We start from the raw sequence: 54,465 nt of genomic DNA, 5'->3' as shown, positions 1-54,465 counted from the left end.
CGAACAAGGCGATGCGCGTGTGGATAAACAGGACAGAATACACGCCCGATTTCATGTCGCGGCTCAAGTCCCAGTGCATGAGCTCGATTGCTTCGCCCATGCGCGGCAGATGGGCGCCCGGCGGCAGCAGAATGTTCTGGTTGATGAATTCCCGGCTGGGGCCCGGTTCCTTGTGGCGCGGATCGATGTAGCGGAACGAGACGCTGGTAACGATGTTGCTCATGCATGGCTCCTGCCTGGTGATGTACCTGATGACAATAGCACAGGGGGAGGGCCGAGGCGTGCGCTGCATGGCGCCAGGCAGGCGATCGGTCAAATATGTACGGTAACAGACGGTATCTGAACGGTCATCGCGCTACGCTGGCTTGTTCCTGATCATTGAGATTGCCGAAAACGTCATGATGCATATATTCCTAGCTGAAAATCGCGCCGAGCTGGAGCGCCGTTGCCGTGACAAGGTCGCCAAGCGCCCCCTGCGGTTTCCGACCGAAATGCAGTTAAGAGAAGGCATCCCTATCTTCCTGGGGCAGCTGATCCGCACCCTGAAGGCGGAAGAGGCGGGCCAGATGGCGCAGAGCCTGGCCATTTCCGGCCCCGCCGATGGCAATGCGCAGGCAACATCGGAACTGGCCGACAGCGCCACCACGCACGGCGGGCAATTGCTGGCGCTCGGCTATTCCGTCAGCCAGGTAGTGCACGATTATGGCGACCTGTGCCAGGCTGTCAGCGATCTGGCCGTGGAACTGGGCGAGGAATTCGCCGTCGAGGAATTCAGGACGCTGAACCGCTGTCTCGACAACGGCATTGCCGAAGCCGTATCCGAATTTACCCAGCGGCGCGACGTGTTGATTGCCAATGAGCAAGCGCTGGCGTTGAGCGAGCGCATCGGCTACCTGGCCCATGAGCTGCGCAATCACCTGGGAACGGCCGGCCTGGCCGTCGCCGCGCTCAAGCAGGGCGGCATGGGTGTGGCAGGCGCGACCGGGGCCGTGCTTGACCGCAGCCTCGTCGGTTTGCGTACCCTGATCGACGGCTCGCTGGCGACCGTGCGGGTGGAGGCGGGCTTGACCTTGCAGCGTTCGGTTTTCTTCCTGAACAACTTCATCGATGAACTGCGCTATTCGGCCAACCTGGAAGCGGACTTGATCCGCTGCACCCTGATCGTGGAAGAGGTCGATCCTTTGCTGCAGCTCCACGCGGACCAGCACTTGCTGCTCTCCGCCGTGGGCAAGCTGCTGCAGAATGCCTTCAAGTTTGGCGCGCCGAATGGCACGGTGGTGGTGCGCGCGTTTGGGAAAGGCGAGCGGATCAGGATTGAAGTGGAGGACAACGGCGCCGGCCTGACGCCGGAGGCCGCGGATGACCTGTTCCTGCCCTTTACGCAGGGCGGCGCCAACAAGACAGGCCCGGGTTCGGGCCTGTCGATCGCCCGGCGCAGCGTGGAGGCGAATGGCGGCAGCCTGAGCGTGGAAAGCGTGCTTGGCCATGGCTGCGTCTTCATCATCGACCTGCCACGGTATGCCGCTGCGGCGAGCAACGCCGCAATCTGAACCGGTACCCCAGCCATGCCCTATGAAATTTTGCGCGACAGCATCGCGCTTGAGCAGGCGGGCGATGCCATCCGCTTCCATCTGACCGTCTTCGGGGTGGAAAAGACTTGCCGCATCACCGTGACGGCATTGCACAGCCTGGACCAGGGGCAGGGTAGCGATCTGCTGCGCATTTTCGACACCCACCGCCTGCGCATCGGCCAGCGCGCCTTCGCTTACCTGAGCCGGGATCTGCTGGTCAGCAGCGTGGTCTTGCGCGCACTTGATTTTTAGTTACTATTTCCAATGTCGGCGCCCCTGCTCAGGCCAGATATGGCATTTCCGCACAGATCGTCAAGTAAATGCAGGTATGGCTGGACGGAAATGTTACATCTCGGTATTCTGCGCATCTGATACTTATTTCTATACAGAAAAAGGTAAGAGGGCGGTTGGCGTCGGCGGCAACGCGGCGCGCTGCCACGCAAGGTCGGGCATGCAAAGGTGAAGTCGTCCGCTTGCTGAGCGAAACGGTCGTGTTTCGGCTCGCGGCGGGCAGGGAACAGTGCTGTCATCTTTAAAATAGTAGGAGAGGTTGCTCATGGATGCAGAAAAGGATGTTGTGTACGGTACAGAAGATTTGTTGATGAGTTTGTGCAACTCGGTGGTTCGGGTGCTCAACGTGGCAACGCAAAGCAAGGTCAATTATTCGGGCATGGTGCAGCGCATCACCAAGACGGGCCTGAAGCCGGACATCGGCTGCTTCGTCATGTTCGATGGCGGTTTCACGGGCCTGGTGGTGCTCAATTTCGCCGCCGATACGGCGATGGAAATCTACGAGCGCTACATGTTGCACATGGGTATGCCGAAGTCGGAGCTGGCCAGCTTCTACACGTCGGACGAAGTGTCGAACATCATGGGCGAGCTGATGAACCAGATCGTGGGCGACTTCACGGGCAAGGTGCGGCGCGAGCTGCAAACGAACATCACCCAGAGCCAGCCGAAGATGCTGGTGCTGAACAAGCAGGTGATGCTCAGCGTCGACACGCCGCTGGACCGCCCGGAAATGCGCCGCGTCACTTTCTATACAGAAAAGAACAATATTTTCTATCTGGAACTGGCGATCGACCGTACCGAGTTCATCAAGCTGCACGATTTCGATTCGCGCGAAGTCGACGCCGATTCGCTGATGGATAGCGAATATGCGAACCGCGAACGCGACGCCGCCCCGGCGCCTGCGGCGGAACCGGAAGACGACGACAACGCCGACCTGCTCAAATCGCTGGGCATGTAAGCTGTCTCTGCCGCTGGCGGCATCGTTGCCGCCGCCAGCGCACTCAATCGTGCAGTGTCTTGCTCATGAAGACCCGGCTCGTGCCGTCGGGATGGCAGGCAATCTCGCCGAAGCGGCGCCAGCCGCGACGCTCGTAAAATTCGGGCGCCTGGAAACTGATGGTGTACAGCACCGCCGAGGCGCAGCCGCGCCGGCGTCCTTCCTCCTCGAACTGCGCCAGTACTTGGCTGCCCAGGCCCAGGCCGCGCAAGGCGGCGGGCAAATAAAACAAATCGAGAAACAGCAGGCCCAGCGAGGTCCGGCCCATGGCGCCGCCCAGCACGCGCTGGCTGTCGCGGTCGCGCACGACCACGCTCAATACCTGCCTGTCGCTATAGCCGGTGATGGCATCGTTATAGGCGTTCAAGCCATCGAGGATGGTTTGCTCGACTTCCGCGTCGAGCGTGGCGCTGACGGAAATGGTGTACGGCAAGGCGGTATGCGGGTGTGCAGGCATGGCGGACAGGAAAATAGTCAATAACTGTATGAATATACAGTATCTTGATTATTTCTGCCCATTTCGTTGTGGCAACGTCAATGTTTCCATGCGGCGCATGCCCACCATGCCGCTGTGCTGGCTGTCATCGAGCGACCAGTATTCGAGCGCATACGCATAGCTGCCGTCGACTATGGTCAGCGATTCCTTCTGGCGGCCGTTGGGCGCCTTGTAATACAGGCGTCGCGCCGGCCTGCCATCGACGGTGTGCCTGAACGTTTGCGGGCTGAGGGAGGCGCGCTTGCCCGCCTTGCCTGCCATCGACATCGCCGTGATCGTCACGTAAGCGCGGTCCGGGCAGCGCGCCAGCAGGTGGGCGCCGCTCAGGACGGTGGGCTGCGTCTGCTCCAGCGGGAAACCGAACGGCTGCATGCCGACGATATCGCGGCAATCCATCTGCTGTGCCAGGGACGTCAGCGCGGCCGGATCGAGCGCGCTGCTGAGGTGCTTTTCGGCCGCTTGCGCCTGACCCAGCGCCAGGCGGCGCTCCAGTTCGGCCAGCGAAATGTCGCTGGGCACGGGCAGCGGCGCGGGGGCATCGGGGTCGGCCGCACTCGATGTTTCCGCCTGCATGCGCGAGACGACGGAGTGGCTGCTCCCGGCTGTGCCATCAAGGGCATGGGCGAATGGCGCGGCGCCGGCAAGCGCCATCGCCAGCGATAAGGCCGTGTGTTTCAGCATGAAATTTCCTGCAATCTGATACGAGTGACACGCATTGTGTCTCAGATCACCTGCGCATGCGTGTTCCTTGCTAGCGCGCAGCCATCGCCGACGCAATCTCGATCGAGCTCAGTTTCCAGCCCCACACGCCATGGCGCAGCAGAACCAGCGCGCCTTCCTGCGCATTGCCGTCCTTGGCGCGCACGACGAAGGTGTTCACGCCGGCATAGCCTGCGGAATACTCGGCTTTTTTCGCTGCGCCGTCGGCGGGCGCGTCCGCACGCGTATCCGTATCCGCTTGCGGGCTGAGGGCGCTCTTGTTGACCAGCGCCACCACGCCGGCTGGCGAGACCATGGCGTCGACCATCTTGCCCAGCATGGCGCTGGCGATCGACTGGCCCAGGGCGGCCAGCGGGTTGTCGCTGCCGGCCGTTGCCGCGATGCTGCGCGCCATGCTCGCTTCCAGCTGCGCCTTGACGCTGGTGCGCAGGGCGGGGAAGTCCACGTGTTCGGCCAGGGCTTCGGCGTTGCGCTCGGCCAGGGCGGACTTGATCTGGTGCAAGGCATAGTAGGGCGAAGCATAGGCGGTCGCGGCGATGGCAATGGCGGCCACGGCGGCGGCGAGGGTGATTTTTTTCAAGTGATGCCTGTGGGGTGAAAGTGAGGAGTACTCGTCTTGCTATTGTACTGCGCGCCTGGCGGCGCGACGCCATGAGGGCATGCGCTGCAGGCCCGGCCGCGCCGCAGGCCGATATCGGGTCAGGCTTGTGACTATTGCTTGCTTTGAATCGTCCCGGGGGATTGCAGGGCGTCCATGAACTCCTTGGGATCGACATTCCTGGCTTCCGCATTGCCGCCGCAATTCTTGGCGATCATGGTGCCGAGCGACACGCTGGAGTTCGGTTTGCATTTGCTGGCGGCAAGCCTGGGCGCGCCATCGTCCGCGGCGGGTTCGGGGGCGGCGCAGCCCGCCAGGGAGAATGCAGTCATGCTGATCAATAAATAATGGTAACCAGAAAACATTTTCATGCTTATTACCTTTCGTGATGATACGCATTCGTTAGAGGGGTGCAGTTGATTGTAACAAAACATAGATCATTTGCTATGATATTTTTATCATGCAATGTTGTGCCAGCAGATAGTGATGTTGTCCGGCGGAATCCTGTCCTGTTTTTCAAAGGGCCGGGCGCTATAGAGGGATGAGGGTGGGTACTGTATAATGGGAGAAAAGTACCTAACTACCTGTTTTCACTGGATAAAGACCTCACTAATGCTTTCTACAGCTAACATCACGATGCAGTTTGGCGCCAAGCCATTGTTTGAGAATATCTCCGTCAAGTTCGGCGACGGCAACCGCTATGGCTTGATCGGCGCCAATGGCTGCGGCAAGTCGACGTTCATGAAGATCCTGGGCGGCGACCTGGACCCGTCGGGCGGCAACGTCATGCTCGACACCAACGAGCGCCTGGGCAAGCTGCGCCAGGATCAGTTCGCGTTTGAAGACATGCGCGTGCTCGACGTCGTCATGATGGGCCACACGGAAATGTGGGCCGCCATCCAGCAACGCGACGCCATCTACGCGAACCCGGAAGCGACGGACGACGACTACATGCAGGCGGCCGAGCTGGAAGGCAAAGTGTCCGAGTACGACGGCTACACGGCCGAATCGCGCGCCGGCGAACTGCTGCTGGGCGCCGGCGTCGCCATCGAGCTGCATCAAGGCCCGATGAGCAATGTCTCGCCAGGCTGGAAGCTGCGCGTGCTGCTGGCGCAGGCGCTGTTCTCGAATCCGGACATTCTGCTGCTCGACGAGCCGACGAATAACCTGGACATCAACACGATTCGCTGGCTGGAAGACGTGCTCAACGAGCGCAACTCCACCATGATCATCATTTCCCATGATCGCCACTTCCTGAACCAGGTGTGCACCCACGTGGCCGACATGGATTACGGCACCTTGAAGATTTATCCGGGCAATTACGACGAATACATGTTCGCCTCGACCCAGGCGCGCAACCAGCAGCTGGCCAACAACGCGAAAGCGAAAGACAAGGTTGCGGAATTGCAAGAATTCGTGCGCCGCTTCGCCGCGAATAAATCCAAGGCCCGCCAGGCGACGTCGCGCGCCAAGCAGATCGAAAAGATCAAGGTCGACGACATCAAGCCATCGTCGCGCGCCTATCCGTTCGTGCGTTTCGACGGCGAAAAGAAATTGCACCGCCTGGCCGTGGAAGTCGAGAATATCTCGAAAGGTTTTGATCGCCAGCTGTTCAAGAACTTCAGCATCATGGTCGAAGCGGGCGAGCGCATCGCCATCATCGGCGCCAACGGCGCCGGCAAGACCACCATGCTGCGCTGCATCGCGGGCGACATCGCCGGCCTGCAGCCGGACCAGGGCCGCGTGAAGTGGGCGGAAAACGCCAACGTGGGCTACATGCCGCAAGACCCGACGGAAGATTTCGCCAAGGATACGAACCTGACCGACTGGATCGGCCAGTGGACGAAAGAGGGCGACGACGACCAGGCCGTGCGCTCCATCCTGGGTCGTTTGCTGTTCGGCGGCGACGACGTGAAGAAGGCCGTCAAGGTGCTGTCCGGTGGTGAAAAGGGCCGCATGATGTACGGCAAGCTGATGCTGGGCCGCCACAACGTGCTGATGCTCGATGAGCCGACCAACCACATGGACATGGAATCGATCGAATCGTTGAACATCGCGCTGGAAAAATACGCGGGCACCCTGATCTTCGTGTCGCATGACCGCGAATTCGTTTCCTCGCTGGCCAACCGCATCATCGAGATCAAGGAAGATGAAGTGGTCGACTACCGCGGCAACTACGAAGACTATTTGAAGAGCCAGGGTATCGATTAATTGGTACGCTGACGTTGCGTCGGATTACGCGCCGTGCGCTAATCCGACCTGCGTCAGGGTGAGTTACCCGGGGTGGTCGCGTAGGTCGGATTTGCGGGGCCGCCGAGGCGCAGCGTAATCCGACATTACAAGGCTGACCACCCGGCACCACACCGACGCGCCGCGGTCCATTCGTTCCGGCGCACCTGCTTCATTGCAATCGTGCCGGTCTATCCCGTTTTTGTTTGACACAGCCATGCAAACTTTAGCCATCAAATCCGTCGAGTATGAACATCCACAAGACGGAGCCAGCTGCACTGCCCACGCCTGGGCACGCACGCCAGCGACGCCGTCCCCGGCTGAAAAAGCCGAACTGATCACGCGCATCAAGCGCTTGCTGATCGAGCGCGAAGCCGTGCTCGTTGCCCACTATTACGTTGATGCCGACCTGCAAGACCTGGCCGAAGCCACGGGCGGCTGCGTCTCCGATTCGCTGGAAATGGCCCGCTTCGGGCGCGACCATCCGGCCAAGACCCTGGTCGTGGCCGGCGTGCGCTTCATGGGCGAAACGGCGAAAATCCTCAGTCCCGAAAAAACCGTGCTGATGCCCGACCTCGACGCGACCTGTTCGCTCGATTTGGGCTGCCCGGTGGACGAATTCACGGCCTTCTGCGACGCTCATCCGGACCGTACTGTCGTCGTCTATGCCAACACCAGCGCGGCCGTCAAGGCGCGCGCGGACTGGATGGTGACGTCGTCGATCGGCCTCGACATCGTTGCCCACCTGCATGCGCAGGGCAAGAAAATCCTGTGGGCACCCGACAAGCACCTGGGTTCGTACATCCAGAAGCAGACGGGCGCCGACATGCTGCTGTGGCAAGGCAGCTGCCTCGTGCATGACGAATTCAAGGGCATCGAACTCGATTTGCTCAAGGAAGAGTATCCGCAAGCCAAGGTGCTCGTGCATCCCGAGTCGCCCGCGAACGTGGTGGCCCTGGCCGACATGGTCGGCTCGACGTCGCAAATGATTGCGGCAGCGCAAACCATGGACACGGACACTTTTATTGTCGCCACCGACAACGGCATCCTGCACAAGATGCGCGCGGCCGCGCCAGGTAAACGCTTCATCGAAGCGCCCACGGCCGGCAACAGCGCCACCTGTAAAAGCTGCGCGCATTGCCCGTGGATGGCCATGAACGGCTTGCTGAACCTGGCGCAAACGCTGGAAAACATGCACAACGAAATCCACGTCGATCCCGCCGTCGGCCAGCTGGCCGTGCGCTCGATCAATCGCATGCTCGACTTCGCCGCCGCCAAGAAGGCAGGCCTCAAGCCGGGTGCGGACCTGGCAAAAGAAACCACATTGTTCCAAGGAATCGGTCCAGCATGAGTACCCTCGTTAATTCTTTCGCTCCCTTCGACCCGGCCCTGGCGCGCGCGTTCGAGGGCAACCTGCTGGCCGCCTTGCTGGAAGACGTGGGCCAGTGCGACCTGACGGGCGAGCTGGTGCCGCCCGACCATATCGTCACGGCCCGTGTCATCGTGCGCGAAGCGGCCGTGCTGTGCGGCGCGCCGTGGTTCGAAGGCATCATGAAAAGCCTGGACCGCAGCATCGATATTGCCTGGCATTACGCCGAAGGCGACATGATGACGGCCGACAGCGTCGTCTGCACGATACAGGCGCCGGCACGCGCCTTGCTCACGGCCGAGCGCAGCGCCCTCAATTTCCTGCAGCTGCTGTCGGCCGTGGCCACGGCCACGCGCCGGTATGTCGATGTAATCGCCGGCACGAAGGCGTCCATCCTGGACACGCGCAAGACCTTGCCTGGCCTGCGCCTGGCGCAAAAGTATGCGGTGCGCGTGGGCGGCGGCAAGAATCAGCGCCTAGCCCTGTATGACGGCATCCTGATCAAGGAAAACCATATCGCGGCGGCCGGCGGCGTCAGCCAGGCCCTGGAAAACGCGCGCAATCTCGACGCGGGCGTGCCCGTGCAGATCGAGGTGGAAACCCTGGCGCAATTGCAGGAAGCCTTGGACGCGGGCGCCGTCTCCGTGCTGCTCGACAACTTCAGCAACGACATGATGCGCGAGGCCGTGGCATTGACGCGTGGCCGCGCCTTGCTCGAAGCGTCGGGCGGCATCAATGTCGACACCGTGCGCGCCATCGCCGAAACGGGGGTGGACCGCATCTCGATCGGCAGCCTGACCAAGGATGTGCGGGCCACCGATTACTCCTTGCGCATCGTCGGCTGATGAGTAGAGCAGGGCGGCGCTTGCTGGCCTTGGCGCTGCTGTGGCCGGCGTTAGTTGTGCCATCGCAGGCGCCAGCCCGGGAACTGCTGGCCGTGGGCGCGCAGTTCGAGCGCGTGTTCGAGTACCAGGACGGCGGCGAGTATGGCGGCCTGGGCGCGGAACTGCTGCGCTTGATGGCGGCGCGCACGGGCAACACCGTGCGTTTTCGCATGGTGCCATGGGCGCGCGCCCAAGCCATGCTGGTGCAGGGGCAGGCCGATATCCTGATCGGCCCCTACAAGACGCCCGAGCGCATCGCCAGCATGGCGTTTTCCGACAAGCCGTTCTACCAGGACCAGATGGTCTTCTATACGCGCCAGGACGCCAGCTTTGGCTGGGATGGCGACTACGCGGCGCTGAACAACCGCCGGGTGGTGCTGCTCAACGGCTGGGCCTATGGCGCGGAATGGGAGCGCGTGCGGCCCGGCTTGCAGGTCAGCGTGGCCAACAATGTGGAAAATGGCTTGAAGATGCTGGTGCACAAGCACGTCGACGTGTTCATCAGCAACCGCCGCAATACCGACCCCGTCATCGCCCGTCTCGGCTATGGCCGCCAGGTAAAACCGCTGCCTAAAGTCATCGACATACAAAACGGCTATTTTGCCTATCCCCGCTCGCTCGCCTTCGACAAGCTGCGCCTGCAGTTCGACCAGGAATTGAATAGCCTGATCGAGACGGGCGAATTGAAGCGGCTGGCCAAGCGTTACGACGTCGGCGTGCCCTGACGGCCGGCCTGTCCTATCTGCGCTGCGCTTGATGCGCCTCAAGCCGTTGGCTGGACGGCATCCTGCCACTCCCGATATCCTAGCCATACCTGAGCATACGAGGGGGCGCGACGGCACCCGCCTCCCCACACTACATAGCTTGATAGTGTCGGTAAGGCATAGACGGGCCAAAGGAGAGCATCCATGCGCGAGGGGCAGGATCCGGATGCGCGCGCATCCGCCGCCAACGAGGCTGAAGCCCAGTTGCTGGGCCGTATACTCGCAGGGGACCGGTGTGCGTTCGAGGCCCTTTACCGCGCTTACTTCCCGCGCCTGAACCGCTTTCTTCACCGCTTTACTCACAGCTCGCCACTGATCGAAGAAATCATCAACGACACGATGCTGGTGGTATGGCAAAAGGCAGGCAGTTACGACGGCAGCAGCAGGGTATCGACCTGGATCTTCGCGATAGCCTACCACAAGGCATTGCAAGGTTTTCGTGCCAGGGACGAGCCGGTGGAGTCCGATATGGAACTATGTCCTGGCAGCCTCGAACTGGAGCCGGAGCAGCAATTGCTTCAGCGGCAACTGCAATGCGCCATAGCGGCCGCGATACAGCAGTTGCCGCTGCGGCTGCGCCGCGTGGTGCTCCTCAGCTACTACCATGACATGGGTTACAACGAAATTGCCGCCGCCGTCGATTGTCCTCTCAACACGGTCAAGACGCACGTCTTTCACGCACGGCGCCAGCTACAGCACTTGCTTGCTTGTCTGCGGGAGCAAGGAGAGTGAGTGCATGTGCCGCTGGACAGGCATCCGGCCATCTGTTTCGGCGGTGCGAAACCTTTCTGTCGTGTGTGGGAATCAACGGCTGGAACAACATCGCCTACCACGCCGAAAGGGAACGCCATGAGTACGTCCTTAGCGACCAAGATTGCATGCACCTGCCTTGCCGCCGTGCTGGCGGTATTATTGTCTTCCTGCGGTGGCGGGCACCACCACGAGCCACCGATGCTGAGCACGTATGTAGCGACCAGTCTCGTGTCCGATACGGCGGCGCTGCCGGCCGCGCACACCGATCCCAACCTTGTCAACGCCTGGGGCGTGGCCTTCAATCCACGCGGCTTCGTCTGGGTGGTGGCGAATGGCACGGCGAAGTCCACATTGTACGATGGCAATGGCGTGCCGCAATCGCTGGTGGTCAGCACGCCGGCAGGCCCGACGGGCATCGTATTCAACGGCACGCAGGACTTCAAGCTGAGCCAGAACGGCGTGACGGCGCCCAGCCCCTTCATCTTCGCCAGCGAGAGCGGGACTATTTCCGCGTGGTCGCCCACGGTCAGCCCGACGACGGCCCTGGTCGTGTTCGATGGCAGCGCGGGCGGCAGCGTCTACAAGGGCCTGGCCATCTCGCGCTACGCGGGCGCCAATTACCTGTATGCGAGCGATTTCCACAACGGGCGCGTCGATGTCTTCGATGCCAGCTTTGCCAGGGTCGCCCTGCCTGGCGCATTCAGCGATCCCGGCTTGCCGGCCGGCTATGCGCCGTTTGGCATCCAGGCCATTGGCGAGCGCATCTATGTCGCGTACGCGAAGCGGGAAGCCAGCGGCGACGATGAAGAGGCCGGCGCCGGCCTCGGTATCGTGAATGTGTATGACACGGGCGGCACGCTGATCAAGCGGCTGGTGACCGGCGGCGCCCTGAATGCGCCATGGGGCATGGCACTGGCGCCCGCCAACTTTGGCACGGCCAGCAATATGTTGTTGATAGGGAATTTTGGCGATGGCAAGATCCATGCCTATGATCCCGACACGGGTACCGCCGGGGGCGCGCTGCTCAAGACGGATGGCACGCCGCTGGTGATCGATGGCTTGTGGGGCATCGCCTTCGGCAATGGCCTTAACAGCCAGCCCGTCAATACGCTGTTCTATGCGGCCGGGCCGGATGACGAGACGCATGGGCAATACGGGCGCATCGATTTGAAGTAAAAGGAACGTCCCCGTGCACGCGCAGGGCGGCACGGGGATTGGCGATCCTTACAGCTGGCGCGCCTCAAACGTGTTGCACTGGGAAATCTGGCCGCTTTCGATGCCCTTGCTGAACCAGCGCACGCGCTGATCCGAGGTGCCATGCGTAAACGAGTCCGGCACGACATGGCCTTGCGACTGGCGCTGCAATGCATCGTCGCCGATGGCCGTGGCCGCTTTCAGGGCCGCTTCCACGTCGCCTTGCTCGAGGATCTTGCGGTCCTGGTTCGCGTGGAATGCCCACACGCCGGCAAAGCAGTCGGCCTGCAATTCCAGGCGCACGGACATGGCGTTGGCCTGGCGCTCCGATTGCGTGCGGCGCGCCTTGTCGACCTTCTCGGACAAGCCCAGCAGGTTCTGTACGTGGTGGCCCACTTCATGGGCGATCACATACGCTTCCGCAAATTCGCCCGAGACCTTGAAGCGCTGCTGCATCAGGTTGAAGAAATCGAGGTCCAGGTAGACTTTCTGGTCGCCGGGGCAATAGAAGGGCCCGCTGGCGCTCTGTCCCGTGCCGCAAGCCGTGGGTGTGCTGCCCGAATACAGCACCAGCTTGGGTTTCACATAGCTGCCGCCTTCGGCCTTGAACAGGGCGCCCCAGGTGTCTTCCGTATCGGCCAGCACCGTTTTCACGAAGCGGGCCATCTCGTCTGATTCGGGCGGCTGGCGCGCGGGTGACTGGCTTTGCTGGGTGCTGACCTGGCCGCCGCCACCGCCGCTGAGCAGGTTGAGCAAGGTCAGGGGATTGACGCCCAGTACATACGAGCCGACGAGGGCGATGACGATGGTGCCGATGCCGATCGAGCGTCCGCCAAAACCGAAGCCGCCCCCACCGCCGCCCCCGCCGCCATCTTCGCCACGGCGGTCTTCCACATTGTCGCTTTCGCGATTGCCTTCCCATTTCATGATCTTTACTCCTGCTGCGATGATTTTTATTGATGCCGCATAAGACGCTGCGGCGGTTTTTGTAACTATGTGTTGTGATTATCTCAGCAAACGTGGCTGCGCACAGGCTTATCGCAGGGCTTTTTTCAGGAAGGGCGCCGTGCGGCTGGCCCGTGTTTTCGCCACCTGCGTCGGCGTGCCGCTGGCCACGATGACGCCGCCGTCGTCGCCCGCGCCGGGGCCGATGTCGATGACCCAGTCGCTGGCGGCCAGCACGCGCATGTCGTGTTCGACGGTGATGACGGTGTTGCCGCCAGCCACCAGGGTATCGAGCTGGGCCAGGAGGCGGTCGATGTCGGCCGGGTGCAGGCCCGTCGTGGGTTCGTCGAGGATGTACAGGGTGTCGCCCCGCTGGGGGCGCTGCAGCTCGGTGGCCAGCTTGACCCGCTGCGCTTCGCCGCCCGACAGTTCCGTGGCCGACTGGCCCAGCCGCAAATAGCCGAGGCCCACATCGGCCAGCACGGACAGGGGGCGCTCCAGGGCCGCCTCGTCCGCGAAGAAGGCCAGCGCGTCATCGACCGTCAGTTGCAGCACTTGCGCGATATCCTTGCCCCGGTATTCGACCTTTAACGTTTCCGCGTTATAGCGCGTGCCGTGGCACACGGGGCAGGGAGTGTAGACGCTGGGCAGGAACAGCAGTTCCACCATGACTTGTCCTTCGCCTTCGCAGTTGGCGCAGCGGCCCTTGCCGAGGTTGAAGGAAAAGCGCCCCGCGTCGAAATGCCGGCGCCTGGCGGCCGGCGTGGCGGCAAACAGCTTGCGCACGTGGTCGAACAAGCCCGTGTAGGTCGCCAGGTTGGAGCGTGGCGTGCGGCCGATGGCTTTCTGGTCCACCGTCACCAGCCGGCCGATGCCTTCCAGGCCGCCGGCGATGCGCCCGCCCGTGGGCGCGGCCGCGGGCGCCAGCGGCGACTCGTCGACCTCGTCCGTTGCCGTGCCCTGGCCCAGGGCGGCGCCCACCAGTTCCACCAGCGCCTGGCTGACGAGCGTGGACTTGCCCGAGCCGGACACGCCCGAGACGCTGCACAGCACGCCCAGGGGAAAGCGCGCATCGAGGCTGCGCAGGTTGTTGCGCGTCACGCCGGCGACCTCCAGCCAGCCGGCAGGCGCGCGGGGCGTGCGTCGCGGCGCCGCATCCTGCTCGAACAGGTAGCGCCGCGTCTGCGAATCGGCCACGGTGCGCAAGCCTGCGGGCGCGCCGCTGTAGAGGATTTTCCCGCCATGCTCGCCCGCATGCGGGCCCACGTCGACGATCCAGTCCGCTTTGGCGATGACGTCCAGGTCGTGTTCGACGACAAACAGCGAATTGCCGGCCGCCTTCAGGCGCGCCAGCGCGCGCAGCAGCGCTTGCGTGTCGGCCGGATGCAGGCCCGCCGACGGCTCGTCGAGCACGTAGACGACGCCAAACAGGCTCGAGCGCACCTGCGTTGCCAGCCGCAGGCGCTGCAATTCCCCGGGCGACAGCGTGGGCGTGCCGCGCTCCAGGCTCAGGTAGCCCAGGCCCAGGTCCAGCAGCACGTCCAGGCGGCCCGCCAGGTCTTGCGCGATGCGCTGCGCGACGATGGCCTTTTCCGGGTGCCGCTTGCCATCGCGCATCCTGGCCTTGCCGGCCGCGTAGGGCGCCATCAGGTCCGCCAGCGCGGCCAGGCTCAGGCGCGACATGTCGGCGATATCGCGGTCGGCGAAGCGCACGCTCAGGGACTCCGGCCGCAGGCGCTTGCCGTGGCACAGGGAGCAGTCCGCGCCCAGCATGTAGCGGGCGACGCGCTTTTTCATTTGCGCGCTGGGGCTGCTGGCGAAAGTTTGCAGCACATACTTGCGCGCGCCGGTGAAGGTGCCCATGTAGCTGGGCGGCAGCTTGGCCTTGAGCGCCGCCCGGGTCTCCTGCGGCGTCAGGCCCGCATATACGGGTACCACGGGCTGCTCGTCGGTAAACAGGATCCAGTCGCGCAGCTGCCGCGGCAGCGCGCGCCATGGCGTATCGACGTCATGGCCCAGTGAGGTGAGGATGTCGCGCAAATTCTGGCCATGCCAGGCCGTGGGCCAGGCGGCGACGGCCCGTTCGCGGATGCTCAAACTGTCGTCCGGCACCATCGAGCGTTCCGTGACGGCATATACGCGGCCCAGGCCGTGGCAGGCGGGACAGGCCCCCTCCGCCGTATTGGGCGAGAACGATTCCGCGTACAGCAGCGCCTGGCCCTTCGGATAGTCGCCCGCGCGCGAATACAGCATGCGCAGCAGGTTGGACACGGTGGTGACGCTGCCGACCGACGAGCGCGTGGTGGGCGTGCCGCGCTGCTGCTGCAAGGCCACGGCGGGCGGCAAGCCGTCGATGCGGTCCACTTCGGGCACGGCCATCTGGTGAAACAGGCGGCGCGCGTACGGCGAGACCGATTCCAGGTAGCGCCGCTGCGCTTCCGCATACAGCGTGCCGAAGGCCAGCGAGGACTTGCCTGAGCCGGACACGCCCGTAAACACCACCAGCGCATCGCGCGGGATGTCCACGTCCACGTTCTTGAGGTTGTGTTCGCGCGCGCCGCGCACGCTGACGTGGCCGGCCAGGGGAGCGGCGGACGATCGTTGTCGGGACATGGGGCGGCCTCATCGCTATAAAAGGCCATTCTGGCGCTTTTCCGCAGACCCTTCCGTTCCACCGCGCACACAAGCGCGTTGTGGGAGGGCAATGCACGAGGCAAAGAAAACGTTGTAAAATCAGCCATCTTCCACGGAATCGCGCCATGACCGACCTTCTGCACGCCACGCCCGCCGCCATCGTCCAGGCCCAGCTGGACGCCTATAACGCCCACGACGTGTCCGCCTTGCTGGCCATCTATGCCGATGATGCACAGCAATTCCAGCATCCCGATACCTTGCTGGCCGCGGGCAGCGCGCAGATCGGCCCCCGTTTCACGGCCCGCTTCGCCGCCAGCCAGCCCCAGGCGCAGTTGCTTAACCGCATCGCCTGCGGCAAGCTGGTGATCGACCATGAAATCGTCCATGGCGACACGCCGGACGGTGTTTCCGCGCAGGAATTGGTGGCCACCTATGAGGTGGAGCAGGGACGCATCAGCCGTGCGTGGTTCAGCTTTGGCGCCTCGACCAGCCTGCGCGTGGCGCTGCCGGCCGATGTGCCCGCCATGAACGCGCTGATCGCCCGTTCCGGCGTGGCGCTGAGCGCGGGATTCTATACGCAGGAGCAGGCCGAGGCCGTAACGCGCCACGTGTTCGGCGTCGATACGCAGCTCGTGGCCGACCGCACGTATTTCGTCATCGAACGCGATGGCGCCATGCTGGCCTGCGGCGGCTGGAGCCGGCGCGCCACCCTGTACGGTGCCGACCGCGCCAAGAGCGGGCCGGACCCGTTGCTCGACACGGCCAGCCAGCCGGGCCGCATCCGCGCATTCTTCGTGGAACCGGCCGCGGCGCGCCAAGGCCTGGGCAGCATGCTGATGCGCCACTGCGAACGGCAGGCGCGGGCCGCCGGTTTTACGGGACTGGAACTGGCCGCCACCTTGCCGGGCGTGCCGCTGTACCTGGCCAGCGGCTTTGCCGTGACGGAAGATTTTTACCTCGACTTGCCCGACGACATCAAGTTGCCGCTGGCGCGCATGCACAAGCGGCTGTAAGGCAGCCTACCAGGGCAGCGGCGCCTTTTCCCCGTTGGCATGCTCGCCGTAGTACAGCGACGGCAAAAAGCGCGACAGGTAGGTGAATTCGCTGTAGCAATGGCGCAGCAAGTTCAGGCCCAGCACGTCGGGCACGTCGCGCACGGGATTGAGGCTGTTGCGGCCCAGCAAGAAGCGGCTGCGCAGCACGCAGCCCGTGGGGGTGTCGCGCGTCAGGTGCAGCATTTCGCCATCGAGCGGATCGCCCTGCGGATCGAGTACCACATGGTCGCCGAAGCCGATGCGCGCGCAGACGGCGGCCGACAGGGCGCCGCTGTCCTGTGCCTGCTGCAGTTGCGCCGGGTCAAAGACTTCCTTCGGATCATGGAACTTCAGCTTGGCTTTCACGGGCGGAATGTCGCCCAGCGATTCCACTGCCTCGATCGAGGCGCCGTAATAACTTTCTCCCTTTTTCCACGCGCTGTTCCAGCCGTGATGGGCCACGTGGTCGTGCGGATGCCACCACTTGATGTGCTGCGTCGTCTCGAAAAATGTAAACCACCAGTCCAGCATGCGCCCGCTGCAGCCGTGCAGCTCTGTGCGCGCCGCCACCAGCAGGCAGCCATCGTCGAGGCGCGTGATGCCCGTTTCCAGGGGCAGGGGAAACGGGTCGAGCAAGTTGCCCGTGCCGGTGATGCTCCATGGGAATTCAATATGCTGCGTCATGTCGTTCTCCTTTGTTTGGGTGAGCCAATTATATATTAAAGAAACGCAATTCGTTTCCTAAATGTGTTTCAGTGTAGAATTGCCCATCGATCAAGCCTGGAGCCGGCATGCAGGAAGAAGAGAGCAAGGCAGAGAGCAAGGCTGTGCGTGGACGGGGCCGTCCGGCGCGGCCGCCCGAAGAAGCGCGCGAGGCGGCCGTGCAGGCGGCCACGTGGCTGCTGCTGAACGAGGGCTACGCGGCCACGACCATGGAAGCGGTGGCGCGCCACGCGGGCATGGCAAAAAAGTCGCTGTATCAATACGCGGCCAACCGCGAGGAACTCGTGGCCCTCGTGGTGCGCGGCTGGACAGACGCTTTTTTGCCGGCCATGGCGCACAATGCGGCCGTGGCCGGCGAAGTGCTGCCATTGCTAAAAGAGATATTGCAGGCGATGGCGGCGCGCGTGCTGACGGCGGACGCCGTCGGTCTGTTCCGCCTGCTGTGCACGGAGTTTCCCGCGCGCGCCGATTTGCTGGCCGTGTATCAGCGCAACGGCATCGAGCGGGGCACGGCCCTGCTGGCCGAGTGGTTGCAGCGCCAGGCCGCGCGCGGCCATCTGGTGCTGCAGGATGGGCAGGAGCTGGCTGGCCTGCTGCTGGCCATGGTGATCGCCGAACCGTTGCGGCAGATGGCGCTGGGCCTGCTGGCGCCCGTGCCGGCCTGGGATGCCGCTCCCCGTATCGATGCCGCGCTGCGATTGCTGGGCGGCCAGTCGTTCAAGGTGGCTGGTGCTTCAGCGCTTCGCGGTAGCTGAGGGGAGAGAGCCGTTGGCGGTGCTCTGTAGCAAAAGCTAACACCTCTGTCGGCGCGTGGCGCGCATAATCGCGCAGGGCCCAGCCGATGGCCTTGCGGATGAAAAACTCGTCTTCGTGGGCCAGCGCCAGCGCCGCATCGAACAGCCAGGCGGCATCCGTATCGCCGCGCCAGCCCAGCTGGTGCAGCATGGCGATGCGGCGCAGCCAGAAATCCCCGTGGCGCAAGGCGCCATCCATGTGCGCATGGGCATGGCCGCCGCGCTGGCGCTCCGCCTGCAGCACCTCGCCCACGATGCCGGCCATGCCGTCGACGCTGTCCCACCACGCGCGCTGGCGCGCCAGGCCGAGCAGGCCGGGGAGGTGTTCGACGCCCAGTTGCCGCCGGTGCAGGGCCAGCATGTCGAGCGCCACGTGCTGGTATTCGCGCTCTGGCTGCTGCCACAGCAGTTGCGCATGTTCCAGCAGCACCTCGGCCCCCACGCCTTTCAAGCCCGCCAGCAAGCCCCTGGCGGCCAGCCGCCGCTGCGGTGCCGCCACGCCCAGGAACACGAACTGGCCGCGCATGTAGGCCTGCATGGGCCCCGCGCGGCCCGGTTCGGCAACCGCTTCCAGCGCGGCTTTCAATTCTGCATGTAGATTCATGGCATCTCGCTTTCTTTCAGGCGTAAAAAAAGCGCTCACAGGGAGCGCTTTTTCATGCCGATCCAATATTATTGAATCTTGGCCTTCTTCATCAACTCATCGCGGTAGGCGGCGAGTTTCTTCTGTTGCAGCGACTCGGCCACCTGGCCCTTGACTTCTTCCAGTGCCGGCAGCTTCGTCGGACGGGTTTCTTCCAGCTTGATCACGTGGAAGCCGAATTGCGATTGCACGGGCGTTTGCGTGATCTGGCCTGGTTTCAGGGCGACCATGGCGTCGGAGAATGGCTTCACGTACGAAGCTGGGCTAGCCCAGTCCAGGTCGCCGCCATTGGCTGCGGAACCGTCTTTCGATACTTTCGCCAGCTCTTCGAACTTGGCGCCGCCTTTCAGCTTGGCGATGATGTCTTTCGCTTCCGCTTCGGTGGCCACCAGGATGTGGCGTGCATGGTATTCCTTGTCGCCGGCCTGGGCCTTGAACTTGTCGTATTCGGCCTTGATTTCAGCGTCCTTGACAGGGTTCTTCTTGACGTAGTCGGCCAGCAGGGCGTTGATGATGATGCTTTGACGGGCATTGTCGATCTGCGACTTGACTTCCGGACGCGTGCCGTAGCCTTGCTTGTCGGCTTCCTGGATCAGCACTTCGCGGCCGATCAGGTCTTTCTTGATGGCTTCGCGCAGTTGCGGCGAATCGGCTTGCTTGCCTTGGGCGACGACTTGCTTGACGACCTGGTCGACGCGCGACGATGGGATGGCCTTGCCATTCACGGTGGCCACGTTTTGCGCGAACGCAGGGATCGCGACGACGGCGACCAGGGCTAAGATCAGGCGGGCTGGCTTCAAAATCATGTTCATTCCTAATAAATATACTAAAAATCGATATGCGCGACTGTCGCGCAGTGCGCATTCAGGCGCAGAATACACGACCGGCGCCGAAAAGGGCGCCGGGGAGGTCAGTTCTTACTGAACTTTCGCTTTTTTGATCATTTCTTCCTGATACGCTTGCAATTTCTTTTGCTGCAGCGCTTCGGCGATCTGTGGCTTGACTTCTTCCAGGGTTGGCAGTTTTGCCGCGCGGGTGTCGTCCAGCTTGATCACGTGGAAACCGTTAGGCGTTTGCACCGGGGTGTCGGTGACTTGGCCTTTTTGCAGCTTCACGAAGGCGTCCGAGAACACTTTCGGGAACGACGATGGGGCTGCCCAGTCCAGGTCGCCGCCGTTGTCGGCCGAGCCAGCATCTTTCGATTGCTTGGCCAGGTCTTCGAACTTGGCGCCGCCTTTCAGCTTGGCGATGATGTCTTTCGCTTCCGCCTCGGTGCCCACCAGGATGTGGCGTACATGGTATTCCTTGTCGCCCGTCTGCGCCACGAAGCGGTCGTACTCGGCCTTGATTTCAGCGTCGTTGACGGGGTTCTTTTTCAGGTAGTCGCCGACCAGGGCGTTGATGACGATGGCCTGGCGCGCATTCTCGATTTGCTGCTTGACTGCTGCATCTTTACCGAAACCTTTGTTTTCCGCTTCTTGCATCAGCACTTCACGGCCGATCAAGTCTTTCTTGATCATTTCGCGCAGTTGCGGCGAATCCGGTTGCTGGCCTTGGGCGACGACTTGCTTGACGACTGCATCAACGCGCGACGATGGGATAGGCTTGCCATTAACAACGGCAACATTTTGCGCAAAAACAGGTACCGCGACAACGGCGAGTAGTGCGATCAGCAAGCGGGCTGGCTTAAAAGTCATTATTAAATCCTGTTAGGGAAAGTTTCGTAAAAAACGCATGGGAAGAAATCTATAACATGGCTCGGGTACGCCAAAACGCCATCCTTACACTACTTCGGACGGCGCCAGGGCCACAATCGCCAATGCATGTATCTCATTATGCATCATATCGTGCACGGAATCATACACCAGTCGATGGCGCATGACGAGCCTGAGCCCCTCAAATCGACTAGAAATTATGCGCAGATTGTAATGGCCTCCGCCCGAGGCGGCGCCCGCATGGCCCCGGTGGCGCGCCGAGTCGTCTTCCAGCACGCATTCCTGAGGAGAAAGTGCCGTTTCCAGGCGGGTACGAATGCGCTCCATGCGCGTTTCCGGCGCAGCGTTTTGGGTGATGGTGTTCATGCGTCTTCCTTGATATGTTTGGCCAGGAACAGGGTTTGCGCCACGATGAAGGCAAAGAAGATGCCCGTCGCGCCAAACGCCTTGAAGCTGACCCAGGCGGCCATGTCGCCCTTGTACAGCACGAAGGCGACGAACAGGTTCAGCGCGCCGATGGCGCCAAAGAAAATGATCCATGCGGCCAGCAGTTGGTTCCAGACGGCATCGGGCAATTGCACTTGCGCTTCCATGGTCTTGCGGATCAGGTTTTTCTTGAAGCCCACGTGGGCGATCAAGAGGGCCAGGCCGGACAGCCAGTAGATCAGGGTCGGCTTCCATTTCAGGAAGAAATCGTCATGCAGGTAGATGCTGGCGCCGCCGAACACGACAAAGATGAACAGCGACAGCCACAGCATGCCGTCCACCTTGCGGCCGCGCAACAGCAGATAGCTGACCTGGCAAGCGGTGGCGACGATGCCGACGAGGGTGGCGAGTATCCACGGCGCCTGGTCAGCCTTGATCAGGCCGCCTGACACGAAGCCGGACAAATATTGCTGCACGAAATCGTGCGTGGCCGCTTCATACATGCCGCCCAGTTTGAATGCGGCGAAGAAGGCGATCAGGGGGAAGAGGTCGAATAGAAATTTCATGGCGAGACTTTACTATGAGCGTGGTGTAAACATCTTAGGAATGACTTAGGAGCAACATTCGCGCTCCCGGTCATTCCTGTGGCATCAAGGCTGCGGATCGAAGCGCAGCGATGCCGAATTGATGCAATAGCGCAAACCGGTCGGCGGCGGGCCGTCCGGGAAGACGTGGCCCAGGTGGGCGTCGCAGACGGCGCAGACGATTTCCGTGCGCACCATGCCGTGGCTGCGGTCGACAATTTCCGTCACGTTGGCCGGGTCGAGCGCCTGGAAATAGCTGGGCCAGCCGCAGCCCGAGTCGAACTTGGTGTCCGACGCGAACAGGGGCGTGTTGCAACAGACGCAGGTGTAGATGCCTTGTTCATGGTGGTCCCAGAATTTGCCCGTGAAGGCCCGTTCCGTGGCCGCATGGCGCGTGACTTCGTATTGCATCGAATCGAGCATGGCGCGCCATTCGGCGTCGGTTTTCTTGACTTTATTGGTGGTCATAATGACTCCTCAGGATGAGCAACTGACTTCAAGGTGGCTGGCCCAGTCGGGCGGCAGGGCCGCATAGTGCTGGTGTTCGGGCTGTTCGTCAAATGGCTTTTGCAATATTTCCAGCAATGTCGCCACTTCCGTGTAGTCCTGCTGCTGGGCTTTCTCGATGGCCACTTGCGCCAGATAGTTGCGCAGCACGTATTTCGGGTTGACGCCGTTCATGGCGGCTTGCCGCTCGGCATCGACGCTATTCTCAAGCATCAGGCGCGTGCGGTATTGCGCTGCCCATGTATCGAAGGCGGGGCGGTCGATGAACAGGTCGCGCAGCGCCGTGTCGTGTTCGGGCGCCACCACCTGCAGAGTAGCCAAGGCGCGGAAGAAGTTGGTGAAATCCACGTGATTGGCTTGCATCAGCGCAAACATGCTGTCGAACAGGGCCGTATCGCCGTCCTGGCTCGTTTGCAAGCCCAACTTGGCGCGCAGCAAGCTATTCATCTTCTCCGCGAACGCGCTCTGGTAGCTGTCCAGCGCCGCCTGCGCCAGTTCCACTTCGCCGATCAGCGGCAGCAGCGCCTGGCCCAGCGCATAGCAGTTCCAGTGGCCCACCTGCGGCTGGTTGGCGTAGGAATAGCGGCCCTGCTGGTCCGTATGGTTGCAGATGTGCTCCGCGTCAAACGCTTCCATGAAGCCGAAGGGGCCGTAATCGAGCGTCAATCCCAGGATAGACATATTGTCCGTATTCATCACGCCATGCATGAAACCCACGGCTTGCCACTGCGCAATCATGTGCGCCGTGCGCACGCAGACCTCGGCCAGCAAGGCTTGATATGGATTTGCTGCGGCGCGCAAATCGGGATAAAAACCGTCGATCACGTAATCGGCGAGGATTTTCAGTTCCTCCGGCTTCTTGCGGTAAAACCAGTGTTCGAACGAGCCGAAGCGCACAAAGCTGGGCGCCATGCGCGTGACGACGGCGGCCGTTTCCACCGTTTCGCGCATGATGCCTTGCTGCGAACCCATGATGGACAGCGCGCGCGAGGTGGGAATGCCCAGCGCCGCCATGGCTTCCGAACACAGGAATTCGCGGATGGACGAGCGCAGCACGGCGCGTCCGTCGCCCATGCGCGAATACGGCGTGGCGCCGGCGCCTTTCAATTGCAGCTCCATGGGACCGCTTTCCGTGGCGATATCGCCCAGCAGGATGGCGCGGCCGTCGCCCAACTGGCCGGCCCAGACGCCGAACTGGTGGCCCGAATACACGGCCGACAGGGGCTGCGAGCGCTCGGCCACGGCGTTACCGCTCAGCAGCGCCACGTAGTCGGGTTCGGCCAGGCGCGCCGCATCGAGCCCCACCAGGCTTGCTGCCGGCGCGCTGGCGGCGACAAAGTAGGGCGAAGGCAGGGGCGTGGGCATCAAGCGCGTATAGAACGCGGGCGGCAGGGCCGCAAAGGCGTTATCCAGTGGTAAGGTATGAGCGGTGATGGCAGTTCCATTCAATAAGATGTGGCGGCAGGAAGCGCCAGCCTGGAACACGATTTTACCGCACCGCGCCAGGGCGTGCGGCGCTTGCCCATGCGGCTGGAAACGGAATCAAAAATTCCATGCTGCAATGCAATATCGAAATGCGTTGACGATTTCCGCACGACCGTACGAAACTAGAAAAAATCTTTAAATTCCAACAATAACCGAGTATCCACCCCAGGAGACACGATGTCGGCATTTCCCTTGAGTCCAGTGATGGGCCAGATGATGAATCAGCCCCTGCTGATTTCCAGCATTATCGAGTTTGCAGCGCGTCATTATGGCGGCAGCGAAATCATTTCGCGGCGGGTGGAAGGCGATATGCATCGCTACACCTACCGCGATTGCCACCAGCGCGCGCGCCGGCTGGCCAATGCCCTGCATGGCCTCGGCGTCGGCATGGGCGACCGGGTCGCCACCCTGGCCTGGAATGGCTATCGCCACCTGGAAGCCTACTATGCCGTGTCCGGCTCGGGCGCCGTCTTGCACACGATTAACCCGCGCCTGTTTCCCGACCAGATCGCCTACATCTCGAACCACGCGGAAGACCAGGTTTTATTGTTCGATTTGACCTTTTTGCCCGTGGTGGAGAAAATCGCCGCCGACTGCACCTTTGTCCGCCACTTCGTGCTGATGTGCGACCGCGAGCGGATGCCCGCCAGCAGCACGATCCCCGACCTGCTGTGCTATGAAGACTTGATCGCCACGCATTCGGACGATTACGCGTGGCCCTTGTTCGACGAGAACTCGGCCGCCACCCTGTGCTATACGTCGGGCACGACGGGCAATCCCAAGGGCGCCCTGTATTCGCACCGCTCGACCGTGCTGCACGCGTATGCCTCGGCCATGCCCAGCGCCCTGAACGTGCGCGCCTCCGACACGGTGCTGCCCGTCGTGCCCATGTTCCACGTGAATGCCTGGGGCTTGCCGTATTCCGTGCCCCTGTCCGGCGCGCGGATGGTATTTCCCGGCGCGGCGCTGGACGGCAAGTCGCTGTATGAATTGTTCGAGGCGGAAAAAGTGACGTTCTCGGCCGGCGTGCCCACCGTCTGGCTGGGCCTGCTGAACCACGCCTTGCAGAATAACTTGACATTTTCCACCTTCCGCCGCACGGTGATTGGCGGCGCGGCATGCCCGCCGGCCATGATGGATACTCTGATCGACAAGTTCGACATCGAGGTCATCCACGCCTGGGGCATGACGGAAATGTCGCCGCTGGGCACGGCGGGCGGCTTGCAAACCAAGCACCTGGACTTGCCGAAGGACGAGCAGCGCAAGATCCTGCAAAAGCAGGGCCATGCGATCTACGGCGTGGACATGAAGATCGTCGACGACGACGGCAAGGAATTGCCGTGGGATGGCGTGGCGTATGGCCATCTGCTGGTGAAGGGGCCATGGATCATTTCCTCGTATTACAAGAACGAGGGCGGCGAGGTGTTGCAGGATGGCTGGTTCCCCACGGGCGACGTGGCCACCATCGACGCGGACGGCTACATGCAGATCACGGACCGCAGCAAGGACGTGATCAAGTCGGGCGGCGAGTGGATCGGCACCATCGACCTGGAAAACCTGGCCATGGCGCACCCGGCCGTGCTGCAGGCGGCCTGCATCGGCGTGTTCCACCCGAAATGGGACGAGCGTCCCGTGCTCGTCGTGGTGCTGCGTCCCGGCATGACGGTCACGCGCGACGCCTTGCTGCAGTTCTTTGAAGGCAAGATCGCCAAGTGGTGGACGCCCGACGACGTGCTGTTCATCGACGCCTTGCCCATGGGCGCCACGGGCAAGATCCAGAAGAACAAGCTGCGCGAGCAGTTCAAGGGGCACCGGCTGCCCGGGATGTAAGGCAAGCTAGGCCGCTTGCGGCAGCGCCGTCTCCAGTTTTTCCAGCAGATGATCGCACTGGAAGACGGACAGGGTCTGGCGCTGCGCATCCGTGCCGATGTCGATCATTTCATCCATTTCGCTGCGCAAGTCGTCATGTTCTCCCGTGCGGATGATTTGCGGCGCCGCAAAGCGCTGGCTGTCCGAGATGGTCATGATGTTGTCGACGTGGTCGACGAGGAAGCCGTAGCGTTCGGCGCCCCGTTCCACGATCAGGATCTTGCCGCTGCTGGCGTCCGGCAGGGCCGGCATCGCGTACAGCTGGCGCAAGTCGATGATGCTGATCATTTGCTGGCGCAAGTTGAGCATGCCGCGCATGCAGGCCGGCATGCCCGGCGGCGTGGTGATGGCGCCGCTGAAATCGATGATTTCGCGCACTTGCCCGATTTCCACGGCGAAGCGGGTTTCCACCGTAAACGTGATGTAGACGCGGCGCCGCGCCTTGTGCGTGGCGGCGCTGGCCGTCTCCGTGTCGGCCGGATACAGGCGCGCGTGGCCATCGCGCATCTCGACGATCTCGGCCTGCGACAGGATGCCCTTGTGATCGAGGAAAATGATGTCGCCCAGGCCCTCTTTCGTGATGCAGCCGGCAAACATGGCGGCGCGCGCCTTGCTCAGCAGGGGAATCGGCAGCACTTCGTCGCCAAAGAAATGCACGATGCTGTCGACGGAGTCGACGAGGAAGCCCACGCTCGTGTCGCCCAGGCGCACGACGATGATGCGCTGGTCCAAGGTGGCCGCCTTGGCCGCCGTGCCGGAACCGGCCGCCTGCAGCAGGGCGCCGAAGTCGACGACGGCCACCTGGCTGCCGCGAAAATGCATGCGTCCCAGGCACAGCGCGCTATTCAGCAGGGAGCTGTGCAGCTCCGGCACCTTGATGATTTCCTGGATGGCCAGCATTTCGAAGGCGAACGTGGCGCCGGCCGCATGGAAGCTGACGCACTGGCGGCGTTCGCTTTGCGCATGGTAGCGGGCCGTGCTCAGCCTGGCGCCCGTCGCCTGCAGGGCCAGCACATGGGGCACGTTTTCGATGCGCAGCAGGGCGTGCGGGTCGAGGATCTGCAGCAGGCGCGCGCCGCCGTCGAGCAAAATCGTGCCGGCGATGACGGCGTGGCTGTCGCCGGCCGCATATTGCAGGGCGCTGCGCGCGCTGGCGGGCACGCGCAGGATTTCGCCCGTGTCCTGGAAGACGATGCCGATCAGCACTTGCTGGAAATCGAGGATGGCGATCTTGTCGGTGGCGACGGCGCGCGGCGCATCGGCGCGGAACAGGCGGCCCAGGTTGACCACCGGAATGACGCTGCCGCGCAAGGTGAACATGCCTTCCAGGTACGCGGGCGACAGGGGCAGGGCCGTGACTTTCGCGGGGTAGTTCACCACTTCGCGGATGCAGCTGGCGGGCAGGGCGAATTCATCGTCGCCCAGGTGGAAGGAACCGAACAGTTCGGTGGCCGTGTCGCGCTCTTCATGCATATCCATATGCGCCTTCCTTGCGTGGAATCAATTCGGGTGGCGCCACCACATCGGTGACGGCGTAGCTGTGCCGGGCGCAATCGATCAGCAACTGGCGCCCGTGGCGCCCGCCCAGCGCGCAAAAACTGACGTGCAAGCCGCACTGGGCCAGGTATTTATGCGCCGCTTCCGCGTTTTGCCGGCCCACCTGCAAGCGCCCGTTGCGCGGGCCAAACATGTGGGCGCCGCCCGCCAGCACCACGTCGATATCGGCGTAATCGGCCTGGCGCACGCCCATCAGGCGCAGCAGCGAAGGCACGGCCTGGCTCACATAGCGCGCGCCAAGAGCATGCTCGGCTCCGGGCGCTTCCGGCAGAAGACAATGGGCCAGGCCGCAGCAGGGACCGTTCTTCCAGATGAAACCGATGCCGATGCAGGAGCCCAGCAGCGCTTGCAGCTGTTGCCCCGGCGTGCCCACGCTAAGTTGCCCCATGCCAACATGGTGCGGCGGCAGGCCATGCTCGATGATGATGCTCATGCGCTACCCGCCTTGTAAATCATGGGAAATTCGAATTGATAGCCGGTACCGAGGCGCGCGATGCTTTCCGACTCGCCCAGGATCAGCCGGCCCTCATCCTTGAGGCTCAGGCGCGCCTGGCGCAGCACGGTTTCCTGGTGCCCGGCGTCGAAATAAATGAGCACGTTGCGCAGGAATACCAGGTCGAATTGCCGCGCCGGGCGCAACGCTTCGAGCAAGTTATGCTGGGCAAAGCTGATGTGTTGCCGCAATTCCTCGTTGACCTTGACGCCGTACGGCGCGGGCGTGAAATATTTGCGCAGCAAATCCGGGTGCGACAAGCGGATGCGTTCGACGGAGCGCCCGCTGTACTGGCCGGCCCGCGCCGCGCCGAGGATCTGCTGCGAAATGTCGCTGGCCAGGATCTGGTAGCGGAAAGCGGGCGTTTGCAGCCTGAATTGCTCGCACAGCATGGCGATCGAATACAGCTCCTCGCCGCTGGCCGCCGCCGCCGACCAGATGTTCAGGCAGCCGTCGGGATGGGCGCGCGACCAGGCGGGCAGGTAGCGGTCGCGGAAGTAATCCCAGACCTGCGGCGTGCGGAAGAACAGGGTATCGTTGGTGGTCACCAGGTCGATGAAATGGGCCACCTCGTCGCGGTCGCTGGCCACCCGGTCCAGGTACGCCTGGTAGTTGGGCAGGGACAGCGCATGCAGCCGTGGCTGCAAACGCCGTTCCAGCAAGACGCTCTTGCGCGCGGTCATGGCGATGCCCGTATGCTGGCGCACCAGCGCGATCAGGTTCGTCAGCACCTCGGGCGTCAAGGTGGCCGCGTGGCTCATGGCCTACACCACGAAGCCGGAGACAGTCTGGTTCAGGCTGCCCGCGCGCTCGTTCAGTCCATCCGTCGAACGGGCGATGCTGTCGCAGTTGGCGGCCGACTTTTCCGTTTCCTCGGCGATGTACTGGATCGCCGTCGACACTTCGCGCGCCGTCAGCAGCTGCTCGTTGGCCGCCTTCGAGATGTCCGAGATGGCCAGGGTGGTCTTGGCCACGCCCGAGACGATCTTGTCGAAGGCATCGCTGGCCTGGCGCGAGATTTCGCTGCCGGTGGACACCCGCTTGACGGATTCGTTGATCAGCTTGGAGATTTCCTTGGTCGCTTGCGAGGAGCGCTCGGCCAGCTTGCGCACTTCGTCGGCGACGACGGAAAAGCCCAGGCCGTGCTCGCCTGCGCGCGCCGCCTCGATGGCCGCATTGAAGGCCAGCATGTTCGTCTGGTTGGCGATCTCGCTGATGACCTTGACGATTTCGCCGATGTCTTCCGACGAACGGTTGATCAGGTCCATCGCCTCGATCGACTTGGCGACGGCGCGCGCGCCCGCTTCCGCTTCCTGCTGCGTGGCTTTCGCCAGCGAATCGGCATTCGAGGTGTTTTCCGCGATGGAATTGATGGAAAACGTCAGGCCGTCGATGGAGGCGTTCATTTCTTCCACCGTGGCGCCCAGCGCCTGCGTGCCCACGGCCACGCCCGTGGCCCGCTCGGCGATCGTGTGCGAGGCGTCGGCAAAGCCGTTCGCGGCCGACACCACGTTGCCGATCACGCCGCGCAAGTCGCCGATCATCTTGCTGATGCCGCCGGCCAGCAGGTCGATCGGCTCGTCGCCTTCGGGCACGATATTGCAGGTCAGGTCGCCTTGTGCCGCGCGCGCCACCGAGCCGAGCAGGGCATCGACCTTGCGGCTGTCGCTGGCGGCCTTGGCCTGGATGCTGTTTTCCAGGTTCACCTGGTCCGTGATGTCGATGGCGAACTTGACCACTTTATACGGCTTGCCGTTCAGGTCGAGGATGGGATTGTAGGTGGCCTGTATCCATACCACCTTGCCATGGTTGCCCAGGCGCTTGTAGCGGCCCGCGTCGAATTCGCCCCGGTTGAGCTTTTGCCAGAATTTCTTGTACTCGGCGCTGCCGGCATACTCGGGTTCGCAGAACATGCGGTGGTGCTCGCCCTGGATATCGCTCAAGTCGTAGTTCATGACGGCGAGGAAATTGTCGTTCGCGTCCAGCACCTTGCCCTGCATGTCGAATTCGATCACGGCCTGTGCCTTGCCGATGGCGCTGACCTTGCCTTCGTATTCGGCATTGCGCTTTTTCAGGGCGGTCACGTCGCTGGCGAACTTGACGACCTTGAAGGGCCGGCCTTCCGCGTCGAAAATGGGGTTGTACGAGGCATTGAGCCAGATTTCGCGGCCGTCCTTGGTGACGCGCTTGTATTCGCCCGAATCGAACTGGCCTTGTCCCAGCTTCTGCCAGAACTGCGCGTATTCCTCGCTCTGGGCGTACTCGGGCAGGCAAAACATGCGGTGGTGCTTGCCCTTGATCTCGTCGAGCGTGTAGCCGACGGACTTGAGGAAATTGTCGTTGGCGTCGAGGATGGTGCCGTCGAGCCGGAACTCGATCACGGCTTGCGCCTTGCTGATGGCGTCGATCTTGCCTTCGTAATCGGCGTTGCGGCGCTTGCTGGCCGTGATGTCGGTGGCAAACTTGATGACTTTATACGGCTTGCCGTCCGCGTCAAGGATGGGATTGTACGACGCGTTGATCCACACTTCGCGCCCATCCCTGGCGCGGCGCTTGTATTCGCCATGGTCGAACTCGCCACGTCCCAGCTTGGCCCAGAAATCGTGGTATTCGGCCGTTTTCACATACTCGGGGTCGCAGAAGATGGCATGGTGCTTGCCTTGCACTTCGGCCAGCGTATAGCCGAGGACGCGCAGGAAATTGTCATTCGCATGCAGGATGGTGCCGTCGAGTTCGAATTCGATGACGGCCTGGACACGGTTCAATGCAGTATTTATCGCTTGTAAGTCCAGATCCTGGGAATGGCTGACATGGCTGGCTGCGTCCATAATATTTCCTTCGGGGTGAGAAGAGGAATGGGAACGATAGACTGCTGTTATTCTTTTTTCTGCTATTTATATAAGACAGGGATGTTATTGCAGCGGCCGGCCTCTGGTGATAATCGGTGAGAATGTGCGCGATCAACTGCCGCCAGTGTTTACCCTGCGGTTTGCCTTATCTTAGATAAATTGTAGAGTATTGATTTGAATCAATAATTTTATTATTCCCCAGCATCTTTGGAAAAACAAGGGGCGGGAATAAATAATGTAAAAATTGTCGCAATCGACCCATGCCGGCATATAACAAACGCCTTGTTTCACATAGTAAAACGCCGTTATTATTATTGCTGTTTTATTATTTAAATGAATATCCAAGTGATAGCTTCTACTGGAGCCTGCCGCTTGCAGCAGAATCTTTCCGCAAACGATGTTGTACCATGGCGTAGCATGCTGGCGGCTGCGCGCACGCGACAAAAATAATACGAGCGTTCTTTTGTGCGGTATAGTAAAGCTTCATCCCTTGCAACCACCTCATACGTTGAGCAAAACCAATAAGGAAGAGACATGAGTGCTGAATATCAAGTGAACGGCGCCGTTGCCGTCATTACCCTCGCCAATCCGCCCGTCAATGGCCTGGGCCTGGCGACGCGCACGGCCGCCGTGGCCGGCATCCGCCAGGCGCTGGAGGACGAGTCCGTCAAAGCCATCGTCATCACGGGCGCCGGCAAGGCATTCTCCGGCGGCGCCGATATCAAGGAATTCAATTCGCCCAAGGCGCTCACGGAACCGACCCTGCACACCCTGATCAACGTCGTCGAACAGTCGACCAAGCCCGTCGTGGCGGCGATCCACAGCGTCTGCATGGGCGGCGGCCTGGAGCTGGCGCTGGGCTGCAACTACCGCGTGGCCGCGCCCGGCGCGCAGATGGCCTTGCCGGAAGTCAAACTCGGCATCTTGCCGGGCGCGGGCGGCACGCAGCGCCTGCCTCGCGTGCTGGGCCTGGAAATGGCCCTCAACATGATCGTCTCCGGTACGCCCGTGGCGTCCGAGAAACTGGCGGGCACGGCCCTGTTCGACGAAGTCATCGCGCCCGGCGCCGACCTGTTGCAAGCCGCCGTGGCCTTCGCCACCAAGGTAGCCGACGTGCGTCCGCTGCCGAAAGTACGCGAGCGCAAGGTCGATTACCCGAACCACGAAGCGTTCCTGCAGTTTTCGCGCAATACGGTCAAGGCCATGTCCGGCCCGTTCCCCGCGCCGCTCAAATGCGTCGACGCCGTGGCGGCTGCCGTGACGATGAAATTCGACGATGGCTTGAAATACGAACGCGAACTGTTCATGCAGCTGGTGCAGTCGCCCGAATCGAAAGCCTTGCGCCACGCCTTCTTTGCCGAGCGCGTCGCCAACAAGGTGCCCGACGTGCCGTCCGATACGCCCGTGCGCACGATCGCCAGCGCGGCCATCGTGGGCGCCGGCACCATGGGCGGGGGCATCGCCATGAACTTCGCCAACGCGGGCATTCCCGTGATGCTGCTGGAAACGAAGCAGGAAGCGCTGGACAAGGGCCTGGCCACCATCCGCAAGAATTACGAGAACACGGTCAAGAAGGGCAAGCTGACGCAAGAGAAGGCCGAGCAGCGCATCGCGCTCGTTTCCGGCACCTTGGCCTATGCCGACATCGCGCAGGCCGACATCGTCATCGAAGCCGTGTTCGAAGAGCTGGGCGTGAAGGAAACCGTCTTCAAGCAGCTCGACGCCGTCATGAAGCCGGGTGCCATCCTCGCCTCGAACACGTCCACGCTGGACCTGGACAAGATCGCCGCGTTCACCCAGCGTCCGCAAGACGTGATCGGCACGCATTTCTTCAGCCCGGCCAACGTCATGAAACTGCTGGAAATCGTGCGCGGCAAGGCAACGGGCAAGGACGTGCTGGCCACGGCGCTGGCGCTGTCGAAAAAGCTGAAGAAGACGGGCGTCGTCTCGGGCGTGTGCGACGGCTTCATCGGCAACCGCATGATCGAGCAGTACAGCCGCCAGGCCGGTTTCCTGCTGGAAGAAGGTTGTTTGCCGGAACAGGTCGACAAGGCCGTCGAGAAATTCGGCTTTGCCATGGGCCCGTTCCGCATGGGCGACCTGGCCGGCAACGACATCGGCTGGGCCATCCGCAAGCGCCGCTACGTGGAAAAGCCGGACGTCACGTATTCGAAGACGGCCGACCTGCTGTGCGAACTGGGGCGCTACGGCCAGAAGACGGGCGCCGGCTGGTATGACTACAAGGCGGGCGACCGCAAGGCGTATCCGTCGGAACAGGTCAATGCGATGATCTTCCAGCATTCCGCCGACATCGGCGTGGCGCGGCGCAAGATCGGCGACCAGGAAATCGTCGAACGCCTCGTGTATGCGCTGGTCAACGAAGGCGCGCGCATCCTGGAAGAGGGCATCGCCCTGCGCGCCTCGGACATCGACATGGTGTATTTGACGGGCTACGGCTTCCCGCTGTTCCGCGGCGGCCCGATGTTCTACGCGGACACGGTGGGCTTGCCGAACGTGCTCGATACCATCAATGGCTACGCGAAAGGCCGCCACGGCGAAGCGTGGACGCCGGCGCCGCTGCTGGTGCAGCTGGCGGGCGAAGGCAAGGGTTTCAATAGCTGAGTAGGTCGGATTAGCGCGCAAGCGCGTAATCCGACGTCACCAAAAGCGCCAACAATGGCGTCGGATTACGCGCGGCTTCGCCTCGCTAATCCGACCTACGCTTTGACAAGGGCTTCAATGGCCGGGTAGGTCGGATTAGCGCGCAAGCGCGTAATCCGACGCCACCACGGACGCCAGCAAGCATGTTTACTTCTTCTTCGCCACCATCTTGACCGCCTCGTTGACGATGACGGGGTTGTCCTTCTGGATGTAGTAGCCGGCGCCCGTGATGCGCTCGATGGCCGGCGCGCCGGACAGGCGCTGCCAATCCTTTTCCTGGGCCCGCACCACGTTTTCAAACGAGCCCATTTCCTCGATGCCGAACTTGTCGCGCACCAGCAGCATGGCGGGCACGCGCAGCGGGCTGCTCATGTCGACGTGTTGCAGGCATTGCGTCTGTGCATCGAATTCGGCCGATTCCGTACTGTTGAACATCAGTTTGCGCCGCGTCTTCACGAGCATGGCGTAGGTGGACGCGTCCGTCTGCAGGCGGTTCCACTGTTGCGGGTGCGTGGGATCGAGCAGGACGATGCCGGCCACGTCCTGCGGGTACAGCCTGGCATACACATACTGGTACAGTCCTCCCAGCCCGTGGCCCACCAGCACATACGGCGGCTTCAGGCCCGCCTGCGCCAGCAGGGCGCGCTGCTGGGCGGCGATGGTGCAGGGGTCGCGCGGCGTCGTGGTCTTCTGGCTGTCGCCGTAGCCGGGACGGTCGTACACGAGCACGCGGTGCTGTTTTGCCACTTCCGGCACCACCTTGGCCCACACATCCTTGCCGTCGCCCATGGCCGACTGGAACACGACGGGCAAGCCGGCCTGGCCGCTCAGGGTATACGCGATGCTGGCGTCGGGCAGGGCCGCCGTGGCGGGCACGCCTGGCGTGGCCGGCGAGGATGGCAGCAGGGAGCAGCCGGAAAAACAGCCTGCCAGCAGCAAGCCGGCGCTGGAGAGGAGCAGGGTGCGCGCGGGGCGGCCGACGAATAGATGATGCATGAATCTCCTTCTTGATGCGGGGACCGGGGACCGGCATGGCGTGCCAGCCATTATAGGCAAAACCATATGGAAGTGGAAATGCCGAACAGAAGCGGATTTCCCCGCCTGTCAGGCGGCGTCGGCCCGATGGCAGACGGCTTCGATGCGGTTGCCGTCCGGATCGAACAGGAAGGCCGCGTAATAGCTGGCGTGATAGTGGCGCAGTCCGGGCGCGCCCAGGTCGATGCCGCCGTGTGCCAGTCCGGCCTGCCAAAACGCTTGCACGGCCGCGCGCGAGGGAGCCTTGAAGCAGCAATGGCGGCGCGGCGCGTCGTCGGGCTGGGGGCCCAGGCGCACGGAAAAATAGCTGCGTTCGGGGTGCTCGGCATCGCTGCGCTCGCCATAGCCTATCCAGGCGTTGGCATGGTCGCTGCCCACCTTGGGCACGTCCAGCGCGGCGAAGATGGCGTCGTAGAAGCGCTCGGCGCGTTCCAGGTCGCTGACGGTAAGGGAGACGTGATCGAGCATGGGCACTCCACTGTAAAAACAAGGACGGCCATAGCATAGCCCGGATCAGGGCGGCCGTGGGCGGCAGTGACCGAGTGACACCGCCGGCGGCCGACTGCCGGTTAAGGGCGGCGGGCCAGCCGCGCCACGATACTGCGGCTCATCAGTTGCACGCGGGGCGCGAACAGCATCACGGCGCAGAAGGCCACGGGCCAGGCGGCAAAGAAGGCATGGCGCCAGCGGGGCAGGAAGTCCGCCTGCAGGCCGATATTGAGCCAGGTGACCCAGGCGCTCATCAGCAGGGTCATGACCAGCGACATCAGGAAGGCAAATACGCAGCGCAGGCGCAGGGCATCGGACATGGGACACTTTCAAAATGGTGAAGATATGCAGCGTAACGACTTGCAGCAATCTATACTAGAGCCATATTTTTAATTTCAAATTCCGAAAATGCAATCATGCTCGACGAATCATGCTTGATGACCTAGCCCTGTTTGTCGCCATCGTCGAGGCGGGCAGCCTGCACGCGGCGGCCGTCAAGGAAGACTTGCCCGCCGCTACCGTCACGCGCCGGCTGCAAAAGCTGGAAAGCCAGCTCGGCTACCGCTTGCTCAACCGCAGCGCGCGCCGCCTGCAGCCGACGGCGGAAGGCTGGCAATACTACGAGCAGTGCAGGCCCCTCGTGCACGCCCTGCGGCAGGCGACGCAGCAGCTCGACGCCAGCCTGTCGGCCGTCTCGGGCAGCATCCGCGTGCTGGCGCCCGTGAACTTCGCCAGCGGCTTGCTGACGCCGGCCTGGGTCAGCTTCATGCAGCAGTATCCGGACATCCGCCTGGAACTGGAACTGTCGAACCTGCTGCAAGACCTGGTGGGCAGCGGGGCCGACCTGGCCATCCGCGTGGGCGCGCTCGACGACTCCTCGCTGATGCAGCGCCGCCTGGGCAGCGCCGCGCTGGTGATGGTGGCCGCGCCCGGCTACCTGGCGCGCGCCGGCGTGCCGCGCGACTTGCAGGACCTCGAACGGCACGAGCTGATCGTGGCCGAACCGCTGCGCAGCTGGCGCTTGCGGCGGCCCGGCGACGGCGCCGAAATGCTGATCGAACCGCAGGCGCGCCTGCGCGTCAATGAAATGCGCCTGGCCGTGGAAATGGCCGACGCGGGCATCGGCATCCTGCTGTGCCCGCTTTTGCAATGCCGCGACGAGGTGGCGCGCGGTTCGCTCGTGCGCGTGCTGCCCGACTGGATGCCGCAGCCGCGCCACGTGTATGCCGTGTGGACGCAGCGGCGCTACCTGCCGGCCCGCGTGCGCGTGCTGCTCGAGCACCTGGCGGCGTTTGCGGCGGCCAATCCGCTGCTGAACGGGGAGGCAAGCGTCTAGCCCGCCTGTTGCCGCGCCAGCCACCGCGTGAACTGGCGCAAGGCCGGCGCAAAACCGCTGGCCGGCGCGGCACCGGGCCTGGCTTGGGCCAGGAAATAATCTATTTGCGCCTGCATGGCGGGAGTGTGCCGCAGCAACAGCGCGGCATGCTCGTCCAGGCTGGCGGGCCAGCCGGGATCGCCATCCTGGCGCAGCAGGTTGCAGGAACGGATCAGCTTGCGCGACGCTTCGCGCTGCAGGCGGGCGATGGCGGCAGGTTCGCGCTCGTCATCGAGGCGCCGCGCATAATCGTCCAGCACGCGGGCAAAGTCGCCATTCACGGCCAGGGCGATGGCGCGCGAGGGAGAGAATGGCGCAAAGTGCGGCGCCAGGTCCTCGCCCCACAGGCAGCGGCACTGGTGCTTGAGCCAGTAGCCCCAGCTGTACAGGTGCTCCGGCGCCAGCACTTGGGCCCGGTGGCCGATATCGAAATCGATTTTCAGTACTTCCCGGTGGCGTGCCTGCAGGGCCAGGCGCAGCGCTTCCAGCGTTTCCAGTTGCGGCGGCGTGGGCGGCTGGCGCAGCACCAGGGTCAGGTCGAGGTCGGACACGCCCGGCGTGGCATCGCCGCGGGCGATGCTGCCGTACAGGTATATGCCGTCCAGCAAGTTGCCTGCGTGCGCAGCCAGGCTGGCGCAGACGTCTTGCAGCAAGGCGTCGAAATGGTGCTGCAGCGGGCCGCAGGGGGCGGGAGGAATGGTCGGCATGCCTGGGGACGAGTCCGGTAGGAGAAACTTCCACCATAGCATGTAGTGGCGCGCGCGCAGGTAATCCTTTCTAATAAGTAATACCGAGCGCTTGTACTTTCCGCCGGGATCGCGTTAAGATAAAGCTGCACGCTTATCCAGCGGGCAATCTGGTGTTTTTTCGCGCAATCCGTTCCTATCCATGAGAGTAGCAATGAAATATCTGATCGTTCCCTTCTTGCTGGCGATGACCGGCTGCGAAGTACTGTATGACGCGAACCGGGACAAGATCGGCGAGTACTGCAATAGCCTGAACAATTTCGACGACCGCAATGCCTGCCGCAAGCGCAACCAGACCAGCTACCAGGAATACGTGCAGCAGCGCGACCAGCTAAAAAAGGGCAAGAGCGACAAATAAGCCTGCCGCCATATACGCCACATAAAAAAACGCCGCTGACCAGTCAGCGGCGTTTTGCTTTGCGGGCCCCGGCCTTGCGGCCAGGGCTTGCAACGGATCAATCGTCGGCGTAGATATTGTTGTCCTTGGTTTCCTTGACGAACAGGGTGCCGATCACGACTGTCGCCAAGGCGACGACGATCGGATACCACAGGCCGTAATAGATATCGCCCTTGAAGGCCACCAGCGCGAAGGCCGTGGTCGGCAACAGGCCGCCAAACCAGCCGTTACCGATATGGTAGGGCAGGGACATCGAGGTGTAACGGATACGCGTCGGGAACATTTCCACCAGCATGGCGGCGATCGGGCCGTACACCATGGTGACGTACAGCACCAGGATGAACAGCAGCAGGACGACCATCGGCTTGTTGATCTGGTCCGGATCGGCTTTCGCAGGGTAGCCCGCTTCCTTGATGCCGGCGCCGATTTCTTTCTTCAGTGCTGCTTCATGGGCCTTGCTGTCGGCGTCGAAGTTCAGGCCGTCCGGCGTCATGACGGCGTTAAACGACGTAAATTCCTTCGTACCGATGCGCACCTTGGCGATTGAGCCGGCCGGTGCGTCTTCCTTCGTGTAGTTCACCGAGCTGTTCGACAGGAAGCCCGTGGCGATGTCGCACGACGATGGGAACTTCTTGGTACCCGTCATGTTGAACTGGAAGTGGCAGGATGCGGGATCGGCCACCACCACCACTGGCGAGTTCTTCAGTGCTGCTTCCAGCTGCGGATTGGCGAAGTGGGTCAGGCCGCTGAAGATGGGGAAGTAGGTCAGGGCGGCGATCAGGCAGCCGCCGAGAATGATGTACTTGCGGCCGATGCGGTCCGACAGGCTGCCGAAGAACAGGAAGAACGGCGTGGCCAGCAGCAGGGCGACGGCGACGAGCACGTTGGCCGTGGCCAGGTCCACTTTCAGGGTCTGGATCATGAAGAACAGGGCGTAGAACTGGCCCGTGTACCAGACGACGGCCTGGCCGGCGGTCAGGCCGATCAGGGCCAGGATGACGATCTTCAGGTTTTTCCACTTGCCGAACGCTTCCGTCAGCGGCGCTTTCGAGGTCTTGCCCTCGGCTTTCATCTTGGCAAATGCCGGTGATTCATTCATGGCCAGGCGGATCCACACGGAAATGCCCAGCAGGATGACGGAGACCAGGAAGGGAATGCGCCAGCCCCATGCCTCGAAATCCTTCTCGCCCGTCGCCAGGCGGGTGCCCAGGATGACCATCAGCGACAGGAAGAAGCCCAGCGTGGCCGTCGTCTGTATCCACGCCGTGAACGCGCCGCGCTTGCCTTCAGGGGCGTGCTCGGCCACGTAGGTGGCTGCGCCGCCGTATTCGCCGCCCAGCGCCAGGCCTTGCAGGATGCGCAGGATGACGAGAATGATCGGTGCGGCGATGCCGATGGACGCATGGCCCGGCAGCAAGCCGACGATGAAGGTGGAGCCGCCCATGATCAAAATGGTGATCAGGAAGGTGTACTTGCGGCCGATCATGTCGCCCAGGCGGCCGAAGACCAGCGCGCCGAACGGACGCACGATGAAGCCGGCGGCAAAGGCCAGCAGCGCGAAAATGAAGGTGGTGGTGGGGTCGCCGATGAAGAATTGCTTGGCGATGATCGATGCGAGCGAGCCGTACAGATAAAAATCGTACCATTCAAAGATCGTGCCCAAGGATGACGCAAAGATGACCTTGCGTTCCTCGGGCGTGATCGGCGTTCCCTTGGTGGAAATTTTCCGTACGTCGGCCGGGCCGGATGATGATGCCATGGTTTGTCTCCCTATGTTTTATAGTGAACTGGTGCCGAGGTCTTTTTGACCATTCTTGCAACAGCTTGGGGCGAGTGTGTTCTCCGAACCTTACGTCATGCTTGCTTGAAACTTACGCCAAGCTTACAAATAGCTGGCCGCCGGAACTTTGCGAACGACCGTACTTAAATGTGCTATTCTGCTTCCGAGCTAACATCATTGACCACATAACATTCCCACAAGGAGACACAGCATGAATGAAGCCGTCATCGTATCGACCGCCCGCACGGGCCTGGCCAAGTCCTGGAAGGGCGCGTTCAACATGACGCATGGCGCCACCCTGGGCGGCCATGTGCTGGCGGCCGCCGTCGAGCGCGCGCGCATCGAGGCGGAGGAAGTGGAAGACGTGCTGGTCGGCTGCGCCTTCCCCGAAGGCGCCACGGGCGGCAATATCGCGCGCCAGGTGGCCTTGCGCGGCGGCTGCCCCGTCACCACGGCCGGCATGACCGTCAACCGCTTTTGTTCCTCGGGCTTGCAGGCCATCGCCCTGGCGGCGCAGCGCATCATCGCGGGCGAAGGCGATATCTATGCGGCGGGCGGCGTGGAATCGATTTCCTGCGTGCAAAATGAAATGAACACGCATATGTACAGGGAAGTCTGGCTGCAGCAGCACAAGCCGGAAGTGTACTGGCCCATGCTGCAGACGGCCGAAACCGTGGCCAAGCGCTACCAGATCTCGCGCGAGCGGCAGGATGTGTATGGCGCGCAAAGCCAGCAGCGCGCCGCCGCGGCCCAGGCCGCCGGCCTGTTCGACGCGGAAATCGTGCCGATGACCACCATCATGGGCGTGGCCGACAAGGCCAGCGGGATGCTGGTCTCGCGCGAAGTGACGATCTCTGCTGATGAAGGCATCCGCGCGGATACGACCTACGACGGCGTGGCGAAGATCCGCCCGGCCATGCCCGGCGGCGTCATCAGCGCCGGCAATGCCAGCCAGTTTTCCGACGGCGCGTCCATGGCCATCGTGATGAACGCGAAAGTGGCCGAAGCGAAAGGCTTGCAGCCGCTGGGCATCTTCCGCGGCTTTGCCGTGGCCGGCTGCGAACCCGATGAAATGGGCATCGGCCCCGTGTTCGCCATCCCGAAACTGCTGAAAAAAGCGGGCTTGACTGTCGCCGACATCGGCTTGTGGGAACTCAATGAAGCGTTTGCCGTGCAAGTGCTGTACTGCGCCGACACCCTGGGCATCCCCATGGACCGCCTGAACGTCAATGGCGGCGCGATTGCCGTCGGCCACCCGTACGGCGTGTCGGGCGCCCGCCTGACGGGCCACGCCCTGATCGAAGGCAAGCGCCGCGGCGTCAAATACGTGGTGGTGACCATGTGCATCGGCGGCGGGCAGGGCGCGGCGGGGCTGTTCGAAGTGCTGTGATGCTTGCTTGACAGCCAGTCTGCGGGCGGCCTGAGTGCCGCCCGTTTTCTTTTGCTGTGTACTTTCTGCAAGGCGCGCCGATAGCGGGTACAGTAATGGTTCATTAATAAACAAGCAGCCTGCCACCATGCTCAAGCACATCGTTTTCTGGAAACTCAAAGACCATGCTGAAGGCGCCGACCGCGCCACGAATGCCCTGAAACTGAAAGCCCTGCTCGATTCATGTTCGGATTTGGTCCCCGGCATCCTGAAATTCGAGGCAGCCGTGGCCCAGCCGGGCCTGGAAGCGACCTACGACATCGTCCTGTACAGCGAATTCGCCAGCCGCGAGGCGCTCGACGCCTACCAGAACCATCCCGAGCACGTGAAAATCAAGCCGTTTTTTGGCGCTGTGCGCGAAGCGCGGCAGTGTATGGACTATGAGATTTAATGATTGAATTACCCCAGCCCTTCGCTTTAGGGTTCAGCTTGTTCATCCAATAAGGAGCCTTCATGACCACCTACCAACGCATCGTCCTCGCCTCGCGTCCCACGGGCGAAGTGCAGCCGGATAACTTCCGTCTGGAAACCAAAGACATTCCCGCCATTAAGGATGGTGAATTGCTGGTGCGTAACCAGTATCTGTCCTTGGACCCTTACATGCGCGGGCGCATGAGCACGAATAAAAGCTATGCGGCGCCGCAGGCGCTCGATGAAACCATGATCGGCGGCACGGTGGGCGTGGTACTCGAATCGAAGCATCCGAAGTTCGCCGTCGGCGACACGGTGGTCGGGACCCTGGGCTGGACGGAAGTGGCCGTATCGGACGGCACCATGTTGCGCAAGGTCGATACGACGCATATCCCCGCGTCCGCCTACCTGGGTTCCGTCGGCATGCCGGGCATGACGGCGTGGTATGGCTTGAACCAGATCATGGCGCCGAAATCGGGCGAAACGGTGGTCGTGTCGGCCGCCAGCGGCGCCGTGGGCAGCGTCGTGGGCCAGCTGGCGAAACTCAAGGGTTGCCGGGTCGTCGGCATCGCGGGCGGGGCGGAGAAGTGCGCGTATGTCGTCGACGAGCTGGGTTTTGATGCCTGCATCGATTACAAGGCAGGCAACCTGGAAGCCGACCTGGCCGCGGCCACGCCGGACGGCATCGACGCCATCTTTGAAAACGTGGGCGGCGCCGTATTCGACGCGGCCCTGGCGCGCACCAACGCGTTTGGCCGCGTGGCCCTGTGCGGCTGGATCGCCGGCTACAACGGCGAACCGACGCCGCTCAACAATGCGCGCTTCATCCTCACCAACCGCCTCACCATGCGCGGTTTCATCGTTTCCGAGCAGCCGGAATTCTGGCCGCAAGGCCTGGCGGAACTGGGTACCCTGGTGGCGACGGGCAAGCTGAAATTCCGCGAATCCGTGGCCGAGGGCCTGGCCAGCGCGCCGGAAGCCTTTATCGGCCTGTTGAAAGGCCGTAACTTCGGCAAGCAGCTGGTCAAGCTCAGCTGATCTCCCTCTCAAAAGGCAGGCCGTGCGACAATAACGGCCTGTTTCTTTCTACATTACACCATGACCAAGCACACCATCCGCCTCGGCGACTGGGCCACCCTGGGCCCGGACGCCACCGCCATCCGTTTTGAAGTTTTTGTCGATGAGCAGAAAGTGCCGGCCGAGATCGAACTCGACGACATGGACGCCGTCTGCCTGCATGCCGTGGCCTATGATGACGCGGGCAACGCCGTCGGCACGGGTCGGCTATTGCCCGATGGCCACATCGGCCGCATGGCCGTGCGCCAGCCTGGCCGCGGCACGGGCGTGGGCGGCGCCATTTTGACCTTGCTGATGGACAAGGCGCGCGAACGCGGTGATGCGGCGGTGGTGTTGAACGCACAAACCGTAGCCGCGCCATTCTATGCGCGCCACGGTTTCGTGCAGCAGGGGGACGTGTTTGAAGAGGCGGGGATTGCGCATGTGGAGATGCGGCTGCAGTTTTAAACGGTGCTTCCGGTGTTGTCGGATTACGGCCCTTCGGTCCTAATCCGACCTACGTCGGCTATGGTAGGTCGGGTTAGCGCAAAGCGCGTAACCCGACACCACCAGCACCATCAGTTCTGCGCGTGGCTCTGGCGCCATTTATCGAGAATCACGGCCAGCACGATCACGACACCTTTCGCCACATACTGCCAGAACGACGACAATCCCAGGATCGTCAAGCCATTGTTCATCACGCCGATGATCAGGGCGCCGATGACGGTGCCCCAGACGGAACCCACGCCGCCCATCAGGCTGGTGCCGCCGAGCACGACGGCCGCAATCGCATCGAGCTCATAGCCCGTGCCCCAGTTGCCGTTGGCCGCATACAGGCGGCTGGCCGACATGGCGCCGCCCAGGCCCGCGAACAGGCCGCTGATGGTGTAGACAAACATCAAGACGAGACCGACCTTGATGCCCGTCAAACGTGCTGCCTGGATATTGCCACCGACGGCGTAGATATGCAGGCCCAGGGTGGTCTTGCGCAGAATAAACCAGGTCAGCAAGACGACGGCGGCGGCCAGCCAGATCAGCCAGGGCACGGCCAGGAAGCTGCCGTTGCCCATCCATTCGAAGCTGGGGATTTCCGTGTTCAGCACGCTGGTGCCGTCGGCCAGCAGATAGGCCGCGCCGCGCAGGGCCGTCATGGTACCCAGGGTCACGACGAACGGATTGAGGCCGACGAGGGCGACCAGCACGCCGTTGAGCGCGCCCAGCAGCAAGCCGACGATCAGAAACGCGGGAATCGAAAAGCCGGCGAACTGGGCCGACAAGGACATCAGCATGCCTGCCACGGCCGAGACGGCCAGCACGGAGCCGACCGATAAATCGATGCCGCTGGTCAGGATGACGAAGGTCATGCCCGACGCCAGCACGATATTGATCGATACCTGGCGGAAGATGTTCATGGTGTTATTGCTGGTCATGAACGTGGACGTGCCGTCGGCCGAGAAATACACGGTCAGGCCATACATGGCCAGGTACAGCACGACCAGCACGGGCAGCATGCCCAGGCGGCGCATTAGGTTCGAGGCATTGAAGGGTTCGCCGGCGCGCGCGGCGCCGCGGGTGGTGGTGGTAGTCATGATAGTTCTCCCTGTATTGATTTTTTAAGCGGCGTCCAGATGGGTGGCATAGGCGAGGATGTTTTCCTGCGTGATGTCGTCGCCCGTTACTTCGCCCGTCAGGCGGCCCTCGCACATCACCATCACGCGGTCGCAGATGCCGACCAGCTCGGCCAGTTCGCTGGAAATGCACAGCACGGCCGTGCCCGCATCGGCCAGCTGGTGGATGATCTTGTAAATTTCGCTCTTCGCGCCCACGTCCACGCCCCGCGTCGGTTCGTCGAGGATGAGGACTTTCGGCGCGATGGCCAGCCAGCGCGCCAGCAAGACTTTCTGCTGGTTGCCGCCGGACAGTCCCCCCACGATGCCTTCCGGGCCCGAGACCTTGACGTTCAGGTTGGCAATCGCCTCGCGCGTGAGCTGCGTCAGGGCACCACGGTTGACCACGCCCGCCGTCGAATGTTTGGACAGGATATTCATCGACATGTTTTCCATGGCCGACAATTGCATGAACAAGCCCAGGCTCTTGCGGTCTTCCGGCAGATAGCCGATGCCGTGGCGAATCGCCGCCAGCGGCCGGTGGATGTGCACTTCCTGGCCGTCGAGCCACACCTGCCCCGATTGCTTCTTGTCCGCGCCAAAGATCAGGCGCGCCAGTTCCGTGCGGCCCGCGCCGACGAGGCCGGCCAGTCCCGTCACTTCGCCCGCATGCAGGGTGAACGAGGCGGGCTTGACCTTGCCGCCGCCTACCTTGTCCACGCGCAGGCGTTCGGCACCGCGCGTGGTGCGCCGCTGGTGCGAATAAAAGTCGTCGGCGGGGCGCCCCACCATCATTTGCACGACTTTCTTTTGATCCAGTTCATCCTTGCCCAGTTCGCCCACATAAGCGCCGTCGCGCAGCACCGTGATGCGGCGCGCCAGGCGTTCCACCTCGGCCATGCGGTGGCTGATGTAGAGCACGGCCAGGCCCTTGTCGCGCTGCTCTTCGATGATGCGAAACAACTGTTCTGTTTCCCGGTCGGACAGGGCGGCAGTGGGCTCGTCCATGATCAGGATGCGGCTTTCGTGCACGAGGGCGCGGGCGATTTCCACCTGCTGCTGCTCGGCGATCGACAGGGTAGCTACCATGGTGTCCGCGTCGAAGCGGGAACCGAGGTCGGCCAGGATGGCGTTCGTGCGCGCACGCATCTCGCCGCCCTTGACGGTCCAGAATGGGCCCTTCGGTTCGCTGCCCATGAAGACGTTTTGCGCCACCGTCATGTTCTTGGCCACGCTCAGTTCCTGGTAAATCAGGTTGATGCCGAGCGCGCGGGCCTCGCCCGGGCTGCGGATCTTGATCGGCTTGCCGTCGAGAATGATTTCACCGGCATCCGGCGTGTACACGCCCGAGAGGATCTTCATCAGGGTGCTCTTGCCGGCGCCGTTCTCTCCCATCACGGCATGGATTTCGCCGCTGCGCACCGTCAGGTGCACGCCGCGCAGCGCGCGCGTGGCGCCAAAGCGCTTCTCGATGCCGCGCATTTCAAAAATAATATCGTCGCTCATGGGAATATCCTTGCTGGTGAAACTGTTGCCCGTCCTTGGGCCAGGGCCGGGGCGGGCAACACGTGGTTCAGGTCAGGCAGATCAGTTCTTTACCCAGCCCGTGTAGGTGGCGACGTTTTCCTTGGTGATGGCCGGGGTCGGCAACAGCACCATGGTCTGCTTCGGCGTACGGCCATTCATGATGTCGTAACCCATCTGCACGGCATCGGTCGCCATGCGGTACGGGTTTTGCGCCGAGGTGGCGGCAAACAGGCCGGCCTTGTTTTTCAGGGCGTTCTGGCCATCGGGCGCGCCATCGACGGCCGTGATCAGTTTGACGTCCGTGCGCTTCGATTGCTTGATCGCCAGTTCGGCGCCGATGCCGGTCGGATCGTTGATGGCGAATACGCCGTCGATCTTCGGATGGGCCGTCAGCAGGTTCGACATCACGGTCATGCCGCCGTCGCGGCTGCCGCCAGCGTTCTGGTTGTCGGACAGGATCTTGATATCCTTGAACGCGGCCAGGGTCTTTTTGCAGCCATTCACGCGGTCGATGACGGACGTGACCGGCGGGCCGTTCAGGATCACCACATTGCCCTTGCCGCCGATCTGCTTGGCCAGGTAGGCGCACGAGACGTCGCCAGCCATGGTGTTGTCGGACATCACGGTGGCCGAAGCGCCGACGGCGCCCACGTCGACGGCGATCACGACCACGCCCGCATTGCGCGCTTTCTTGATGGCCGGGGCGATGCCCTTGGAATCGACGGCGTTCAGGATGATGATATCGGTCTTGTTGGCGATAAAGTTTTCGATCTGGTCCACCTGGGTGTTCAGGTCATATTTGCTGGACACCGTGGTGACTTTCACGCCAGGCCCGCCCAGCTTTTTCGCGCTTTCTTCCGCGCCGCGGCCAATCGCGACGAAGAACGGGTTGGCCAGGTCGCCCACGCTCACGCCGATCGATTTCAGCGGTTTGTCGGCGGCGAAAGCGCCGCAGGCGGCGGACAGCAAGAGGGAGGCGGTAATGACTTTTTTCATGAGGATCTCCAAGGGTTTTTATTGTAAAAACAAACGGTGCTACGGGTAAAAAACTGGGTGCAAACTTATTGGCTGCGTAATTTCTCGATCATGGCATCGAGCTTGCCCGCATCGACGGCGAAGCCGCGGATGCCTTCGGCCAGCTTTTCGGTCGCCATCGCATCGTCGTTCAAGGCGTAGCGGAAGGCCGCCTCGTCATACGTGACGGCCGGCTGCGCCGCGCCCAGGTCGCCGCCCAGCGCGCGCTCGAACGGCGCGTCTGCCGCTTCCAGCTTGGCCAGCAAGTCGGGGCTGATGGTCAGCAAGTCGCAGCCGGACAGGGCCGTGATCTGCCCCACGTTGCGGAAGCTGGCGCCCATTACTTGCGTGGCGATGCCATGTTGCTTGTAGTAATTAAAGATGCGCGTGACCGATTGCACGCCTGGATCGTTGGACAGGCTGCGCGCCGCTTCGTCCCATGCCGCGCCCAGCGATTTTTTATGCCAGTCGTAGATACGGCCCACGAACGGCGAAATCAGCCGCACCTTCGCGTCGGCGCAGGCGACGGCCTGGCAAAATGCGAACAGCAGGGTCAGGTTGCAAAAGATGCCATCTTTTTCCAGTTCGCGCGCGGCCTGGATGCCTTCCCAGGTGGCGGCGACCTTGATCAGCACGCGCTCGCGGCCAATGCCGGCTTGTTCGTACAGGGCGATCAGGCGGCGTCCGCGGGCGACGGTGGCGTCGCGGTCAAAGCTCAGGCGGGCATCGACTTCCGTCGATACGCGGCCCGGTACCACTTTCAGGATTTCCAGGCCGAAGCGCACCAGCACCTGGTCGACGATATCGTCGAGCGAGGCATGCTTGTGGGCTGCGACCGTGCTTTCCAGCAAGGGCGCGTAATCGGGTTGCAGCACGGCTTTTAAAATCAGCGACGGATTGGTGGTGGCGTCTTGCGGCGCGAAGCGGGCCAGTTGCAAAAAGTCGCCCGTGTCGGCGACGACGGTGCTGTGTTGCTTTAATTGTTGCAGCTGATTCATTGCTATTCCTTATCACTGAGTTGGTGCAGAGCTTGCACGGCTGGAAACAGGCTACGGTAGCGGCCGTAGCGGATGCTCAAGGCTGCGCTGTGCGCGGCATCGGGCAGGAAAGTATTTTTGATGGGCAATCCCTGCGTCAGCAGGCTGGCGTCGCCGATGGCGGCAAAGCCCAGCTTGGCCGCACCGAGGCTGGCCGACAGCTCGCTGTTGTGCAGGGTGCGCATTTCGCGTCCCAGCACATTGGCCAGCAATTGTGCCCAGTACTGGCTGCGCGCGCCGCCGCCAACCAGCATGCAGTGGGGCACCACCGCACCGGTCGAGGTGACGGCCGCCATGGCATCGCGCAAGGCAAACGCCACGCCTTCGAGCACGGCGTAGCCGAGCTGCGCCGGTGTGCTGTCGTGGCCCAGCTGCAAAAAGGCGCCGCGCACTTGCGGGTCGTTGTGCGGCGTGCGCTCGCCCGACAGGTAGGGCAGGAACAGCGGTGCGGATGTCGCGATGGCCGTATCGAGCGGCAGGGCGCTTTCCACCAGCGCCAGCAGGGCGGCCTCGTCGGGCTGGCCCAGCACGCCAGTGGCCCAGCGCAGGCAGCTGGCGCCGGACAGGATCGCACCCATCGCATACCAGCGGCCGGGCAGGGCGTGGCAAAAACTGTGCACGCCGCCGGCCGGGTTGCCCAAGGGCGCTTCGGTGACACTGACGATGGCGGCGCTGGTGCCCAGCGAAATGAAACTGTCGCCGCCGTTGACGGCGCCGATGCCCACGGCCGAGACAGGATTGTCGCCGCCGCCGGCAGCCACCACCACGTCCATGGGCAAGCCCAGCTGATCCGCGACGGCGGCCGGCACGGTGCCCGTGGCCGCGTCGCCTTCGGCCAGCGCCGGCATCTGTTCGGGCATCAGGCCGCAAGCGGCCAGCATGGGGGCATACCAGGCGCGAGCGGCCTCGTCCAGCCACAGGGTGCCGGCCGCGTCGGACATGTCGGTGACTTTGTTGCCCGTCAAGCGCAGGCGCAGATAGTCTTTCGGCGACAGCAGGCAGGCGATGGTGGCAAACGCGGCCGGCTCATGTTTTTGCAGCCACAGCAGTTTCGGCGCCGTCAGGCCCGCCATGGGCAGGCTGCCCGTCACGTCCGCGTAGGTGGGATAGTCGCGCGCCAGGCTGGCCGCTTCGGCTTCGGCGCGCGCATCGTTCCACAGGATGGCGGGACGGATCACGTTATCGTTGCTGTCGAGCAGCACGGCGCCATGCATCTGGCCCGACAGGCCGATGCAGGCGATGCGTGCGTAGTCCTGCGGCCAGCCGGCGCGCAGCTGTGCCAGGGCGTTGACGCAGGCGGCCCACCAGTCCTGCGGCGCTTGTTCGGACCAGCCCGGCTGCGGGCGGCTGGTGTCGATGCGCACGGAGGCCTGGCCGCGCACGGTGCCAGTACCGTCCATCAGCACGGTTTTCAGTTCGGAGGTACCGAGATCGATACCGAGGGAAATCGCTGGATGCATGTTGATTTACAGTGAAAGGTCAGGGGCAGCCGCAGGAATTGCGCACGCGCAAGGTCGGCGACAAACGCTGCACATGCTGGGCGCGGCCCGGGTTGGCGATACGGTCGATCAACAGGTCGACGGCCATGGCGCCCAGCTCTTCGAGCGGCTGCGCCATCACGGTCAGGCGGGGGCTGAAGTAATCGGCCCAGTCGAAATCATCGAAGCCGGCCAGCGCTACGTCTTGCGGTACCGCAATCTGTGCGTCGCGCAAGGCGTGCATGGTGCCGATGGTCATCAGGTTATTGCCGGCCACGATGGCTGTCGGGCGCTGTCCGGCAGGCAGGGCCAGCAGTTCGCGCGTGGCCGCGCCGCTGCGCTCGAGGTTGGAGTCGCCCGAACGCAGCAGGTCCGGGTCGAAGGCGATATTGGCGCGCTGCAAGGCCAGGCGGTAGCCTTCGATACGCTCGTGCGTCGTGGACAGGCCCGGTGCGCCGCTGATGAAGCCGATGCGGCGGTGGCCGTGGGCGGCGATCAGATGGCTGACCAGCTGGGCCGTCGCCTCGATGTTTTCCACGCCCACCTGGTCGAACGGCTGCGGCGACATGCGGTCGACTAGCACGGAAGCGATCTTGTTGCTGGTCAAGTAGTCGAGCGTGCGGTTGCGCGTATCGCCCGAAGGCGCCAGCACGATGCCGTCGACCCGGCGCTGGTGCAAGTTCTGCACCACCTTGAGTTCCTGCTCGGGATCGTCATGCGTGTCGGAAAACAGCATCATCAAGCCGTGGCGCGTGCAGGCGGCCTCGATGGCGCGCACGGTTTCGCTGAAGTAATGATTGGTGAAGGCGGAAATGGCCACGCCGATGGTGCCCGACGACGAGCCGGCCAGCGCGCGCGCCAGCATGTTCGGCACATAGCCGATCTGCTGCATGGCCGCGTTGACGGCGGCGACGGTTTTTGGGCTGACCTTGCGGGTGCCGTTGAGTACGTGAGAGACGGTCGACAACGATACGTCCGCCGCCCGCGCTACATCTTCCATGGTGGCCATGGTGTCTCCTGATAGTTTTATTCTTATTGTGTGCTGCAATTGGGTGCGGCTGTGTCGCCGCGTTGGAATCTATCGTAAACAAAAGAAAGCGCTTGCGCAAGCGCTTTCTTTTTTGTGCGGATGGATGGTGGGTGGATTTTCGATGAGGATAGGGGAAGCTTGCGTAGGTCGGATCAGCGCGCCGGAGGAGCGCGTAATCCGACATTGGGGAAGGTGGTGATGCCGGTTGAATGTGGTGGTGGTGTCGGCTTACGCGCTCGCGCGCTAAGCCGACCTACCCCGACCTACCCCGCCCCGACCTTGGCTGGGCAAGGTGGCCTTATTGAATCACCAGCTCATGCAGTTCGCCGGGCGAATCGGGGAACAATTTGACGACGGTGGACGTGCGCGTGCCGTAGCCTGGCGTTTCGATGCAGACGGCGGACAGCACGCGCTCGAGGTCGAGCGGCACGCCCGTGTCGGGCAGGCGGAAGTCCGGTGCGCGCGTGGTGTCGGCCAGCATGTCGAAGTAGGCTTCGTCGGGGGCGCCCTGGCACAGCAGGCTGGCGAACTGGGCCTTGGTCTTCAGCACCTTGGGCCACGGCGCGTCGAGCAGGGCGTTCGACAGGCCGTAGATGCCCGGTTCCAATGGCTGGCCATTGCGCGCATCGCCATCGCCCCGGTTGGAAAACCAGATCAGCGTATCCGCGTCGCCCAGCACCAGGTTGAAACCGTTGTAGGCTTTGCATCCGGGGCGGATTTGCGCGATGTAGTCCTGCGGCGACATGCTGCCGGCCAGGTAGTCGGCCACCAGGGCGCCGCGCGAGGGGGCGTCCGGGTTGCGGTCTTGCGGGCTGCGGATGTTCGTGATGGCGGCAAAGCGCGAGCTGCCGCTGCCGGCCTGGGTGATGCCCATCCAGCTGCCGCCCGCCTGCAGGTCGCGGCCCGCATACACTTGCGGGTGCTCGGGCCAGGCCCCGGCGGGGGCGCTGGCGCGTTCATAGAATTCGTCGCGGTTGGCGGCGGCAATCAGCGGGATGTGCGGATTGACTTTCCAGGCAAAAACGATCAGGCACATGGGGGCAAATCCATGAACACTTCCGTATGGCGTGCACCAGCCGTCAGGGACAGCAAGCCCGCTTCCTCGGCGGCCGCGGCCAGCAGTTCGGCAAAACCTTCGCCGACGACGGGGTAGATTTCCATCCACGTCTGCAAGCCATCCTTGGCCTCGGGGCGGCGCTTCAGTTGCGGCGCCACGCCGGACGCGGCCGCCAGTTTCGCCTGCAAGGCGCGCACCCGGGCTTCCAGCGCCTGGGCGTGCTCTTCCTTGACCTGATAATAAATGTACAAATCTTTCATGGCATTCTCACAAGTCGAGTGCGTCGAGCACGTAAGGCATGGGCAGGAAATGCACGGCCGCACCTTGGGCCGAGCCGTAGCGCACTGCGCCGGCGGCGCTTGAACCTTCTTCGATCGCCCCCAGCTTCATTTCGACGAGGGCGTCAAAGCCGCCCACGCCGTTCGGCGCCGCGTTGACGACCATGCCGCAAGGTTGCTCGGGGTCGCTGACGGCAAACAGTTCGCCGCCGGCCACGACGCTTGCGTCAGCGATGCTGACGAGGGTGGTGCGGCGCTTGAGCTTGCCCAGATACTGGCTGCGCGCGACGATTTCCTGGCCCGGGTAGCAGCCTTTCTTGAAATTGACGCCGCCCAGCAGCTCGAAGTTGACCATTTGCGGCACGAATTGCTCTTGCGTGGCGGCCGTGATCTGCGGGATGCCCGCATGGATGTCCGACAATTGCCAGCAGTCATTGCCGCCCTTGGCCAGTTTTTCCGCCAATTGCGGCCACACGTCGCGCGCCGTGGCGGCGGACGTCAGCCATTCATAGCGGGCGCTGCCGAAGGCATCGGCCACGCGCAGCAGGGTGCCCAGCGCATGCTCGACCTTGCTGAGCGGCGTGGCGGGCAGGGCGGGGAACCAGGCCGACAGGGCCGCGTCGGCTTGCTTGCCGCCGAGGCCCAGCATGACCTGGTTCGCTGCATCAACGGACGCATCGTGCAGCTTGGCCTTGGCGCGCAGCACGAACATCTGCAAGCGCTTCTGGATGGCGGGCTGTATGGCGCGCGGCAATTGCAGATAAATGGTGGTGGCGTTGCGCCACATCAAAAAACTGGCCAGCAAACGGCCCTTCGGCGTGCAGTAGCCGGCCAGGCGCACTTGCTCCTGGTTCAGGTGTTCCACGTCGTTGGTCAGCTGGCCGTGCAGGAAACTGGCTGCCTCGTCGCCGGTCAGGCCGATCAAGCCCTGGTCCGTGATGGCCGCGACAAAACCTTCTTGCAGCTGGGGCACTGTCAGGGAGTGGCCAAAATCGGCGATGGGGGAGACGCTGGTGGCAAGCGCGGTGCCGTCAGGCGCGTTCTCGGCGGCAAGGGGGCGGGCGCCTTGGGCAGTTAAAAATTGATTCCAGTTATTCATAATTTCCATTAGATCAGCGATTAAGCATTATCATTACGGGTTCATTATAGTGATGTCGCGCAGATTGCGTCGGCAGCGGCAAGATTGCCAGTGTTGGCGCCGCTTTGCGCGCACTTGCTTCACAAATGAACGATCATAACAAGCGCGCGTTGCCCGCCAGCGAGCGCATCACAAGAATCGGAACAATGGCTTTCTTTAAAAAACTTGTAGTCAGTTCAGTCATCGCCGCCATCGGCGTGGGCGGTACTTTTGTGTACTGGGCGCAGCAGCCCATCACCACGGATGGCGAAGCGATCCCGTTTACGATCAGCCCGGGCAGCGGCGCGCATGCGGCCGGCCAGCAGATCGCGGACGCGGGCGTGCCCATCGTGCCTATCCTGTTCAACATGCTGGCACGCATCGAAGGCAAGACTTCGAAGATCAAGGCCGGTTCCTACGAGCTGAAACCGGGCACGACGCCGCAGCGCTTGATCACGCAGCTGGCGCGCGGCGAGTTCGCGCAAGAATCCTTGACCATCATCGAAGGCTGGACTTTCAAGCAGATGCGCATGGCCATGGCCAGCCATCCCGGCCTCAAGCACGATACCGTGGGCCTGTCCGACAAGGAACTGATGGCGAAGATCAGCCCCGAATACGTGCTGCCGGAAGGCCTGTTCTTCCCGGATACCTATCTGTTCGCCAAGGGCGCCAGCGAAATGCAGATTTTCAAGCAGGCGCATGCGGCCATGATCGGCCGCCTGTCCGAAGCGTGGGACAAGCGCGATCCGGCCTTGCCATATAAAAACCCGTACGAGGCGCTGATCATGGCGTCCATCGTGGAAAAGGAAACGGGGCAGAAGTCCGAGCGGGCGATGATCGCCGGCGTGTTCGTCAACCGCCTGAAGACGGGCATGCTGCTGCAGACGGACCCGACCGTGATCTATGGCATGGGCGACAATTACCAGGGCAAGATCCGCAAACGCGACCTGGAAGCGGACACCCCGTACAATACCTACACGCGCGGCGGCTTGCCGCCCACGCCGATCGCCCTGGCTGGCGCGCAATCGCTGACGGCGGCGCTGGCGCCGGCCCGCACGCAGGCGCTGTATTTCGTCGCGCGTGGCGACGGCACCAGCCAGTTCTCGGCCAACTTGCCCGACCATAACCGCGCCGTGAACCAGTACCAGCGTTAATATCCTTATCAGATCAAGAGTTTCATGACACAACACTATCAACCCCGCTTCATCACCTTCGAAGGCATCGATGGCGCGGGCAAGTCGACGCATATCGGCTTTGTTACCGATTACCTGCGGCAGCGGGGCGTGAGCCTCGTCTCGTCGCGCGAACCGGGCGGCACCAGCCTGGGCGAAAAGCTGCGCGAACTGCTGCTGCATGAAAAGATGCACCTGGAAACGGAAGCCTTGCTGATGTTCGCCAGCCGCCGCGAACACATCGCGCAAGTCATCGCGCCCGCCCTGGAGCGGGGCGAGTGGGTCATTTCCGACCGTTTTACCGATGCCAGCTTCGCCTACCAGGGCGGCGGCCGCGGCATGGACTTGCGCAAGATGGAGCAGCTGGAAGCGTGGGTGCATCCGCATTTGCAGCCGGACATCACCTTCCTGTTCGACGTGCCGCTGGCCGTGGCCAGAGCCCGCCTGGACGCGACGCGCGCACTGGATAAATTCGAGCAGGAGCGATCGGACTTCTTTGCCGCCACGCGCAACGAGTACCTGCGCCGCGCGGCCCAGTTCCCGCAGCGTTTCCGCATCATCGATTCCACGCAAAGCATTGCCGACATCCAGGTACAGCTCGCGCAACTGCTTGATGTATTGCTTGAGCAAAGTACCGCAACACGTTGATTGGCAAAGAATAATATGACCAGTTCTCTCTATCCGTGGCAACAGGACGCCTGGCAGCAGTTGCAAGCCTTGCGTCCGCGCATGCCGCACGCCATCCTGTTCCATGGCGCGCAAGGCATCGGCAAGGCCGACTTCATCGAGCATTTCGCGCAGGCGCTGCTGTGCGAAGACGTGCGCGCCGACGGCCATGCCTGCGGCGCCTGCGCCTCGTGCGGCTGGTTTAGCCAGGGCAACCATCCCGATTACCGCCGCGTGCGTCCCGAAGCGCTGGAAGACGAGGTGGCCGACGACGGCGAAGAGGGCGAGGGCGCGAAGAAAAGCGCCAAGACCAAGACGCCGTCGAAAGACATCAAGATCGAGCAGATCCGCAACCTGGCCGACTTCATGAACATTTCCACGCACCGGCAAGGCTTGCGCGTGGTGGTGCTGTACCCGGCCGAGGCGCTCAATACGCCCGCGTCGAACGCCTTGCTGAAGACCCTGGAAGAGCCGCCGCCGGGCACCCTGTTCCTGCTGGCATCGAACAGCCTGGACCGCCTGCTGCCGACGATTTTGTCGCGCTGCCGCAAGTTCGCCTTGCCCATGCCCAGCCACGAGCAGGCTTTGACCTGGCTCAAGGCCCAAGGCTTGAACGATGCGGACAGCTGGCTGCGCGAGCAGGGCGGCGCGCCGCTGGCCGCGCTGGCCCAGTCCGAATCGGGCGGCCGCGAAGAAACGGAACAGTTGCTGCAGGTGCTGGCCAATCCCGGCGTGGAAGCGGCCCTGAAGGCGGCCGACAAATTGCAGAAGGCGCCGCTGGCGCCGCTGGTGGCGTCCTTGCAGCGCTGGCTGTACGACGTGTTTTCCGTCAAATTATCGGGCACCATCCGCTACTACCCGCGCCACCGGCGCGAACTGGAAGCGCTGGCCGGGCGCATCAACGTGAGCCGCCTGATGGCCGCCATCAAGGCCGCCAACGAGCGCCGCGCGATTGCCGAACACCCCTTGTCGCCCAAGC

55 protein-coding genes (2 of these 55 cut by a window edge) are annotated in these 54,465 nt (G+C 62.9%); 22 read left to right on the top strand and 33 right to left on the bottom strand.

From position 1 onward, the window contains the following. On the bottom strand, positions 1–223 hold the 5' portion of the coding sequence (locus ACQ4WQ_RS11805) for a hypothetical protein (protein ID WP_436497195.1). It extends 95 nt beyond the left edge of the window; 223 of the gene's 318 nt are visible here — the first part of the coding sequence; its start codon is at positions 221–223; its stop codon lies beyond the left edge, outside the window. Positions 224–398: 175 nt separating this feature from the next. On the opposite strand from ACQ4WQ_RS11805, the gene ACQ4WQ_RS11800 reads away from it, so the two are divergent. The 3 genes from ACQ4WQ_RS11800 (at position 399) to ACQ4WQ_RS11790 (ending at position 2,820) form a co-directional block, all read left to right on the top strand. After that, positions 399–1,550 carry a sensor histidine kinase gene (locus tag ACQ4WQ_RS11800; protein ID WP_436497193.1) on the top strand — a complete coding sequence of 384 codons (1,152 nt, stop codon included), beginning with the start codon at positions 399–401 and terminating at the stop codon, positions 1,548–1,550. 15 nt (positions 1,551–1,565) lie between these two features. Beyond that, positions 1,566–1,823, top strand: a complete 258-nt coding sequence (locus ACQ4WQ_RS11795) for a DUF1488 family protein (RefSeq protein WP_326456680.1) — start codon at positions 1,566–1,568, stop codon at positions 1,821–1,823. A gap of 304 nt (positions 1,824–2,127) precedes the next feature. Further along, positions 2,128–2,820 carry a DUF3334 family protein gene (locus tag ACQ4WQ_RS11790; RefSeq protein ID WP_092708686.1) on the top strand — a complete coding sequence of 231 codons (693 nt, stop codon included), beginning with the start codon at positions 2,128–2,130 and terminating at the stop codon, positions 2,818–2,820. Between the two features lie 43 nt (positions 2,821–2,863). Here the strand turns inward: ACQ4WQ_RS11790 and ACQ4WQ_RS11785 are convergent, their stop codons facing one another. The 4 genes from ACQ4WQ_RS11785 to ACQ4WQ_RS11770 all read right to left on the bottom strand — a co-directional run bounded on the left by ACQ4WQ_RS11785 (position 2,864) and on the right by ACQ4WQ_RS11770 (position 5,005). After that, entirely contained in the window at positions 2,864–3,316 is a 453-nt protein-coding gene (locus ACQ4WQ_RS11785; RefSeq protein ID WP_436497190.1) for a GNAT family N-acetyltransferase, read from the bottom strand. 48 nt (positions 3,317–3,364) lie between these two features. Then, positions 3,365–4,036 carry a hypothetical protein gene (locus ACQ4WQ_RS11780; RefSeq protein ID WP_436497188.1) on the bottom strand — a complete coding sequence of 224 codons (672 nt, stop codon included), beginning with the start codon at positions 4,034–4,036 and terminating at the stop codon, positions 3,365–3,367. 70 nt (positions 4,037–4,106) lie between these two features. Continuing rightward, positions 4,107–4,655: a DUF2939 domain-containing protein gene (locus ACQ4WQ_RS11775; protein WP_436497186.1), complete on the bottom strand. Its 549-nt coding sequence runs from the start codon at positions 4,653–4,655 to the stop codon at positions 4,107–4,109. A gap of 131 nt (positions 4,656–4,786) precedes the next feature. Continuing rightward, positions 4,787–5,005, bottom strand: coding sequence for a hypothetical protein (locus ACQ4WQ_RS11770; RefSeq protein ID WP_326456676.1), 219 nt, complete (start codon positions 5,003–5,005; stop codon positions 4,787–4,789). A gap of 280 nt (positions 5,006–5,285) precedes the next feature. Here ACQ4WQ_RS11770 and ACQ4WQ_RS11765 point away from each other — a divergent pair, with 280 nt between their 5' ends. The 6 genes from ACQ4WQ_RS11765 (at position 5,286) to ACQ4WQ_RS11740 (ending at position 11,848) form a co-directional block, all read left to right on the top strand. After that, positions 5,286–6,884 (top strand): ABC-F family ATPase, encoded by a 1,599-nt coding sequence (locus tag ACQ4WQ_RS11765; RefSeq protein WP_131686473.1) that lies wholly within the window; start codon positions 5,286–5,288, stop codon positions 6,882–6,884. 235 nt (positions 6,885–7,119) lie between these two features. Further along, positions 7,120–8,253, top strand: a complete 1,134-nt coding sequence (nadA, locus tag ACQ4WQ_RS11760) for a quinolinate synthase NadA (protein WP_034756048.1) — start codon at positions 7,120–7,122, stop codon at positions 8,251–8,253. Next, a complete protein-coding gene (nadC, locus tag ACQ4WQ_RS11755) occupies positions 8,250–9,116 on the top strand; it encodes a carboxylating nicotinate-nucleotide diphosphorylase (protein ID WP_326456674.1) in 867 nt (288 codons plus the stop codon). Before nadA ends, nadC begins: the two co-directional genes overlap by 4 nt. After that, positions 9,116–9,880: a substrate-binding periplasmic protein gene (locus ACQ4WQ_RS11750; protein WP_436497183.1), complete on the top strand. Its 765-nt coding sequence runs from the start codon at positions 9,116–9,118 to the stop codon at positions 9,878–9,880. Before nadC ends, ACQ4WQ_RS11750 begins: the two co-directional genes overlap by 1 nt. A gap of 183 nt (positions 9,881–10,063) precedes the next feature. Beyond that, positions 10,064–10,651, top strand: coding sequence for an RNA polymerase sigma factor (locus ACQ4WQ_RS11745; RefSeq protein ID WP_436497181.1), 588 nt, complete (start codon positions 10,064–10,066; stop codon positions 10,649–10,651). 117 nt (positions 10,652–10,768) lie between these two features. After that, positions 10,769–11,848, top strand: coding sequence for a TIGR03118 family protein (locus ACQ4WQ_RS11740; RefSeq protein WP_436497179.1), 1,080 nt, complete (start codon positions 10,769–10,771; stop codon positions 11,846–11,848). A gap of 48 nt (positions 11,849–11,896) precedes the next feature. On the opposite strand, the gene ypfJ is transcribed toward ACQ4WQ_RS11740, so the two are convergent. Continuing rightward, the gene (gene ypfJ / locus ACQ4WQ_RS11735; RefSeq protein WP_326456671.1) at positions 11,897–12,793 is read right to left on the bottom strand and encodes a KPN_02809 family neutral zinc metallopeptidase; all 897 of its coding nucleotides are present in this window, start codon (positions 12,791–12,793) and stop codon (positions 11,897–11,899) included. A gap of 108 nt (positions 12,794–12,901) precedes the next feature. After that, positions 12,902–15,424: an excinuclease ABC subunit UvrA gene (locus ACQ4WQ_RS11730; protein ID WP_436497177.1), complete on the bottom strand. Its 2,523-nt coding sequence runs from the start codon at positions 15,422–15,424 to the stop codon at positions 12,902–12,904. Positions 15,425–15,570: 146 nt separating this feature from the next. Between ACQ4WQ_RS11730 and ACQ4WQ_RS11725 the strand changes: the two genes are divergently transcribed. Then, on the top strand, positions 15,571–16,458 hold the full coding sequence (locus tag ACQ4WQ_RS11725; protein ID WP_436497175.1) for a GNAT family N-acetyltransferase: 888 nt from the start codon (positions 15,571–15,573) through the stop codon (positions 16,456–16,458). 6 nt (positions 16,459–16,464) lie between these two features. Here ACQ4WQ_RS11725 and ACQ4WQ_RS11720 read toward each other — a convergent pair whose 3' ends face one another. Continuing rightward, positions 16,465–17,163 carry a DAPG hydrolase family protein gene (locus tag ACQ4WQ_RS11720; RefSeq protein ID WP_326456668.1) on the bottom strand — a complete coding sequence of 233 codons (699 nt, stop codon included), beginning with the start codon at positions 17,161–17,163 and terminating at the stop codon, positions 16,465–16,467. Positions 17,164–17,270: 107 nt separating this feature from the next. Between ACQ4WQ_RS11720 and ACQ4WQ_RS11715 the strand changes: the two genes are divergently transcribed. After that, positions 17,271–17,957, top strand: a complete 687-nt coding sequence (locus tag ACQ4WQ_RS11715) for a TetR/AcrR family transcriptional regulator (protein ID WP_436497173.1) — start codon at positions 17,271–17,273, stop codon at positions 17,955–17,957. Here the strand turns inward: ACQ4WQ_RS11715 and ACQ4WQ_RS11710 are convergent. From ACQ4WQ_RS11710 to ACQ4WQ_RS11680, 7 genes are all read right to left on the bottom strand, one after another. Beyond that, complete coding sequence (locus ACQ4WQ_RS11710) at positions 17,920–18,600, bottom strand: DNA alkylation repair protein (RefSeq protein ID WP_436497171.1); 681 nt, start codon at positions 18,598–18,600, stop codon at positions 17,920–17,922. The genes ACQ4WQ_RS11715 and ACQ4WQ_RS11710 overlap by 38 nt on opposite strands. Before the next feature lie 68 nt (positions 18,601–18,668). Further along, entirely contained in the window at positions 18,669–19,445 is a 777-nt protein-coding gene (locus tag ACQ4WQ_RS11705) for a peptidylprolyl isomerase (protein ID WP_070218375.1), read from the bottom strand. Positions 19,446–19,556: 111 nt separating this feature from the next. After that, positions 19,557–20,336 carry a peptidylprolyl isomerase gene (locus ACQ4WQ_RS11700; RefSeq protein ID WP_322428667.1) on the bottom strand — a complete coding sequence of 260 codons (780 nt, stop codon included), beginning with the start codon at positions 20,334–20,336 and terminating at the stop codon, positions 19,557–19,559. A gap of 84 nt (positions 20,337–20,420) precedes the next feature. Beyond that, positions 20,421–20,720 carry a BolA family protein gene (locus ACQ4WQ_RS11695; protein ID WP_436497168.1) on the bottom strand — a complete coding sequence of 100 codons (300 nt, stop codon included), beginning with the start codon at positions 20,718–20,720 and terminating at the stop codon, positions 20,421–20,423. Continuing rightward, a complete protein-coding gene (locus ACQ4WQ_RS11690) occupies positions 20,717–21,346 on the bottom strand; it encodes a septation protein A (protein WP_046682773.1) in 630 nt (209 codons plus the stop codon). The genes ACQ4WQ_RS11695 and ACQ4WQ_RS11690 overlap by 4 nt, the downstream gene beginning before the upstream one ends. An 84-nt stretch (positions 21,347–21,430) precedes the next feature. Continuing rightward, a complete protein-coding gene (msrB, locus tag ACQ4WQ_RS11685; protein WP_436497166.1) occupies positions 21,431–21,832 on the bottom strand; it encodes a peptide-methionine (R)-S-oxide reductase MsrB in 402 nt (133 codons plus the stop codon). Between the two features lie 9 nt (positions 21,833–21,841). Beyond that, on the bottom strand, positions 21,842–23,236 hold the full coding sequence (locus ACQ4WQ_RS11680; protein WP_436497164.1) for a protein adenylyltransferase SelO: 1,395 nt from the start codon (positions 23,234–23,236) through the stop codon (positions 21,842–21,844). A 297-nt stretch (positions 23,237–23,533) separates the two neighbouring features. On the opposite strand from ACQ4WQ_RS11680, the gene ACQ4WQ_RS11675 reads away from it, so the two are divergent. After that, positions 23,534–25,186, top strand: coding sequence for a 3-(methylthio)propionyl-CoA ligase (locus ACQ4WQ_RS11675; RefSeq protein ID WP_436497162.1), 1,653 nt, complete (start codon positions 23,534–23,536; stop codon positions 25,184–25,186). A 6-nt stretch (positions 25,187–25,192) separates the two neighbouring features. On the opposite strand, the gene ACQ4WQ_RS11670 is transcribed toward ACQ4WQ_RS11675, so the two are convergent. The 4 genes from ACQ4WQ_RS11670 to ACQ4WQ_RS11655 are packed head-to-tail and all read right to left on the bottom strand — an operon-like array spanning position 25,193 to position 30,103. After that, entirely contained in the window at positions 25,193–26,704 is a 1,512-nt protein-coding gene (locus tag ACQ4WQ_RS11670; protein ID WP_436497160.1) for a chemotaxis protein CheW, read from the bottom strand. Beyond that, positions 26,691–27,215, bottom strand: coding sequence for a chemotaxis protein CheD (locus ACQ4WQ_RS11665; RefSeq protein WP_436497158.1), 525 nt, complete (start codon positions 27,213–27,215; stop codon positions 26,691–26,693). Before ACQ4WQ_RS11665 ends, ACQ4WQ_RS11670 begins: the two co-directional genes overlap by 14 nt. Next, positions 27,212–28,036: a CheR family methyltransferase gene (locus ACQ4WQ_RS11660; RefSeq protein ID WP_436497156.1), complete on the bottom strand. Its 825-nt coding sequence runs from the start codon at positions 28,034–28,036 to the stop codon at positions 27,212–27,214. The genes ACQ4WQ_RS11665 and ACQ4WQ_RS11660 overlap by 4 nt, the downstream gene beginning before the upstream one ends. Positions 28,037–28,039: 3 nt before the next feature. Next, on the bottom strand, positions 28,040–30,103 hold the full coding sequence (locus ACQ4WQ_RS11655) for a methyl-accepting chemotaxis protein (RefSeq protein WP_436497154.1): 2,064 nt from the start codon (positions 30,101–30,103) through the stop codon (positions 28,040–28,042). A 555-nt stretch (positions 30,104–30,658) separates the two neighbouring features. Between ACQ4WQ_RS11655 and ACQ4WQ_RS11650 the strand changes: the two genes are divergently transcribed. Beyond that, a complete protein-coding gene (locus ACQ4WQ_RS11650; protein WP_436497152.1) occupies positions 30,659–32,746 on the top strand; it encodes a 3-hydroxyacyl-CoA dehydrogenase NAD-binding domain-containing protein in 2,088 nt (695 codons plus the stop codon). A 186-nt stretch (positions 32,747–32,932) separates the two neighbouring features. Here the strand turns inward: ACQ4WQ_RS11650 and ACQ4WQ_RS11645 are convergent, their stop codons facing one another. The 3 genes from ACQ4WQ_RS11645 to ACQ4WQ_RS11635 all read right to left on the bottom strand — a co-directional run bounded on the left by ACQ4WQ_RS11645 (position 32,933) and on the right by ACQ4WQ_RS11635 (position 34,629). Continuing rightward, positions 32,933–33,781, bottom strand: a complete 849-nt coding sequence (locus ACQ4WQ_RS11645; protein WP_326459525.1) for an alpha/beta fold hydrolase — start codon at positions 33,779–33,781, stop codon at positions 32,933–32,935. Between the two features lie 108 nt (positions 33,782–33,889). Continuing rightward, positions 33,890–34,288, bottom strand: a complete 399-nt coding sequence (locus ACQ4WQ_RS11640) for a VOC family protein (protein ID WP_436497150.1) — start codon at positions 34,286–34,288, stop codon at positions 33,890–33,892. 101 nt (positions 34,289–34,389) lie between these two features. Continuing rightward, a complete protein-coding gene (locus tag ACQ4WQ_RS11635; RefSeq protein ID WP_326459527.1) occupies positions 34,390–34,629 on the bottom strand; it encodes a DUF2798 domain-containing protein in 240 nt (79 codons plus the stop codon). 110 nt (positions 34,630–34,739) lie between these two features. On the opposite strand from ACQ4WQ_RS11635, the gene ACQ4WQ_RS11630 reads away from it, so the two are divergent. After that, positions 34,740–35,645, top strand: a complete 906-nt coding sequence (locus ACQ4WQ_RS11630; protein WP_326459528.1) for a LysR family transcriptional regulator — start codon at positions 34,740–34,742, stop codon at positions 35,643–35,645. Here the strand turns inward: ACQ4WQ_RS11630 and ACQ4WQ_RS11625 are convergent. Continuing rightward, positions 35,642–36,391, bottom strand: coding sequence for a nucleotidyltransferase domain-containing protein (locus tag ACQ4WQ_RS11625; RefSeq protein ID WP_326459529.1), 750 nt, complete (start codon positions 36,389–36,391; stop codon positions 35,642–35,644). The two genes, ACQ4WQ_RS11630 and ACQ4WQ_RS11625, sit on opposite strands and share 4 nt — an antisense overlap. A gap of 193 nt (positions 36,392–36,584) precedes the next feature. Between ACQ4WQ_RS11625 and ACQ4WQ_RS11620 the strand changes: the two genes are divergently transcribed. After that, positions 36,585–36,788 carry a hypothetical protein gene (locus ACQ4WQ_RS11620; RefSeq protein WP_070302494.1) on the top strand — a complete coding sequence of 68 codons (204 nt, stop codon included), beginning with the start codon at positions 36,585–36,587 and terminating at the stop codon, positions 36,786–36,788. A gap of 97 nt (positions 36,789–36,885) precedes the next feature. Here the strand turns inward: ACQ4WQ_RS11620 and ACQ4WQ_RS11615 are convergent, their stop codons facing one another. Beyond that, a complete protein-coding gene (locus tag ACQ4WQ_RS11615) occupies positions 36,886–38,586 on the bottom strand; it encodes an MFS transporter (protein WP_436497147.1) in 1,701 nt (566 codons plus the stop codon). A gap of 232 nt (positions 38,587–38,818) precedes the next feature. On the opposite strand from ACQ4WQ_RS11615, the gene ACQ4WQ_RS11610 reads away from it, so the two are divergent. The 4 genes from ACQ4WQ_RS11610 (at position 38,819) to ACQ4WQ_RS11595 (ending at position 41,971) form a co-directional block, all read left to right on the top strand. Next, positions 38,819–39,997 carry an acetyl-CoA C-acyltransferase gene (locus tag ACQ4WQ_RS11610; protein ID WP_436497145.1) on the top strand — a complete coding sequence of 393 codons (1,179 nt, stop codon included), beginning with the start codon at positions 38,819–38,821 and terminating at the stop codon, positions 39,995–39,997. Between the two features lie 127 nt (positions 39,998–40,124). Continuing rightward, positions 40,125–40,427 (top strand): Dabb family protein, encoded by a 303-nt coding sequence (locus ACQ4WQ_RS11605; protein ID WP_436497143.1) that lies wholly within the window; start codon positions 40,125–40,127, stop codon positions 40,425–40,427. Between the two features lie 62 nt (positions 40,428–40,489). Beyond that, positions 40,490–41,485 (top strand): NADP-dependent oxidoreductase, encoded by a 996-nt coding sequence (locus ACQ4WQ_RS11600; protein WP_436497141.1) that lies wholly within the window; start codon positions 40,490–40,492, stop codon positions 41,483–41,485. A gap of 60 nt (positions 41,486–41,545) precedes the next feature. Further along, positions 41,546–41,971, top strand: coding sequence for a GNAT family N-acetyltransferase (locus ACQ4WQ_RS11595; protein WP_436497139.1), 426 nt, complete (start codon positions 41,546–41,548; stop codon positions 41,969–41,971). Between the two features lie 110 nt (positions 41,972–42,081). Here the strand turns inward: ACQ4WQ_RS11595 and ACQ4WQ_RS11590 are convergent, their stop codons facing one another. From ACQ4WQ_RS11590 to ygfZ, 9 genes are all read right to left on the bottom strand, one after another. After that, positions 42,082–43,092 carry an ABC transporter permease subunit gene (locus tag ACQ4WQ_RS11590; protein WP_436497137.1) on the bottom strand — a complete coding sequence of 337 codons (1,011 nt, stop codon included), beginning with the start codon at positions 43,090–43,092 and terminating at the stop codon, positions 42,082–42,084. Between the two features lie 24 nt (positions 43,093–43,116). Then, positions 43,117–44,616, bottom strand: a complete 1,500-nt coding sequence (locus tag ACQ4WQ_RS11585) for a sugar ABC transporter ATP-binding protein (RefSeq protein ID WP_436497135.1) — start codon at positions 44,614–44,616, stop codon at positions 43,117–43,119. Positions 44,617–44,697: 81 nt separating this feature from the next. Beyond that, the gene (locus ACQ4WQ_RS11580) at positions 44,698–45,633 is read right to left on the bottom strand and encodes an ABC transporter substrate-binding protein (protein WP_077404737.1); all 936 of its coding nucleotides are present in this window, start codon (positions 45,631–45,633) and stop codon (positions 44,698–44,700) included. Positions 45,634–45,698: 65 nt separating this feature from the next. Next, positions 45,699–46,649, bottom strand: a complete 951-nt coding sequence (gene tal / locus ACQ4WQ_RS11575) for a transaldolase (protein WP_326458961.1) — start codon at positions 46,647–46,649, stop codon at positions 45,699–45,701. A gap of 2 nt (positions 46,650–46,651) precedes the next feature. After that, entirely contained in the window at positions 46,652–48,136 is a 1,485-nt protein-coding gene (xylB, locus tag ACQ4WQ_RS11570; protein ID WP_436497415.1) for a xylulokinase, read from the bottom strand. Positions 48,137–48,167: 31 nt separating this feature from the next. Beyond that, positions 48,168–49,175, bottom strand: coding sequence for a LacI family DNA-binding transcriptional regulator (locus ACQ4WQ_RS11565; RefSeq protein WP_436497133.1), 1,008 nt, complete (start codon positions 49,173–49,175; stop codon positions 48,168–48,170). 319 nt (positions 49,176–49,494) lie between these two features. Beyond that, positions 49,495–50,232, bottom strand: coding sequence for an NRDE family protein (locus ACQ4WQ_RS11560; RefSeq protein WP_326457429.1), 738 nt, complete (start codon positions 50,230–50,232; stop codon positions 49,495–49,497). Continuing rightward, positions 50,223–50,513: a DUF4936 family protein gene (locus ACQ4WQ_RS11555; protein ID WP_326457428.1), complete on the bottom strand. Its 291-nt coding sequence runs from the start codon at positions 50,511–50,513 to the stop codon at positions 50,223–50,225. Before ACQ4WQ_RS11555 ends, ACQ4WQ_RS11560 begins: the two co-directional genes overlap by 10 nt. 7 nt (positions 50,514–50,520) lie before the next feature. After that, positions 50,521–51,639: a CAF17-like 4Fe-4S cluster assembly/insertion protein YgfZ gene (ygfZ, locus tag ACQ4WQ_RS11550; protein WP_436497130.1), complete on the bottom strand. Its 1,119-nt coding sequence runs from the start codon at positions 51,637–51,639 to the stop codon at positions 50,521–50,523. Between the two features lie 176 nt (positions 51,640–51,815). Here ygfZ and mltG point away from each other — a divergent pair, with 176 nt between their 5' ends. The 3 genes in view from mltG to ACQ4WQ_RS11535 are tightly spaced (at most 24 nt apart) and all read left to right on the top strand, a layout consistent with a single transcriptional unit that may run on beyond the window. Continuing rightward, positions 51,816–52,802, top strand: coding sequence for an endolytic transglycosylase MltG (gene mltG, locus ACQ4WQ_RS11545; protein WP_326457426.1), 987 nt, complete (start codon positions 51,816–51,818; stop codon positions 52,800–52,802). Positions 52,803–52,826: 24 nt separating this feature from the next. Then, positions 52,827–53,468 (top strand): dTMP kinase, encoded by a 642-nt coding sequence (tmk, locus tag ACQ4WQ_RS11540; protein ID WP_436497128.1) that lies wholly within the window; start codon positions 52,827–52,829, stop codon positions 53,466–53,468. 15 nt (positions 53,469–53,483) lie between these two features. Further along, positions 53,484–54,465, top strand: partial view of a DNA polymerase III subunit delta' gene (locus tag ACQ4WQ_RS11535; protein ID WP_070218347.1) — the 5' portion only. It continues 47 nt past the right edge of the window; the window shows 982 of its 1,029 coding nt (coding positions 1–982); the start codon lies at positions 53,484–53,486; its stop codon lies beyond the right edge, outside the window.

Source organism: Janthinobacterium goodfellowi, assembly GCF_051380695.1.
In the GTDB taxonomy this organism is placed as follows: domain Bacteria; phylum Pseudomonadota; class Gammaproteobacteria; order Burkholderiales; family Burkholderiaceae_D; genus Janthinobacterium.
Note: the sequence above shows the minus strand (reverse complement) of the source record. Positions and strands in the feature narration are given on the sequence as shown.

Bases quoted from the DNA above. Each gene is read 5' to 3' on its own strand.
- ACQ4WQ_RS11800 (WP_436497193.1), top strand. From the start codon at position 399: ATGATGCATATATTCCTAGCTGAAAATCGCGCCGAGCTGGAGCGCCGT.
- ACQ4WQ_RS11795 (WP_326456680.1), top strand. From the start codon at position 1,566: ATGCCCTATGAAATTTTGCGCGACAGCATCGCGCTTGAGCAGGCGGGC.
- ACQ4WQ_RS11790 (WP_092708686.1), top strand. From the start codon at position 2,128: ATGGATGCAGAAAAGGATGTTGTGTACGGTACAGAAGATTTGTTGATG.
- ACQ4WQ_RS11785 (WP_436497190.1), bottom strand. From the start codon at position 3,316: ATGCCTGCACACCCGCATACCGCCTTGCCGTACACCATTTCCGTCAGC.
- ACQ4WQ_RS11780 (WP_436497188.1), bottom strand. From the start codon at position 4,036: ATGCTGAAACACACGGCCTTATCGCTGGCGATGGCGCTTGCCGGCGCC.
- ACQ4WQ_RS11770 (WP_326456676.1), bottom strand. From the start codon at position 5,005: ATGACTGCATTCTCCCTGGCGGGCTGCGCCGCCCCCGAACCCGCCGCG.
- ACQ4WQ_RS11765 (WP_131686473.1), top strand. From the start codon at position 5,286: ATGCTTTCTACAGCTAACATCACGATGCAGTTTGGCGCCAAGCCATTG.
- nadA (WP_034756048.1), top strand. From the start codon at position 7,120: ATGCAAACTTTAGCCATCAAATCCGTCGAGTATGAACATCCACAAGAC.
- nadC (WP_326456674.1), top strand. From the start codon at position 8,250: ATGAGTACCCTCGTTAATTCTTTCGCTCCCTTCGACCCGGCCCTGGCG.
- ACQ4WQ_RS11750 (WP_436497183.1), top strand. From the start codon at position 9,116: ATGAGTAGAGCAGGGCGGCGCTTGCTGGCCTTGGCGCTGCTGTGGCCG.
- ACQ4WQ_RS11745 (WP_436497181.1), top strand. From the start codon at position 10,064: ATGCGCGAGGGGCAGGATCCGGATGCGCGCGCATCCGCCGCCAACGAG.
- ACQ4WQ_RS11740 (WP_436497179.1), top strand. From the start codon at position 10,769: ATGAGTACGTCCTTAGCGACCAAGATTGCATGCACCTGCCTTGCCGCC.
- ypfJ (WP_326456671.1), bottom strand. From the start codon at position 12,793: ATGAAATGGGAAGGCAATCGCGAAAGCGACAATGTGGAAGACCGCCGT.
- ACQ4WQ_RS11730 (WP_436497177.1), bottom strand. From the start codon at position 15,424: ATGTCCCGACAACGATCGTCCGCCGCTCCCCTGGCCGGCCACGTCAGC.
- ACQ4WQ_RS11725 (WP_436497175.1), top strand. From the start codon at position 15,571: ATGACCGACCTTCTGCACGCCACGCCCGCCGCCATCGTCCAGGCCCAG.
- ACQ4WQ_RS11720 (WP_326456668.1), bottom strand. From the start codon at position 17,163: ATGACGCAGCATATTGAATTCCCATGGAGCATCACCGGCACGGGCAAC.
- ACQ4WQ_RS11715 (WP_436497173.1), top strand. From the start codon at position 17,271: ATGCAGGAAGAAGAGAGCAAGGCAGAGAGCAAGGCTGTGCGTGGACGG.
- ACQ4WQ_RS11710 (WP_436497171.1), bottom strand. From the start codon at position 18,600: ATGAATCTACATGCAGAATTGAAAGCCGCGCTGGAAGCGGTTGCCGAA.
- ACQ4WQ_RS11705 (WP_070218375.1), bottom strand. From the start codon at position 19,445: ATGATTTTGAAGCCAGCCCGCCTGATCTTAGCCCTGGTCGCCGTCGTC.
- ACQ4WQ_RS11700 (WP_322428667.1), bottom strand. From the start codon at position 20,336: ATGACTTTTAAGCCAGCCCGCTTGCTGATCGCACTACTCGCCGTTGTC.
- ACQ4WQ_RS11695 (WP_436497168.1), bottom strand. From the start codon at position 20,720: ATGAACACCATCACCCAAAACGCTGCGCCGGAAACGCGCATGGAGCGC.
- ACQ4WQ_RS11690 (WP_046682773.1), bottom strand. From the start codon at position 21,346: ATGAAATTTCTATTCGACCTCTTCCCCCTGATCGCCTTCTTCGCCGCA.
- msrB (WP_436497166.1), bottom strand. From the start codon at position 21,832: ATGACCACCAATAAAGTCAAGAAAACCGACGCCGAATGGCGCGCCATG.
- ACQ4WQ_RS11680 (WP_436497164.1), bottom strand. From the start codon at position 23,236: ATGCCCACGCCCCTGCCTTCGCCCTACTTTGTCGCCGCCAGCGCGCCG.
- ACQ4WQ_RS11675 (WP_436497162.1), top strand. From the start codon at position 23,534: ATGTCGGCATTTCCCTTGAGTCCAGTGATGGGCCAGATGATGAATCAG.
- ACQ4WQ_RS11670 (WP_436497160.1), bottom strand. From the start codon at position 26,704: ATGGATATGCATGAAGAGCGCGACACGGCCACCGAACTGTTCGGTTCC.
- ACQ4WQ_RS11665 (WP_436497158.1), bottom strand. From the start codon at position 27,215: ATGAGCATCATCATCGAGCATGGCCTGCCGCCGCACCATGTTGGCATG.
- ACQ4WQ_RS11660 (WP_436497156.1), bottom strand. From the start codon at position 28,036: ATGAGCCACGCGGCCACCTTGACGCCCGAGGTGCTGACGAACCTGATC.
- ACQ4WQ_RS11655 (WP_436497154.1), bottom strand. From the start codon at position 30,103: ATGGACGCAGCCAGCCATGTCAGCCATTCCCAGGATCTGGACTTACAA.
- ACQ4WQ_RS11650 (WP_436497152.1), top strand. From the start codon at position 30,659: ATGAGTGCTGAATATCAAGTGAACGGCGCCGTTGCCGTCATTACCCTC.
- ACQ4WQ_RS11645 (WP_326459525.1), bottom strand. From the start codon at position 33,781: ATGCATCATCTATTCGTCGGCCGCCCCGCGCGCACCCTGCTCCTCTCC.
- ACQ4WQ_RS11640 (WP_436497150.1), bottom strand. From the start codon at position 34,288: ATGCTCGATCACGTCTCCCTTACCGTCAGCGACCTGGAACGCGCCGAG.
- ACQ4WQ_RS11635 (WP_326459527.1), bottom strand. From the start codon at position 34,629: ATGTCCGATGCCCTGCGCCTGCGCTGCGTATTTGCCTTCCTGATGTCG.
- ACQ4WQ_RS11630 (WP_326459528.1), top strand. From the start codon at position 34,740: ATGCTTGATGACCTAGCCCTGTTTGTCGCCATCGTCGAGGCGGGCAGC.
- ACQ4WQ_RS11625 (WP_326459529.1), bottom strand. From the start codon at position 36,391: ATGCCGACCATTCCTCCCGCCCCCTGCGGCCCGCTGCAGCACCATTTC.
- ACQ4WQ_RS11620 (WP_070302494.1), top strand. From the start codon at position 36,585: ATGAAATATCTGATCGTTCCCTTCTTGCTGGCGATGACCGGCTGCGAA.
- ACQ4WQ_RS11615 (WP_436497147.1), bottom strand. From the start codon at position 38,586: ATGGCATCATCATCCGGCCCGGCCGACGTACGGAAAATTTCCACCAAG.
- ACQ4WQ_RS11610 (WP_436497145.1), top strand. From the start codon at position 38,819: ATGAATGAAGCCGTCATCGTATCGACCGCCCGCACGGGCCTGGCCAAG.
- ACQ4WQ_RS11605 (WP_436497143.1), top strand. From the start codon at position 40,125: ATGCTCAAGCACATCGTTTTCTGGAAACTCAAAGACCATGCTGAAGGC.
- ACQ4WQ_RS11600 (WP_436497141.1), top strand. From the start codon at position 40,490: ATGACCACCTACCAACGCATCGTCCTCGCCTCGCGTCCCACGGGCGAA.
- ACQ4WQ_RS11595 (WP_436497139.1), top strand. From the start codon at position 41,546: ATGACCAAGCACACCATCCGCCTCGGCGACTGGGCCACCCTGGGCCCG.
- ACQ4WQ_RS11590 (WP_436497137.1), bottom strand. From the start codon at position 43,092: ATGACTACCACCACCACCCGCGGCGCCGCGCGCGCCGGCGAACCCTTC.
- ACQ4WQ_RS11585 (WP_436497135.1), bottom strand. From the start codon at position 44,616: ATGAGCGACGATATTATTTTTGAAATGCGCGGCATCGAGAAGCGCTTT.
- ACQ4WQ_RS11580 (WP_077404737.1), bottom strand. From the start codon at position 45,633: ATGAAAAAAGTCATTACCGCCTCCCTCTTGCTGTCCGCCGCCTGCGGC.
- tal (WP_326458961.1), bottom strand. From the start codon at position 46,649: ATGAATCAGCTGCAACAATTAAAGCAACACAGCACCGTCGTCGCCGAC.
- ACQ4WQ_RS11565 (WP_436497133.1), bottom strand. From the start codon at position 49,175: ATGGCCACCATGGAAGATGTAGCGCGGGCGGCGGACGTATCGTTGTCG.
- ACQ4WQ_RS11560 (WP_326457429.1), bottom strand. From the start codon at position 50,232: ATGTGCCTGATCGTTTTTGCCTGGAAAGTCAATCCGCACATCCCGCTG.
- ACQ4WQ_RS11555 (WP_326457428.1), bottom strand. From the start codon at position 50,513: ATGAAAGATTTGTACATTTATTATCAGGTCAAGGAAGAGCACGCCCAG.
- ygfZ (WP_436497130.1), bottom strand. From the start codon at position 51,639: ATGGAAATTATGAATAACTGGAATCAATTTTTAACTGCCCAAGGCGCC.
- mltG (WP_326457426.1), top strand. From the start codon at position 51,816: ATGGCTTTCTTTAAAAAACTTGTAGTCAGTTCAGTCATCGCCGCCATC.
- tmk (WP_436497128.1), top strand. From the start codon at position 52,827: ATGACACAACACTATCAACCCCGCTTCATCACCTTCGAAGGCATCGAT.